This is a genomic window from Pseudanabaena sp. FACHB-2040 (genome assembly GCF_014696715.1).
In the GTDB taxonomy this organism is placed as follows: Bacteria; Cyanobacteriota; Cyanobacteriia; order Phormidesmidales; family Phormidesmidaceae; genus JACVSF01.
Genome location: NZ_JACJQO010000005.1, coordinates 515,234 through 571,459 on the forward strand (window position 1 = coordinate 515,234; position 56,226 = coordinate 571,459).

Below are 56,226 nucleotides of genomic sequence, written 5' to 3' on the forward strand. Positions count from 1 at the left end.
CGAAACCAGTATTGGCACCGGAGCTGTCTCAATTAGCTCTGCTGCCGCCGAACTAGCCCGCCTTAAGGTGCCTAACCTGCATGGCTGCCGCATTAGCATCTTGGGTGCGGGCAAAATGGCCCGGCTTCTGGTGCAGCACCTTTTCTCCAAATCTCCCTGCGAACTCACCATCCTCAACCGCACGATTAACCGGGCCAACGAACTAGCCACTCAGTTTCGAGAGGCTACCATTCACACCGGCACCCTTGACAGCATGATGGAGGTCGTTAAAGTCTCTGATGTGGTCTTTACCTGCACTTCTGCCACCGAGCCTCTGCTGCACCGGGACAACCTCAAGGAGATCCTTGAACCAGGCCGCCCTCTAATGCTGTTTGACATCTCTGTGCCCCTCAACGTTCACTCCAACGTCAGCGAGTTAGACAATGTCTTTGCCTTCAACGTAGACGACCTCAAAGCCGTCGTGGCCCAAAACCAGGCCAGCCGCCGCCGCATGGCGCTAGAGGCAGAAAGCCTGCTAGAGGAAGAGGTCGAAAGCTTTATGGACTGGTGGCGCTCCCTGGATACAGTCAATACCATCAGCTGTCTGCGGACCAAAATCGAGACCATTCGCGAGCAGGAGCTAGAAAAAGCGCTCTCTCGGCTGGGCAGCGAGTTTGCCGAGAAGCATCAAGAAGTAATCGAGGCGCTGACTCGCGGCATTGTCAATAAAATTCTCCACGACCCTATGGTACAGCTCCGCACCCAGCGAGATATCGAAGCTCGCAAACATGCCATGCAGACCTTGAGCGTGCTGTTCAACCTAGAAACAGCCTCTAGCGAGAAGTTTAGCTAACTCACAGACGAGGATCTATCTAGAAGCCGTATTCTCAGACTTGCTTGGGAATACGGCTTTAGACTCCTCTGTCATGACGGCTTAATTTAATGACTTTGAGTCGCCGCTTCCTTGCCAGACTGAGTCAGACTAGCTAGCACCAAGCGAATCTCTGGGTAATCGTAGATCAACCCTAGGTGATTGCGAATGGCCGTTGCAGAAGGGCTATCCACTGCAGCAATGGCGGCTCGAATGGCGCTTTGCCGCTCTGGAGACACCAGGCGATCCAGGTCAACTTCATGACCATTAAGCAGCAGCCGCTCAAAATGACTAATTACAGTGCTGTAGCGCAATTGGCGGCGCTCGATGATGTCTGGCACAGACAGTCCTTCATGGTGTAGGGCTAATGTCTGTAGGTGCGTATCTCCCAAAGACTGCCGTTTGCGAGTAGCCGGGGCAAACGAACTGGTAGAAGCACTGTCTTCAGGCAGGTCATTCTCCTGACAGAAGCGGCGAATTTCTTCAGTAAATACCTGGCCGTATTGCTCCAGCTTGCGGCTGCCCACCCCTGAGATACGAGCAAAAGCATCAGGAGTTTGGGGCCGCTGCTGGGCCATCTGCCGCAGGGCCGACTCGGCAAAAACCACATAGGGCGGTACAGCTTGTTCGTCAGCTAGGCGCTTACGCAGCGATCGCAACCGCTCCAGCAGCTGCACAACCTCTAAAGAATCCTCAGGGGGAGTTACTTCGACCACTTGCTGCAACCGTTCTGGAATCGCTATCTGCACGGAAATTTGCTTTCGCAGAACCTGCCAGCTGCCTGCATTCAGCTTGAGCACCGGATAGCCATCAGTGGTTTCCTCCAGCAAACCCTGATGCAGCAGAGAGCGACTCAGTAGCCGCCACTCATCTACAGATCGATCTTTACCGATGCCGTAGGTAGATAGCTCATTGTGCTTTAGCTCCAACAGCCGCTGCTTTTTGGCTCCCCGCAGTACATCAATAATGTGGCCTGCACCAAACCGCTCACGACAGCGAGCAACGCAGGAGAGAAACTTTTGCGCTTCGATAGTCCAGTCTTCAATTGGTGGGGGTGAGAGGCAGTTATCGCAGTGACCGCAGGGTTCTGGCAAAATTTCGCCAAAGTAACCCAGCTGAATCCTGCGTCGGCAAACTGTACTTTCGGCATAGTCAATCATCTGGCGCAGCTGCTGCCGGGCAATGCGCTGCTCCTGCTCATCCGGTTTTTGGCCGATCAGGTATTCAACGGTAGCAACATCGGCATAGCTGTAGAAAAGCGTGCAGTGAGCAGGTTCTCCATCACGGCCGGAGCGGCCCGACTCCTGGTAGTAGCTCTCTAGGTTGCGAGGAATGTCGTAGTGGATGACAAAACGCACATCAGGCTTGTTGATGCCCATGCCAAAGGCCAGGGTAGCCACCATCAGCCGCACATCATCTCGAATGAAACGTCTCTGATTTTCAGCCCGATCAACGTCGCTCAACCCCGCATGGTACGGCAGCGTCGCAATCCCATCCTGCTGCAGGCGAGCGGCCAGCTCATCAACCCGCTTACGGCTGAGGCAGTAAATAATGCCTGCCCCATCAGTCTCCCGCACCTGCTTCAAAAGCTCCAGGTAGGACTGGCGCTGCTTAGGCCGGACTTCGTAGAAAAGATTGTGCCGATTGAAGCTCGAAACGTGCAGCAGCGGGTCATTAAGCCAGAGCTGCTGCAGAATATCCTGCCGCACCCGCTCGGTGGCAGTAGCCGTAAGGGCCAAAATGGGCACCTGAGGAAAGGTCCGCCGCACAGTCGAGAGCTGACGGTACTCAGGGCGAAAGTCGTGGCCCCATTCTGAGACGCAGTGGGCTTCGTCAATGGCAAAGGCAGCAATGCCGAGCGTTTGACTGAGGTCGCGCAGCAGCTGCAAAAAGCCAGGGCTAACCAAACGTTCTGGAGCTACATAAAGCAGCTTGATACGGCCAGCACGCAAGGCCGCTTCGCGCGATCGCACCTCCTCCAGCTTCAAAGTGCTGTTCAAAAAGGTGGCGGCAATGCCGTTGTCTCTCAGGCTATCTACCTGGTCTTGCATCAGCGCGATTAGGGGCGAAACCACTACCGTTAGCCCAATCTTCAGCAGAGCAGGCAGCTGGTAGCAGAGGGACTTGCCTCCACCTGTCGGCATAACCACCAGAACGTCACGGTTTTTAAGCACCTCTTCGATGACCTGCCGCTGACCTAGCCGAAACTGGTCGTAGCCAAAGTGGTGCTTAAGGGCTCTTTCTAAAGAAGGAAATGTGTTTGCGGCTGCAGCCCCAATCGTCATAGCTTTGTTCTGAGACACCCTGAGGGATAGTACCCTGGTACTGCTGTCAAAGCAAGAACCAGCCCCCAGGTTTAACCCCTAAATTAAAATGCCCAGCCGAACTAGTTTTTCGCGGATCTTACGACTAACAGAGCGACTAGCGGTTGAAGTAGAGTCTGCCGTAGCCCGATCAAAAGCAGCATAGGCTTCTGGGTAGCGCCCCAGTCGCTGGAGGGCAACACCTCGGAACATCCAAGCGCGGGAATAGTCAGGATATTGAGCCAGAATGCGATCGCACCGCTTTAGCGCCGCCTGCGGCTGCTGCAAATGAATCAGACAGACTGCTGTATAGAGCAAACCCTCTGCGTGGGTGCTATCAATGGCTAGAGCCTCCTCAAAATAACGCAGCGCTTCACCGTAGTGGCCTAGGTCCGCTAAAGCCTCTCCCTGGCTATACCAGTTGGCAAAGTCAGCAGCAGTCTCTTTCGGGAAACTGCTGTCTGTAAACTGCTCGAAGCCACCGTTTCGAGAAACTGACATCATCTCGCGATCTATGTCCTAATAGGTGATTTAAAGATTGAGGGCTGAAGAAGACTCAGTGGGAAGCGTTCGCATGATCTACCTCACAGTCTTACCGTAGATAGCTTCAAAGCATTGAAGCTATCTGGAGGGGGAGTAGGACGTTAGCACTGGCTTCAAGACTTAGCTTCAAGACTTTGAATGAGTGAGACGCTAGCTTGAAGAGCAGATAGAGGCCGTGAACGGGTAGAAGCATTGAGTGGCAACACGGAGGGCAAACTTGCTGTTGTCCCATTTTCCCTGTCAACAAAAAGTATATCGTCGCTTCCTGAGAAGCCTTTGGAAAGCGTTGCACAAGTTAATAACTGTTTAACAACGCTGCACATTTGGCTGAACTTACCTGCCTAGGGCCTTTTGAGCGGAGTTTTCACCTTTGCTGCTCCCTGTTCTAGAGGTCAGCCTATCAGCGCGCTGTTATTAACAAATGTTACGAAGTTGACGCCATACTGGCATGCTGGCTTGACAGTATCTAGAAAAGCCCGTTAATGTGAAATCCATACCCGGGTAATCCTATGTTGAAGTGTGATATGCAAGAGCAAAAGGCTACAAAGGTCACGTTGTATTTACCACCCGACCTGCACCGCCAACTAAAGATCCGCTCTGCGGTCGATGGTGAAGCGATGTCTGCCATTGCACAGCGCGCTATTGATTTTTACCTGACCCACTCTGAGGTGGTAGAGGGTCTAGAATCTGCCTACGGACAGGTTCATCGTGTTCATAGCTGTCCTTCTTGCTCTACCTCCGTGGTGATGCGTGAAGGTGAGTTAGTGCAGTTAGCTAAAGTAGCTGCATCGGATACGACAGACGATCTGTCAGTGGATGTTCAGGAAATCGTAACAGATACCCGGCAACCCGAAGAGGGAGAGTTAGTGGTTTGCTAGACCACCTAGGCTCAAATGCCAGCTCCATCAACCTAATTTAATCAATACGTTAAGAGCGAGTTTTGCAATAGGCATCTCTAAATCAGGTGTCCCCCTGTAATCGCAGGATTCGTGTCCCTTCTGTACCTGGTTTGAGCCATCTGTCGTTAGGAGAGCGGTGGTCATGAGAGAAGATCTCAGTGTTCTAATACAGGCCCAATATCCTCTGGTCTATTTAGTTACCTTTGAAGAGGAGCGGGCGGAGCAGACTATCGCTTCAGTTGCCCAGCGGCTAAAGCCCCACCGCCGAGTTTATACCTGGACCATGACTCATGGAGTTGTGGAATATGGGCAGCCCCGTAATGTCACCCAGCACAACAGCACTGTTTCTCCAGAAGCCGCCATTGAGTGGGTTATGCGTCAGCGGGAGCCGGGCATCTTTGTCTTCAAAGATCTCCATCCCTTCAAAGACTCCCCGGCTGTAACGCGATGCTTAAGAGATGCGATCGCAGGTTTCAAAGGCACCCAAAAAACCTTCATTCTAATGTCTCCGGTTCAAGAAGTGCCGATTGAGCTAGAAAAAGAGGTCGTTGTTCTTGACTTTGACCTGCCTAACATGGGCGAGTTGAATCAGGTCCTGACCGATGAGCTAGACCAGGCTCGCAACGCCAACATTTCTACCGATGTGCGGGAGAAGTTGCTAAAAGCAGCCCTTGGACTGACCCGTGATGAGGCAGAAAAGGTCTATCGTAAAGCCAGGGTCATGACTGGTCGCCTGACGGAAGACGAGGTCGATATCGTTCTGTCGGAAAAGAAGCAGCTAATTCGCCGTAACGGCATTCTAGAATATATAGATGTCGATGAAACCATCGATTCTGTAGGTGGGCTAGAAGAGCTCAAGCACTGGCTACATCAACGCTCCAACGCCTTCACCGAACGAGCCCGCGAGTATGGCCTGCCTCAGCCTAAAGGAATGCTCATTTTAGGGGTACCTGGCTGCGGTAAGTCTCTAATCGCCAAGACCACTGCTCGTCTATGGGGTCTACCCCTGCTGCGCCTAGACCTAGGCCGCGTGTATGACGGTTCAACAGTAGGTCGATCTGAGGCCAATCTGCGGAGTGCGTTGAGAACGGCAGAGTCAATTTCTCCAGCTATTCTCTTCATCGATGAAATCGATAAGGCTTTCGCAGGTACTACAGGTTCCTCAGATTCTGACGGCGGCACTTCTAGCCGTATCTTTGGCACCTTCCTCACTTGGATGCAGGAAAAGACCTCCCCGGTATTTGTCATGGCCACTGCCAACCGGGTAGAGCGGCTGCCTAGCGAGTTTTTACGCAAAGGACGCTTTGACGAAATCTTCTTTGTGGATTTGCCCAACGCCGAAGAGCGTCAAGAGATTTTCCAAATTCACCTGCAGAAGCGTCGCCGCGATATTGCCCGCTTTGACCTTGACCAGCTTACCAAGGTCTGCGAAGGATTTTCCGGAGCTGAAATCGAACAAGGTTTGGTTTCAGCCATGTATGAAGCATTTGCCCAAGGGCGCGAGTTCACTCAGTTGGACATTATCGCCGCCATCCGGGCTACGCTGCCCCTGTCCAAGACCATGAGTGAACAGGTGACGGCCCTGCGCGATTGGGCACGTCAGCGGGCACGACCCGCAGCAGCCTCCGTCGCTGAATATCAGCGAATGGAGTTCTAACAGGCTTTCTTCCCGGTACTCAGCCGGTGGAAAGGCTAGCGTAAGCTAGCAGTACAACAGCCCAGCAGTCGGTCATTTCTGGCTAACGGGTCACTCTCTAACTCTCAAACCTCGTTGTCTCTCAATTTCTCGCAGGAGGAAACTCACATGTCTCACTTCAGCACTCTTCGTACCAAAGTTACCGAAGCTGAAATTCTCAAGCAGTCTCTGCGCGACCTAGGCATCAGCGTTAAGACTGAAGCTGATGTTCGTGGCTACAATGGCCAGCGCGTTCGGGCTGACATCGTTGCCGTTCTGGAAGGTGAGTATGATCTGGGCTGGTCTCGCAATGCCGACGGCTCCTTCGATCTAATCGCTGACCTGTGGGGCGTTGCCAAAAAGCATAACCAAACTGAGTTGATCAACTCCATCAACCAGAAGTATGCCGTGAACAAGACCCTCGCTGAAGTTAAGCGTCCTGGTCTGCAAAACGCCAACGTCAAACTGGTGCTCCAGTAACCTCTCAACGCGTTCCCAAATAATGGGTTGGCCAACCTAATCGGTTGGCTGACCCATTTTTTTATGCGTTCCAGTAGACTGACAGGGTGAGACACACTTAACACCATGCAAGACCTGACCGAGGCCCAACTGTCAGCGATTAAACAGATTCTACTGGACTGCGGCAAAGAGGCTCGTCAGCTGGCGGCTCAACCGTTTCAGGTGTTTGAAAAGGGTCTCAACGACTATGTCACTACCGTAGATCAGGCCCTAGATAAACGACTGCTGGCGGTCTTTCAAGCGCTCTTTCCCCAAGACGGCATTATCACTGAGGAAAACTTCAGGTCTCAGCAGACCTACCAGCATGATTATGCCCGCTACTGGCTGATCGATCCCATCGACGGCACTGAGGAATTTATGCAGCAGGGACAGAGTTACGCAATTATGGTGGGACTCGTGACACAGCACCAGCCGCGAGCCGGCTGGGTCTATGCTCCTGCCTATGACCATCTTTACTGGGGTGGGTTAAACTGGGGCTTGTTTGAGCAGCGCTCAGGCGCAGCGCCAGCTCCCCTAGTTCCTCAGATACCGGTTCCTGTTGGTGGGCCAGTCTGCCCGATTATGATTGGGGATAAGGATCAGCGGCGGTTTGGCGATGCGATCGCACAGGCAATTCCCACTACCCAGTTCGCAACCTCCGGCAGCTTCGGCCTAAAAGTTTTAGAAGTGATTAAAGGCCAGGTTGGTCTTTATCTCTACCTTAACGGCCGGGTCAAACTGTGGGACACCACTGGGCCCATCGCCCTAGCCCAAGCTGCAGGGCTTATCTGCTGCGATCTAGAAGGCAACCCGCTGCGCTTTGACCCCGAAGTCATCGATCCCGCCACGCTTGCTCACCAGCAGAGCATTTTAGTCGGTTGGCCCCAATACATAGAAGCGCTACGACCCACCATCAAGCAAGCTGTGGCTCAGGTTCTCGCCCAGGAAGTCGAAGCCAAAATTCGCCCTCAGTAAGCTGCAGCTGGGGCAGTCATTACAAATCCACGCTTGGCATTAGGAAATACTCAGATTTCTAGTTACTATGAGCATTGGTGAAGGGTTATCCGTTCGGAGTGGGCAAGCTAAACCTAAGTGAACCCTTCCTTCCTTTACCACCAAAAACAAACCTGTGATTAGCCTTTACATGCAGCCTGACACTTTTAGCACGCTGTTCCCTTTGTTCAATGCGGCCAGTCCAGAAACCGTTGAGTGGTTGTTATCCGTTGCGACGGAGCATGAATATCCCGCCGATCGCGCTGTGCTAATGGAAGATGCTTGGGGTAATGCAGTTTATTTTATTGAATCGGGCTGGGTCAAAGTTCGCCGCCATGCAGGAGAAGGCTTCTTAACGCTAGCCGTTTTGGGGCAAGGAGACTTCTTCGGTGAGATGGCTATTTTAGACGAATCTCCCCGCTCAACCGACGTAGTAGCCCTGACCAGTGTAAAGCTGCTAAGTATTTCTGCTCAGCGGTTTATTCAAACCCTTTTCAAAGATCCTCAGCTGCATCACCGTATGCTGCAGCTAATGGTGCAGCGGCTGCGCATGACCAACTTCCGATTCCAGCTCCGGAATCAGCCTCCGGCAGTTAAGCTAGCCAATACCCTAGCGGTACTTAACGAAGCCTATGGCAAACCCAGCGGCGACGGCAGCGAAATCCTCTACATTCCATTCAAAGACCTAGCCGACGTTACCGATATTACTGAAGACGAAGCCAGCAAAATTATGGCCAAACTGGCTGAAAAAGGCTGGTTGAGAGTAGAGTCTGACCGCCAGGTGGTTACGCTGATCAATCTGAAGCAGCTCAACCATTTGGCCGGACGACTGTAGACCCCGCTAATTCTGTAGACATTAATAACATCCACAACCAGACCATGAGCGGCATGATACGGTGATCCAAAGTCAGCATTGTCATCGGCTGGCTGATTGCTGTTGGATTGAGGACACGACTAATGACCCTACAGCCCCCACCGCCACCGTCTATTTCCCCTCGTCAGATGACGCTCATGCGAATTGTGGCGTCTCTCGCCTGGAGCGATGGCAACCTGGCGACCGAAGAAGTAAACCTAATGCTAGATCGGTTTAGCAGCCTATTTTCTGTTACGGCAGAGCGGCAGCAAATCCTGCGCCAAGAACTGCAGGATTATCTGATGCAAAACATTCCACTAGAAGAACTGGTGCCCAAACTTCCTGCCCAGGAAGAGCGTGAGGTTGTGCTGCAGCTAGCCTATGAGGTTATCAGTGCCAGTGCTCGTGCACCAGAAGAGCCAGTTATTAACCCCGAAGAAGAAGCAGCCTATCAGCGGCTGGTGGCGCTGTTGGATCTTCCCACTAGCGTAGTGGAGAAAGTAGAGCAGGAAGCCAAAGCCGACCTGCAACAGCCCCAAAACATCGTAGATCGGATGACAGACCGCTTGCGGCGCTTCATTGAGCATCCCTGATCTGGCTTCTGGCTATTGGCAAAATTGGGCTCAGGCCGCCTCCTCACAATAGGTAATCAGTGGGCTAGGAAGGAGTTTGCTCGGTCAAGCGCTCATTTCTAACATCCGCTGGATCGGACGCAGTGCCGCTACTCGAGTACTTTCAGACAAAGTCACCTCGGGCTGCCGGTTCTTCATGGCAAGATAAAGCTTCTCCAGCGTGTTGAGCCGCATGTGAGGGCACTCATTGCAGGCACAGCTGTGGTTGGGCGGCGCTGGGATAAACAGCTTGTCTGGCATCTGCTTCTGCATCTGGTGGATAATCCCTGGCTCAGTTACCACAATAAATTGGTCACGAGGGCTGTTCTGAACATACTTCAGCAGAGCCGTAGTAGAACCTACAAAGTGAGCATGTCGCAGCACGGGCTCTTCACATTCGGGATGAGCCACGATCTCTGCCTGGGGGTACTCCATCCGCAGCTGTACCAGCTTCTTCTCAGAGAAGATCTCGTGCACCATACAACTCCCCTCCCACAGCACTAGGTCACGCCCCGTTTGATGCATAACATAGCGGCCCAAATTGCGATCGGGGGCGAAGATAATGGGCTGATCTAAGGGAATTTGCTGGACGATTTTGACAGCATTGGAGCTAGTGCAGATAATGTCGCTAAGGGCCTTAATCTCCGCTGTGCAGTTGATATAGGACACAACTACGTGATTGGGATGGGTAGCTTTAAAGCGGGCAAACTGCTCTGGTGGGCAGCTGTCTGCTAGAGAACAACCAGCATTGAGATCGGGCAGCAGCACAAGCTTGTTCGGGTTTAGAATTTTGGCAGTTTCTGCCATAAAGTGAACCCCAGCAAACACGATGACATCTGCATCAGTCTCTGCTGCCTTCTGAGAAAGCCCTAGAGAATCGCCGATGTAGTCGGCCACATCCTGAATATCGGGCTCTTGGTAATAGTGAGCCAGGATAATGGCGTTTAACTCTTGCTTAAGAGCCTCGATGGCTTCAAACAGGTCTTGCTGAATATCCGCTGACGCAGAAAGGGGTGAGACACTGGTAAACACGGCGATTATTTTTAGTCTGAGCCATTCATTAGGATGTTTTGAATTATAGTTGTTTTCACCATAAAAGCGCAGGGGGAGATCCGACTTTTTGGGTACCTTTTTGGGTTCGGATGACTATTAGAGCCAGTTTCAATGGGCTGCAGCTGATTTGGTCTTTTGCGTTCCCGATAGAACCAAATCCAAAATCAGGAGGATGCAAGACTGGGCTGACTGATGTGGCCGTTATGGTTTTGGGCTGCGGCTTCAGCAATGGCGCGCTCGATATTGAACCGATAGCCAACGTTGCGAACGGTTTGGATAATGCTGGGTTGCCGGGGGTCAACCTCGATCTTCTTGCGTAGAGAGAGAATATGCGTATCAACGGTACGGGGGTTATCAATGGCATCGGGCCAGGCCCGACGCAGCAAATCAGTGCGGCTCAGAGGCGAGCCTGCTGCTTGGGTCAGCACAAAGAGCAGGCTAAACTCCTGAGGCGTAAGATCAATAAAGTCGTTGCGGAACCGAACTCGCCGCTGTACTAGGTCGATATTAAGGTCACCGTAGGCTAGAGAAGCGGGCGCTGCTAGGGTGCGAATGCGACGGGTTAGGGCTTCTACCCGCGCCAAAAACTCCTGCATCCCAAAGGGCTTAGTCAAATAGTCATCGGCTCCTGCTTTGAGGCCAGTGACAATATCCGACTCCCCGTTGCTAGCGGACAAAATCAGCACCAAAGGTTGCCCCTGCCCATGCAGCCAGCGACACAGCTCTAAACCGTCCCCGTCAGGAAGTTGAGAGTCTAAAATAACCAGGTCTGGGTGGCGGGTTTGGAAGGTTTCTCTTGCCCGCGCGATATCTGCTGACTGGTAGACCCTATAGCCAGCCTGCTGGAGGTGCCAGCCGAGCAGCGATCGCAGATGGGGATTGCCTTCAATGATTTGAACTGAAACAGATCCCACTGAAGTTCACAGGAGAAACAGCGCGAAATTAATGCCTCTAAGACTAACAAACGAAAATAGGAGGTTTTGTAGCTAGCGTTACTCTCCCTAGGAGACAGGCGCTTCCAGTGAAATTGATATGGGTATGGGAGCGAAAAGGTTTGTGAGGAGCACTTAAGACTGCCTAAATAAAAACTTATGTGTTTAAATTCGAAACAAATGTTACGAAAAGCCCTCTTTTGTTTCTACCCTTGGGGTATGCTGCTCGCAAGCTTTTTTGCTTACAGTTAGAGCTATATCCGCATCCCCAACCCATATTTTCGCGAACCTATGCTTCAGGACGCTCGAACGATCCGATATTATCAGCGCATCACTGATGCCCTTATGGAGCAGTGGAACCGAGGATACCGCACCGATGAGCTGCGCCTCTATTTGGAAGGTTACCTAACTTCCCTACGCCACTCCGATGCCCTAGAACCTTACCTGATCCACCGCCTTGAGGAAGAAGTGCTGCGCTTTCTGCACGACACGTCTAACTTTGTTGTGCCTGAACCAGAATCTGAGCCCGATTATTTCTAATTCTCTTGAGAGAACCCCTTAGAGAAATCTGACCCACTGCATCTGACCCACTGCATCTGACCCACTACAAAAATAGGGGCGTCTGACACGCCCCTAGGAATCAAGAGCTTCAATAGCTGTTTAAGAAGCTAGGGCGACCTCAACCATTTCCCGAAGCTGCCCGTTTTGGTATAGCTCAATCAGGATGTCAGAACCGCCGACGAATTCGCCATTGACGTAGACCTGAGGAATTGTGGGCCAGTTTGAAAACTCCTTGATGCCCTGACGGATCTCCTGATCCGCAAGCACATCACAAGTTTCAAACGGAACACCCAACACGTTAAGAATCTGAACAACGTTGTTGGAGAATCCACATTGGGGCATCAGCTTGTTGCCCTTCATGAACACCATAATCTTGTTGTCTTGAACGAGCTTTTGAATTCGCTCTTGGGTTTCGAGTGCCATAACTGCAAAGGTCTCCTTAAAAACTAACGGTATTACACTTAAGCCGAACGACCGGAAGCCCAAGCATCCGGGGTGAAAGTTTTGAGGGCCAAGGCGTGAATGGCTTCAGAAGACATGGCTTGCCGTACAGCCCCATAAACGAGCTGATGCTGCTGCACCAGGCTGCGGCCCTCAAACTGAGACGAAACGACGGTGACCTGATAGTGGTCACCGCCGCCAGTTAGATCCTCAACCTGGACCTGTGCATCGGGCAGCCCGGCCTTGATCATCGCTTCAACCTGATCTGGGCTGATCATGCAAATTTCCTCAATACTGGTTCGATAATAGAAATCGATACGACTTCGATCAACTCCAGTTTAGCGAATCAGGTTCCCCTCCAGCGGGTTTGTGCTGCAGCAGAGCTACCGAGTAGAGGAGGCCGAACCGCTGCCGTAGGGCTCATCCACAAAGCCTAATTCGAACAGCTGCTGGTAAGCTCGCTGACCCAGATCACGGGTGGGTTGTTGGCTTCGCAAAATTTCCATTAGCAGGGGAACCGCCTGATCAGCGCGGTTTTGAGCGCGGTAAACCAGAGCTAGCTGGTAAGTAGCCTGATCGCGTAGCTGGGCAGTTTCCAGAGCTTTGCCGCGATTGCTCTGGGTGAGCCGGCTATCGACGCCCAAAAACATGTTCGACAGTTCCTGGTAGAAATTAGACATTTGGTTAAATGCCTCTCGAGCCGCCTGCAGCTTTTCGGCTGCCTGGGCATAGTTTTGGCTAGCAATGGCGGCAGTGGCTTCCTGCATCAGCTGCTGGCCAGAAGCAATACTGAGGTTGCTAGATGCCTGGTTAAGTGGTCGCAGTTCGTTGAGTTCTTGAGTCTGCTCTGGGGGGGCGACTTGGGAGGAGGGATCGCTCAGCTGAGCCCGAACTGGCTGAGCCTGAAGCAGGAGTGGAGCTAGTGCTAAGGCTGCACCGGCAAACACGGTGGGCAAAAAGCGAACCTTGGGAGAAGCGGCCATGGATGTTCTATTCTACAGGTAAAAAAAACAGCCGATTAAAGACGATACTGGGGTATCTTATCATTTCAATATGCTTCGATCTGCCCACGGTATTCTCTAGGGAAGATGTCACTATAAGCAGAGCGCATTTGAGTTAGACGACCAGATTAAGCTAAAGGTTCCTTTTACTGGAGTAGCGACCATCTGCCTGCTTATTGCTTGCCTCCAGATCAAAAATCGGCGCATCAAGCGATTATGACTGAAACAAATCAGATGGGCAACAGCAGCCAGTTGGGCGTCAGTGCTGGTCACGAGGGGCTAATCTTGCAGCGGGGGGGAGAAGAACTGCTGCTGGAGAAGGTGTCTGACCGCTTTACGACCCGGTTGCGACAACCTGAAGATCTAGAAACTGTGCGGGCGCGCCTCCAGCCGCAGTCGGTGCGGCCTGTTGCCCAAGGGCAGTTAATAGAGTGGACAGTGCCACCTCAACGGCTGGAGGAAATCTTAGCAGCGGCACGGCAGTCAGCTGAAGTCATCTTTGCCAGTCATGTCTATCGGCTAGCGGTGAGTCTCCAGACCTGGGTCTACCTGACTGAGCAGCTAACAATTCAATTTGACCTAGGGGCTGCGGCTCAAGGGCAAGATGCAACACTCCTTGAGGAGCGGTCTTTAGCCATCGCATCCCAATTCGGCCTGATCCGTAGCCGACCTTTGGAGGGTATTCCCAACACCTACATTTTTGAGGTGTCGCCCACTGCTACAGAGAACCCGATCAAGATTGCCAATCGCCTGATGCGGTTACCTGAGGTGCTGACAGCAGAGCCTAATGTGGTTGTTCAGATAGACACGCTCTATCGACCCAGCGACAACCTATATCCTAAGCAGTGGCACCTGTTTCACAGCGGCAGCGGCGGCGGATTGGCCTCCTCTTCTCACATTGACATTGAGCCAGCCTGGAACCTAACTCGGGGTAGCCGCTCGGTTGTCATCGCCATCAGTGATGATGGCTTTGATCTAGAGCACCCTGACTTACAGGGTCTGGGGAAGCTGGTTGGACCTGCCGACTTGAAGGATCGAGACAGCGCTCCTCTGCCTATGACTGCCGATGAAAACCATGGCACGTCTGTAGCTGGGTTGGCTATTGGTGAGGAAAACGGCAGTGGCATTGTGGGGGTCGCTCCGGGCTGCTCATTCATGCCGATCCGGACAACCGGATTTTTGGATGATGAGTCGATTGAGCGGCTGTTTGACGGGGCGGTGGAGCGGGGGGCCGACGTGATTTCCTGCAGCTGGTCTCCGGCCTCAGTGTATTACTCGCTGTCGTTGCGGCAGCAGGCGGCGCTTAATCGGGCGGCTACTAAGGGGCGCGGGGGTAAGGGCTGCGTTATTTTGTTCTCGGCAGGCAACGCCAATCGCCCGGTCAGCGGCACAGTGAATGAGCGGAACTGGCCCAACAACGTGGTGCAGGGTCAGACTAAATGGCTCAGCGGTTTTGCGGTGCATCCAGACGTGATTGCTGTGTCGGCTTCGACTAGCCTAGGGCAAAAGGCAGCCTACAGCAATTGGGGGGAGCACATTGCTATTGCGGCTCCTAGCAATAATGCTCCACCCAATATGGCGTTGCCCCGAGTTGGCGCTGTGGCAACTGGGCCGACTATTCAAAAATCGCTACCGGGCTTGGGGATGGTGACTAGCGATCGCATTCAGGGCGCGGGCTATAGCAGCGACAGTTACACCAACAGCTTTGGCGGCACCTCCAGTGCTTGCCCGGTAGCGGCTGGGGTGGCTGGGCTCATTTTATCGGCCAACCCAAATCTAACGGCCCGTGAAGTGCGCGAGATTTTGCAGAGCACAGCCGACAAGGTCGTGGATGCTAACCCCGACCCGCAGCTGGGTCTGCACTACGGTAGCTACGACAAAAATGGCCACTCCCTCTGGTTTGGCTATGGTAAAGTCAACGCCTTTAAAGCTGTGCAGGAAGCTCGCCGACGGCTTTATCTAGGCAGGTCAGTGCAGCGGGTAGTGCGATCGCAATCAACATCTGCTGTTGCCATTGCCGATGCCAATCCGGCGGGGACAAGCAGCTCTATTCGGATCACAGACCAGGGCCAGGTACAGGACATCCAGGTTCGAGTTGAAATAGATCACGAATTTTTGGGCGACATTGATGTGTCAGTGGTTGCCCCTGACGGGGAACGGGTGCTGCTCCAGGGGCGCACTCTGGGAAATCAAACCCAGCTGCGACAAACCTATACACTGGCGACCACGCCAGCGCTAACCCGCTTGCTTAGACGCACGGCCGCTGGTAACTGGCAGCTGCGGGCTGTTGATAATGCACCGGGAGCTACTGGGCAGATTTTGCAGTGGGAGTTGATTTTAGGGATTTAGAGGTAAGGGCAGAGGGCAGAAGAGGGGGCAGGCTTCTAGCCTCACTAGGATTTAGGGCCTACTTTTCCCCAGTATGTGAAGCATGACTATGCTTTAGGCATCGGCTGAGGGATATTGGGGATCTTCTGAGAGGATGATTAGGGCCTTTTGTAGGTCAGCTGTGAGGAGCTTGGCATTGGCTTTGAGGGTATCGGCATTGGGATTGTCTCCCACGTAGTTAGCCACTAGAATTGGCCTACCGATGACAATCTGAACATTACTGCGCCAGGTGGGAAAAGGGGTGTCGTAATGCAGACTGATAGGGACGATTTGCACGTCTAGCTTTGGATTAATCGCCTCGGCCTGAACAGCTAGGCGGGCTAAGCCGGGCTTTAGGCGGTGTACCCGGTTGTCGCGAAAAATGCCGCCTTCCGGAAAGATAACCAGCATCGCTTCGCCTAGAAGGAGGTCAATGCCGTGGCGCAGGCTAGAAATGGTAGGCCGTCTCACGTTAACAGCAAAGCCGCCCAGTCGCCGAATAAACCAGCCCTGCAGACCTTTGACCTCGTCAGCAGTGACCATGAAGCGCAGGTCACGTCCGGTGGCGGGTCGGCCCGCTACCATGGGCAGCACTAGAGAATCCCATCGCGCCCGGTGGGTAGGGGCCAAGATCACAGGGCCGCTGGTAGGCAGGTTTTCCTGACCGCTCACTGAGATTTTGCCAAAGTAAAAGGGAAGAACAAGGCGCTGGCCCAGAAAGTAGGCCAGGGGCGTTAGTAGCGGGGAGCAGCGGGAGGTCGTGGGTTTAGTTTGGGTCAGCGCCACTTTTTTGGTTGGAAGCTGGAGAGTTGGCATAGTTAACGGGAACAGTGAAACCATAGCGACAAGACCCGTGAAGACCCCTAATCAGTTTTGTTAGTTACACATTACTGGGTCTCTTGAAAGCTGTCTTATGGATAGGGACAGTTTTGCTGGTGTCCTGTGTCTACCTATAGAAATAGATTGCCCAGCTGATCCCCAATGTTAATTACCCGAGTTGATTGACCCGCTCACGACTGGCGATTAGTGCTGCGGCGGTCGGCAAACCAGGTGCGTAGCTGTTGACGGCAGGGAGTTGTCAAAATGCCGGGTAAAACGGCCAAAACATGATTGGAACAGGCGCTGTCTGGCAGGTTCAAAACCGTTCTAATAGCGCCTGCTTTGGGATCATCGGCTCCATAGACCAGTAGCCCTAACCGGCTTTGAATGAGGGCACCGGCACACATAGGGCAGGGCTCCAATGTGACATATAGGGTGCAGTCATTGAGATGCCAGGTACCTCGAACTTGGCCGGCTTGCCGCAGAGCCAAAATTTCAGCATGGGCAGTGGGGTCGTGGTCTCGTTCCCGGCGGTTGGCAGCCTCGGCAATGAGCTGATCCTCGGGGTCAATAATGACGGCTCCTACGGGCACTTCGCCTGCTTCGCCTGCCGCTTCTGCCAACTCTAGCGCCCGCCTCATCCAGTGTCGGTGGCGTAGATAAGTGGGGTCTGATAGAGCCGATGGGGGAATTTCAAAGGGCATTATTTCTAACGGGTTGCCTTTGGCCTTAGGGAACCTTAGCGGCGGCTGTGCCGAACCATTTTTCATAGATCTGAGTGTAGGTGCCGTTTTCTACCAAGGTTTCTATGGCTTCGTTGAGGGTGGCGGTGTGGGGCGATTCTGGGGGCAGTGCGATGCCGTAGACCTGATAGGTCAAAGGTCGCTTCAGCAGGCGAACGGTGTCTAGATTTTGGGTTGCGATCGCATGTAAAACCGCAGGCTTATCGTGAATCACGGCATCAGCCCTGCCCTCAACCAAAGCTGCAATAGCTTCATCTGCCGTGCTGAAGGGGATAATTTTAGAGCCCATAATCTCAATAGCCTGACTGGCCCCTGCCGTATTGAGCTGCACCGCTAGGGTTTTGCCCTCAAGGTCAGCTTCAGAGGAGATAGCTTGCTCGTTCTGGCGCACCGCAATCACCAGCCCTGCGTCCAGGTAAGGATGGGAAAAATCGACGGCTTGCGATCGCTCTGGGGTAACAGAAATAGCGCTAATTGCGGCATCTAGCCTACCGTCTTGAAGTGCTGGGATAATTTCCTCAAAGGCCAGCGTTTCGATCTCAAACGTTTGCCCTGTCTGTTCACTAATAGCGGTCAACAGATCAATATCAAACCCCACTAGTTCACCCTGGGCATCCTTCATTTCAAAAGGCGGAAAAGGGGGGGCCGTGCCTACTTTCAAAGGCTTGTCCAAGTCAACTGGAGCGCTGTCTGCTGGTGGCGTCGTTGTGTTGCGGTTCACGCTACAGGCCACCGCTAGAAATCCAACTCCTAAGCTCAAAGCAAATCGGCGCAACAGCTTTGAGCGAGTCACCTGCATGTGTACTGGCCTTTCTACTAATGGTCATGCCCTGAGGGGCATCCAAAATTCTGACACGAATAGGCAGCAATTGCTTCTGATAGGCTGCTCTTGAGGCTCGTCTGTAGCTGCGCTCAGCTAAAATCAACCTGATCTAAGCAATTCTGTAGGGACATGGCGATTACCTGCGAGCATTTGATTGACGCCCATCCAACCGCCTGGCAGCAGGCCACTGTTCATCCTTTTTTGAGCGGCTGTCAGACCGGCACGATTCGCCCGGAGCAGTTTAATACCTGGTTGGTGCAGGACTATCTCTTTGTCAAGGAGTTTACCCGGATGCTGGCTCGGGTACTGGCAGCTGCCCCAGACACCAATCTCGACAGCCTGCTAAGCGGCCTTGGAGCCCTAAAGGATGAACTGCTCTGGTTTCAGGCCAAAGCCGCCGAGCGGCAGCTAGAGCTAAACACACCCCGTCAGGCCACCTGCCAGCAGTACTGCGAGTTTATGGCCAGCCTAGTAACAGTGCCCTATGCCGTTCAGGCAACGGCTCTTTGGGCCATTGAGTATGCTTACAATCAGGGCTGGCAACTGCCGGGGCCTATGCCCCAGCCCTACAGTGAATTTGCCGACCGCTGGGGCAATCTGGGCTTTACTGAATATGTCAAAATCTTGGCTCAGCAGGCTGATGTCGCGCTGGCAACAGCAACCCCAGAGGCGCAGCAGCAGGCCCAGGCAGCTTTTCTGCGGGTAGCCGCACTAGAGGCAGACTTTTGGCAAATGGCTTTCAACGCAGTTGTGTGAGGGAAACAGGATGGATATCCGCTATGCCCGATCTGAAACCGAGTTGAGCCGCTGCTTTCCGGTGATGGTGCAACTTAGACCGCACCTGAGCCAGGCAGAATTTATCAACCGGGTTCTGCAGCAGCGACAGGAGGGCTATCAGCTGGTCTACGTTCAGGCGGAAGATGGGGTAAAAGCCGTAGCAGGCTTCCGGATTCAGAATCTGTTGGCCCACGGCCGCATTTTATATGTCGATGATTTGGTGACCGATGCGAGCAGCCGCTCCCAAAGCTACGGCAAGCAGCTCATCACCTGGCTCCATGAGCAGGCCCAAGCCCAAGGCTGCAGCTCTTTGCAGCTAGACAGTGGCGTGCAGCGAGCCGATGCTCACCGCTTTTACTTCCGAGAAGGGCTGGTGATCACGTCGTTTCGCTTCGTTAAGCCCCTCTAGATCTGGTTAGAGGTTAGGAGGATTACCGCTGCGGTGGTGAGGCTCACTGTGGAGCACAAGAGAGTGCGGCTTTTCCAGCCCGTGGGCTTCCATGAGGGCCTGGTTGCCCATAACTTCTCTAGCGTTGCCATCGGCAATTACCCGGCCATCGTCGATGAGTAAAACGCGATCGCACACCTCCAGCACAAACTCTAAGTCGTGGGAGGAAATCAGCAGGGTTTCAGGAGCCTGCTGCAAAAAGTGGATCAGCCGTCGCCGAGTGCGCAGGTCGAGGCTAGCGGTGGGTTCGTCGTAGAGCAAAATGCGGGGCTTCATAGCGAGCAGACCTGCGATCGCAACCATCTGCTTCTCCCCCCCAGACAGATGGTGGGGAGGCCGGTTTGCCAACCGCTCTAGCCCTGTCAGCGCCAGCGCCTCCTGCACCCTCACTGCCACCTCCGCATCCTCTAAGCCCATGTTCTGCGGCCCAAAGGCAATATCATCGGCCACGGAGGCCGAAAAAAGCTGATCATCTGGGTCTTGAAACAGCAGGCCCACCTCAGGCCGAAACTGCCCTGGCTGCACCGGCTCGTCAAAGAGCCAAACGTTTCCCTCAGAAGGCGTCAAAACCCCGCACAGCAGCATAAACAGCGTCGTTTTGCCACAGCCGTTATGGCCAATGATGCCTACCCGTTCCCCAGCGGCAATGTGCAGCGAGACGTTGTCTACCACCCTAGAACTGTCAGGGTAGGAAAAGCTAAGCGCCTCAGTCATAACGGCAAGCGGTTGCCCAGTCGTCGCTGCCGCCTCAGCAGCAGCCGTGGATGGCACAAAAGTTGAACTCATAACCTCGACAGCGCCACCTCAGCAACCACAAAACCAACCGCTAGCGACAGGGTTGCCCCCGTCAAGGCCCAACCTACTTTATCAGGCAGCCGCTTTTGCCCTGCCCTGACTGTTTTGACTGGCTCCTGCGGCCTGCCATACCCACGTAGCCGCATAGCCTTATACACCCGCTCTGAGCGCTCGTAGCTCCGAATCAGCAGGGTACCGATCAGCGAGGCAAGCTGTTGCAGCACGCGCCGATCTAGCCGCAGCCGCCGCTGACGGGTCTGACCAAAGCCTCGCAGCTGCATCGCCTGCTGCATGATTGCCAAGGTATCGGCAATTTCGTAGAGATAGCGGTAAGACAGTAAGGTCATGTCAGTCAAAATCGCAGGCAACCCCAAGGAACGCATGGCCTTAATCAGGGATAAAAACGGGGTAGTCCCTAACAAAATAAAGCCTAATGTCAAAATTGACAAAAATCGGCCCAGCACTAACCCCATAGTCTGCAGTCCTTCCTGCCGCACTGCTAGCCAGCCCCACTGCCACAAGACAGTCTCTCCCGACGCCAGTGGCAGCACTAGCACGACCGCCAGAATAAACATGCCTGGATAGCGCAGCCGCTGACCTAGAAAGGAAATGGGCAGCTGCGATAGGCCATACAAAACTGCCGTGACCGCCAGCATAGGCACCAGCAGCGCCAGTTGCCGCACCGCAGCAAAGGCAAACATGAGGGCAAAAAGGCCAATCAGCTTTTGCTGGGGCAGCCAACGGTGAATCGGCGATGCCAGCTGAATATAAGCCTCTTGATGCGTCAGGATCACGATTTACCCACACCTTCTAGTAGCTCTGGCTTGACCCGCTGCAAAAACAGAACCAGCGTTGCCGTAAAGGCTCCTTCGATCACCATTAATGGAATATGAGCAATCGAGAGGCCCACAATTGCTGTTTGCTCAGTCGTCGCATCAAACCCAGAGGGAATGGTTGTAATCACTAGAACAAAGAAGACCAAGGCTGCTAGCCCCAGACCCAATGCCCCGCCCAAAAAGGCAAACAGCCCCGTACCCCAGGTGCCTGGCAGGGAGCGGCCTAGAGAGTGGCGCAGCTGAAAGATGTGGTAAGCCAGCAGCGCCGGAACCCCCATCATGGTCGCATTTACCCCCAGGGTTGTCAGTCCGCCGTGGCCGATAATCAAGGCCTGAAAAAACAGCCCGATCAAAATCGCTGGAAAGGCAAAGTAGCCCAGAACAACCCCCATCAACCCATTCAAGATCAGGTGAATGCTGGTAGGCGGAATGGGAATGTAGATGGAAGATCCGACGAAAAACGCCGCTGTTAGCAGCGACGCCTTGGGAATCTCTGCCGTTGGGTCGGATTTGCGGTTGATTTGGCGCAGGGAATACCAGGTGACTAGACTTGCGATCGCATAGCCCCCCGCACTAACTTGAACCGGCAAAATACCGTCGGGAATATGCACTAACGCTTACCCCGCGAAAAGAACAGCGCCGTGCCAATAAAGCCCCAAATCACCGATCCCACCATGATCCCCTGCTGCACCGGCGAAGGCCCAGCGGTGGCGGCCTGAGGGCGAGCAGACATTGTCTCTGAGTTGGAGGTGGCCTCGCCGCCACCAGACCCAGACCCCTCAGCAGTGGTCGCTACGGAAGTGCCTTCAACCGGGATCGCGACGATGCCGCCGTGACCGGCTTGGCGCACAGACACTTCCCAAGTGCCGGGCAGCGACGCATCAGGCGAAAACAAAAACCTCCCCTGCGCGTCGGTTGTGCCCTCAGCCCAAGGTTCCGACGGGCTCTCGGGAGAATACACCAAAACCTGAGCATCGGCCATCGGCTCCCCATTGTCGAAGGTAGCCTCCACCGCAATGCTGTTGGCGGGCTGGTAGTTAAGCACGACTCCGTGCGCCAGGGCAGGGGCAGCCCCCGCTGCTGCCCCAATACATCCCAAAATGATTGGTATTACACGTCTCATGCAGTCAAATTCGTCTCTTCGCAGTGGCCCTCGCCGACATGGCCGAGGCTGGGCAGGATTTCTAGAAGCTTCTGGTAATCAGCAGGGGCAAGACGTTCGCTAAGCTGCTGACTATTTGCCTCAACCCGACCCCCTTCAGCCAGCGCCGCAAGGGGATCAAAGCCCAAAGCGCCTGTATTAATTTCGTCGTCAGCAGGGGCTTCGCCATCGCCAAAGAGGTGGTCGAAATGGAAGGTTGCCTCCAAGTCAGCCTCATCATCGCCGCTTAGAATGCCTTTGCGCTGATCCCCAACGAAGTCGCCGCAGGTAAACGCTAGCTCCTCAGACAGTCTCAAGACAAAGGGCAGGGTTTGCCCATCGCGAGTTGCCGTACCCTGCAGCACTATGGAATAGCCCTCGGCTGGACCTTCAGGGGCCGCGACCATCTCCCACGATAGGGCATTGTAGCGACCCTCGGGCGCTTTGACCTCGGCAACCATGACCGGATCTGCAGCCTCATCCCCCTCAGCCAAATCCACCGTAATTGGCTCCGACACCGAAACGGTCTCCTGAGCATTGATTTCTTGGGTAGCTTGCGGATCAAACGGCGGATCGGTTTGGTAGGCAGTAACGTTGGCCAGCGTCACATAGACGTTGTCAAATTCCATTTCCCACCCATCACTGGTGGTGAACCCTTGGCGCACAAAGTCCTCACCATTGGCTCGAACGACTAGAGTTCCTTCCCCTGCAGTTCCAGATGCCGCTATCTGAGGATCTGGGCTAGCAGTATCGGTAGCCGTGGGCGAATCACCGCCACAGGCCTGTAGCGTCAGGGGCAGCAGGACTGCCAACAGTCCTGCCCTAGCCAGTCTGATCACCGTTTCTTGCATCGTGTCCTCTAAAGAAACTATGGGGGCTTGCCTAACTTACTGGCTCGCTTGGATTGAAGCTACTTAGCTTAAATCAGTTAACCGCTACGGCTTTAGCTGTTCAATGCCCTAGGGGGGGACGGTTAGGCAAATTTCGTCATTTTTCAAGATTTACGAATAAGCTTAGAAGCCTTGGAATTTCAGCGATAGGGTGTCTCACAAGGGGCAATACCCTGCCTTCGGATAGATTTTTAGGTTAACGCAGCTAGAAGGGCTAGTTTTCATAAAATAGAAAGGCTACAAGCCCCTTTGGAGGTGTTGACTTGACGCTTAAGGTACTGTCTTTGGGGGCTGAGGTAGGGGAGGCAGATTGGCTGCTAGTGGCACTGCATGGTTGGGGAGCCAATGCTGAAGACTTAGCCAGTCTAGCCCCGTACCTGCAGCTCTCAGGGTTTCAAATGCTGTTTCCCAATGCCCCCTTTCCCCATCCTCAAGTGCCGTTGGGCCGTATGTGGTATGGGTTTCCCTACAGCTATGACTTTCGCCGCCCCTACGATTTTGCAGAGCAGGCAGATTTTCAGGAAAGTCGTCGGCTGCTGCAGGACTGGCTGAACTCATTGGCAGATAGCACTGGAATTCCGCTTAGCCGCACGATCTTAGCCGGGTTTTCCCAAGGTGGGGCAATGGCGCTAGATGTGGGCAGTGCGCTACCGCTGGCAGGACAGATGATCTTAAGCGGCTATCTTCATGCTCCCTTAGAAGCCTCAGTTAGCAACCGCCCTGTGCTGCTGGTGCATGGTCGGGTTGACCCGATTGTGCCGCTACCCAAAGCTCATCAAGCTAAGGCTGCATTAGAAGCGCAGGGAATCACTGTGCAATATCACGAGATGGCTATGGGGCATGAAATCTTACCCGACGTTATCCGGCTTATGACTGTCTTTTGCGAAGATTTGCGGCAAGGGCAGAGTGGAGTGACTGCTAAATTATTAGGATAAAGGGGTTGATCCGTCTTTGAGCAGCCAAAAGCTGGCGTCTCTAGATGGACGGAGTCCACAACGGGGGGAAAGACTATGGCGACTATTCATGTGTCTCAGCAGGAAGTTTCTGCGATGACGCCCGAAACGGTGGCTGAACTGGCTAGCCGGTTGGAGCAAGATGCCTATGACAATGCCTTTGAAGGGCTCAATGATTGGCATTTGCTGCGCGCGATCGCATTTCAGCGACCCGAACTGGTTAAGTCTTACGTGTATCTGCTCGACATTGAACCCTTTGATGAAGAGTAAGCAACCGTAGGCTTGAGCCAGAAACAGCGGGTTCTGATTGGCATGGGTGGGGGCATCGCAGCCTACAAGGTCTGTGATGCCATTTCTGCGTTGGCAAAATCGGGAACTGAGGTGCGCGTTTTGCTGACTGAGCGGGCGCAGCAGTTTGTTACGCCTTTAACCGTGGCAACGCTAGCCCGCCACCCTGCCTATACTGACGCGGATTTTTGGAATGCAAGTCAAGGTCGCCCGCTGCACATTGAGCTGGGCGAGTGGGCTGACGTGTTTTTAATCGCCCCGCTCACGGCGAATACTCTGGCGAAACTGACCCACGGCTTTGCTGACAACCTGCTGACCAATACCGTACTGGCCTCGACCTGCCCTATCCTGCTGGCCCCAGCCATGAATACTGACATGTGGCAACAGCAGGCAGTGCAGGAGAACTGGCAGAGAATTTTGACCTTTTCCCGCTATCACAGCGTGGGGCCGGGGGAGGGAGTGCTGGCTTGCGATCGCATCGGCACCGGACGCATGGCCGAACCTGCAGACATTCTGGCTCACCTCAAATCGCTGCTGCACACGGGCGGCAACCGGGATCTGGCTGGGCAAACCGTTCTGATCAGCTCAGGCAGCACCCGCGAACACCTCGACCCAGTCCGCTTTATCGGTAACCCCTCGACCGGCAAGATGGGCCTGGCTCTAGCCCAGGCGGCGCTGCATCGAGGCGCACAGGTAACCCTGGTGCATGGACCGATGGAGGAGAGTTTGCGATCGCGGCTGCTGGGAATTCAAGCTATTCCCGTCACCACTGCTGCCCAGATGCAGCAGGCAATGCTCTCGGCCCTACCCCAGGCCGACTGGATCTTTATGGCAGCGGCAGTGGCCGACGTTAAACCTGCGGTGCAGGCAGAAACTAAGCTAGCAAAGCAAGACTTGCCAGAGTCCCTACCTTTAGAGCAAGTGCCGGATATCGTGGCGACCCTAGCCCAAAGACGAACACCTCAGCAGCACCTAATTGGCTTTGCCGCGCAAACTGGAGACATCATTCCCCCTGCTCTAGATAAGCTCAAGCGTAAGGGGCTAGATGCGATTGTGGCGAACCCGGTAGACCAGCCCGGCAGTGGCTTTGGGACGGATACTAATCAGGCGGTGGTGCTGCAAAAAGGGGGGAGGGAAGATGCGATTGCTCCCTGCTCTAAGCTGGAAATGGCTCACCGCATTTTGGATATCCTCTTGAGCAAGCCTTGTAGGCTGCTGCAATAAGTGGGTTGTCCCACTCTTCGTCCAGGCTGTAACTGTATTCATCTGGAATGGCTAGACGTAGAGTTGAAGCTTGTCTATAAGCTCTAGGAACAACTGCAAATCTTATGCTTGATGTGATTCAAACCAATCGTCGGTGCGCGTTTTGTGAAAAGGGCGAGCTCGGCGTCGATTATTTGATTGCAGGACCATCGAGCTTTATTTGTAACGAATGTGTAACCAATGCAGCCGATTTATTAGCTGCGCGAAACGGATATACAGATGTTGATCCAACACAGCCTTTACGAGTTGGGTTAGAGCCGAGCAAATTTGTTCATACGGTGCTCAAGAAACATTTCTACCCAACCTATGTTACTGACGTTGTTACCTCCAGTCGGGTTTTTCCTGCCAGAATGCGGGCTGACTTGCAAAAAGCGTTAAATCACCTGTTCAACCAGCGTGAAGGCGTCACTTTTTTGGGAGTCCATGTTAGCTATTCCTACGAAACCTGCACCTTCTCATTGCTGTTAGATGACATTCGAGAGACAGCTGTAATCGCTCCTGCCCGCTATGAAGAAGTTGACATCGGAGAAGACGAACCTGTCCGATGTTTAGAGAATGGGTTATGGCTCGTCAGCGAACACAACGTCCGCTATGCTGTCTTGTTATCACCCCAGAAGGAACACAGTAGATGCGTCGGTTCTCACTTGGAAGTTGCTGTGCTGGCAGGAACAGAGGGGCAAACTATTGTCTCCGAAATTTTTAAACAGGCTGAAAACGCGATCGCTCAAGCAAAATCCTACCGGGGCAAAGTGCTTTCCCTCGAAACAGGTGATAACTACTCGGGGCATAGTGTGGGGGTCACCGTTCATCGACTTGATCCGATCGATCAAGACGATCTGGTGTTGCCTGCTGCCACCATTGAGCTGCTGAGGCGCAATGTCATTGAGTTTGCCCAGCGGCGCAAGGAACTGGCAGCCTTTAACATGCCTCTCAAAAAAGGCTTGTTGTTCTACGGTCCACCGGGGACAGGCAAAAGTTTTACCATCCGCTATCTGGCAACGCTCTTACCCGGACACACCACCCTATTAGTCACTGCCGAACAAATTGGGTTAATTCGTGAATACATTGCACTGGCACGATTGTTACAACCGTCGATGGTGGTAATTGAAGATGCCGACCTGATTGCACGCGATCGCGACACTATGTCAGGCTCTTGCGAAGAAGCGATGCTCAATCGACTGCTGAATGAAATGGATGGGTTAGCAGAAGATGCTGAACTCATTTTCATTCTCTCCACCAACCGCCCAGAGACGATTGAAGCCGCTGTCGCAGGTCGTCCGGGGCGCATTGACCAGGCGATCGAATTTCCGTTACCTGATGAAGCTGGGCGTAAAAAGCTGGCAACGGTCTACGCCAGAAATGTGCCGGTTGCCGACGACGTTCTCAACGGGATTGTTGCTAAGACAAAGAATGTCAGTGCCGCATTCATCAAAGAATTAATGCGACGAGCAACTCAGTTTTACCTCGAAAACAACCGCTCAGGGTCGCTCTCCATACAAGACATTGACGAAGCACTCACCGAAATGTTGTTTACCGGAGGGCAACTGAACGTAAAACTTCTTGGTGGTGACATCGGTTCCTTAGCTGAGAAAGACATCTCCTGAGCAAATGGAGTGCGAGGATGGGCAATGCTCGTCTCCTTGCTGTTGTTAGGCTGAATACGCTTGTTGTTGCGATCGCAAAACGCTTTATGGTGTCGAGTGTGATCGTTTTGAAAGGTACGTCGTCTAGACATGTGCACCAAATTTGAACGCACTAAATAACATCGGACTTAAGGGCACTATTCACCAAAAGTGCTAGACAACACCCTCAATCTCCACAGCTGATATAAGGCCTTGAGTGCTTGAGTTTTAAGATTTACTTCAATACCAGTTTTTTTGTTGCCTGTACATTAAAAAGCCTTTTTAAGAATTAAGTTGTAAATTACTCACGCTTGTTCTAAAGAGTGCTTTCATTATTTGAGGCAAAACAACCATGAAACATTCCTCGAATCAGCAAAATTTTTCAAGAAGGAATCTCCTTCAATTTGGTGCAGGGTTGATTGGCACAAGTTCATTGACAGCTTGGTTAGGAACGGGTGCATTAGCCCAAGCCGTCGAACGCGGGGGATCTCGTACTAAGCAAGATCAACTTGTTGCGGCCACTCCCGGCGGGGCTCATCCCCAGAGCACTTTGACTCCCGATCAGGCGCTGGCGCAACTCATGGAAGGAAATCAGCGATTCGTTGCAAGAAGACAGAGCAATCCTCATCAAGATTTTGCCCGCCTTACTGAAGTTGCAACAGGGCAAGCTCCCTTTGCCGCCATTCTCGGTTGTGCAGACTCACGAGTGGTGCCAGAGATCGCGTTTGACCAGGGAATTGGCGATCTCTTTGTCGTCCGTGTGGCTGGCAATATTGCCATCACTGAAGACATTGCTAGTGAAGAGTATGCCGTGGGTGTATTGGGAGCCCCCCTGCTCATGGTTTTGGGACATGAGCGATGTGGTGCAGTGGCGGCAGCTCTAGAGGGGGGTGAATTGCCAGGTGTTATTGAATCACTCGCAATAGCAATTCGGCCGGCAGTTCAATCCTCGGAGGGAGAAGCAGGCGATCGCCTCACAAACGCAGTCAAAGCAAATGTGCGCTTACAGGTAGAACGATTACAAACCTCTTCTGTAATTGCTGCAGCTGTGCAAGAAGGCACACTCAAAGTCGTTGGTGCCTACTATGACTTGGATACAGGCGAGATTAGTTTAGTCAGCTAGGATGACGTGAGAAGGCTTGAGCTAGAGTTTGATGTTGTGGCTGCACTTAGAGAATGCAGCCACAACACTTTAGTGAGATCGCAAAATACTTTGTGGTGTCGGGTGAGATGGTTGATGCGATCGCAAAATACTTTATTGCATCTATGCAATACGTCATTGTCATAGATTAATACCTCAGTTGCAGCACTTGCGACGTTGATGCGATCGCAAAATACTTTCTTGCATCCGTGCAATACGTCGTTGCCGTAGACTAATATCCACTCGATGGCGGAACAGCTATGTTGATCGACCGGGGCAACATCTACTGGGTCACGCTCGATTCCGACATTCCCCACCCCTACGTCATCCTTCAGGACAACCTGTTTAACCACAGCCGCCTCCCCACCGTGGTCGCCTGCGCCCTCACGACCAACCCCAAGCGTGTTGGCCTCCCCGGCAACGTGGCCCTTGAAGCTGGCGAGGCCGGACTCCCGAAGCGAAGCGTTGTCGAGGCGGGCAAACTCACGTCTCTGCAAAAAACTCAGCTTGGCCCCTATATCGGCACCCTCACCGAGGCGCGGGTGACCGAGATTCTCGACGGCATCCGGTTCCTTCAACGGATTACCCGATGAGGGTCGACCGACCTGTCCCAATGCGTTACGGCTACGCCTAACACATCCTACTTTCACTGGGGAACTTGAAGTCTTTGGGGCCGATTTTGCGATTGTGGCAGCAGGTCAATACCCTGATCTAGGCTGAAATCGCTGAGTGACGCTGTCACCGACACTAGCCGCACTGACATTTTGGCCTGGGTTGCCTAAAGACGTTATTTCACTTCTAAATTGCAGCGGAGCATCGGTTTCGGCAGCAATTGAAGCAATCAAGCCAGAAGATCGGCTAGAACAAGTTTATAGATCAGACATCCTCAACAATCGGAAAACCTATACAAGAAGCCAGAATATAACCCATTTGAGTAGCGGCAGGCCCTTGCTGATAATGAGTCTCTGGTTGCATGCTCTAGAAGCCGCTAATGCCTTATTAACAACAAAGACGACCCACTAACAATCGAGGGAGAAAAAACGATGACGATGGATGTACTGGGATACGCCGCAAAATCTGCTGCAGATGCTCTGGTTCCCCATAGCTTTGTGCGCCGCGATCCGCGTGCTGACGATGTGGTGATCGAAATTCTTTACTGTGGCGTTTGTCACTCTGATTTGCATACTGCTCGAAATGACTGGGGGGGAACTGAATACCCGGTTGTGCCTGGCCATGAAATTATTGGTCGTGTTGTCAGTGTCGGGCCAGAGGTGACGCGCTTCAAACCCGGTGATCAGGTCGGTGTTGGGTGCATGGTCGATTCCTGCCAGCAGTGCGCCCCCTGTAATCAAGGCTTGGAGCAGTATTGCGAGGAGACTGCAACCTTTACCTATAACAGTCATGACCGCTATGATCAAATGCCCACCTTCGGCGGCTATTCCGAGAGAATCGTCGCGTCGGAGAAATTCGTTCTGAAGGTTCCCGATGGGCTAGATCTCAAGGGGGTTGCGCCCTTACTCTGCGCCGGAATTACCAGTTGGTCACCCCTGCGTCACTGGAACGTGGGTCAAGATAGCCATGTAGCGGTTATCGGTTTGGGAGGGCTGGGACACATGGCCCTGAAACTGGCAAAAGCACTTGGCGCGAATGTCACCCTGTTTACCCGTTCCCCCAGCAAGGAAGAGGATGCACGTCGCCTTGGGGCAGATAGCATCGTGATCTCTACCGACGAAGCGCAAATGGCAGCCGTGAAAGGACGCTTCGATCTGATTATCGATACCGTCCCGACAGAGCACGATCTCAACCCCTACCTGCCAACGCTGTCGCTCAGCGGCACTCTGGTGCTAGTCGGATTTTTGGGCGGTCTGGTGCCAACCTTAAATACGGTTCCCTTGATCATGGGGCGTAAATCGATTGCGGGTTCCCTCATCGGTGGCATCGCTGAAACTCAGGAAATGCTCGATTTCTGCGGTGAGCATGGCATCACTTCCGATATTGAAGTGATCGAGATTCAAGATATCAACGAGGCGTATGAACGCATGCTGAAAAGCGATGTGAAATATCGCTTTGTCATTGATATGGCTTCGCTAACGAAGAACTAATCCCTAGCGTGGGCAAGTTCGTCGGGAGAAGCGGGATAGAGCCTCAGTAGCCCACCAACCCAGGGGGATTGATCGGCTGCTAGCAGAAGGGTCTATTAGCTTGCGGGCTTTCTCCGTTTTCCTCAACTCGAAAACGGAGAACTTTCTAGCGGTCTCAAGTGGAGGTAATCGAAGATGCTAGCGCATAGAATGCACTTAGGGCATCTCACTTACCCGGTTTAAGTCGGGATGTCACAGGGGGGTTGGGAAGTTGCACCTTTCCAAATTCCTGCCTAGATACATTCTCCGCAACGTTGAGAGTACAAGAACTGCCCCGAGAGTTCAACCGTGTAGAGCTAACCTAATCTAAAGGTGGAAGGTGGTTTGAGACAAATTTATTGGTACTTAAAGCTTCAATTGGTTGAAGTGGTCAATAAAGCAGTGATTGAAAGATTCTTTGTGAGTAATCAATATGTTTAAGCATGTTTCTGAAGTCATGTATTTCGTCTCCAATCGTCATGCTGCCGCTGCGTGGTATTCAAATTTGTTTGGCATCGAGATTACATGGTTGGAAGATCCAGAACACTTCTTTATTCGGGTAGGTAATCAAGAGGTGTGGTTTCATCAATCAGATAGCAAAGTACCATCAGGAGCGGCAGGACATGTAGCCTATTGGCAAGTTGCAGATTTTGATGCCGTGCTTGAGCGGGCTACACAACTGGGTGCGAAGCTCTATCGAGGTCCATTGGATCGGCAGGATGGAACCTACATGTGTCAAGTAAAAGATCCTGATGGAAATCTGATTGGTTTAATTGGTCCAAGGTATAGCTTGCAGAGTCCTCCCAGAAACCCGGTTTCTTGAAGAAACCGGGTTTCTGGCCCCCGTGATTAACCTACATTGGGTTTAGGTGCGCTCTTTCTAATGAGTACGCTGATGTATTCGCTGCTCATGCCTATCGGTTGCGGGTCGCTCCAAAACTTCTTCTCTGCGAACTTAACCACAGCTAAAAAGTCCTGCGTTCTGAGCACTGCATCGAGGTCGCCCATCAAAACGACCTTCAGCTTCTCCTGATTGCCAGACGGAATTGCCCGGAGAATGTCCAGGTTTAGAGATGTTGTCATTGTTGCCCTACTTTTTTGGGTAAAGGAAAGCAAGGCGGCAGCGCTAGCCACGCCTCAAAGTAGGTTAAAGAGTTCGCCGAGATCTTATGATTGATCCAGCGTTTCAGCCTACCGGGTTTAGGTTGGACGTTAGGGGGGATTGGGGTGTATCAGACCTCTCTCCTCCCGCTAGGCTCATCGCCTTGCATCTCTCAAATTATCAGAACCAATTTAGAAGTACAACCGTAGGGGCTCAATTTACCGCCCAGCTCCCAGCACAGCTTCTGCTGTCAGGGTCAATTTAGGGAAAACGGCAGAAACGATCGGCTGATCGCCTCGCAGAATTTGTCGCTCATAGCGACCCTCTTCGTTCAAGACACAAACGGTTAAGGTTGGCTGTTTTGGGCGACCGATGAAAAACTCACCGCCCAGCCCTTGATAATCTGCAATCCAATATTCTGGAATGCCAAGCAGGGCATAGTCTTCAAATTTACGCGCGTAGTCGTTTTGCCAATTGCTGCTGACAACTTCAGCCACGAACTTGATGGTGCTACCTAGAGTCACGACGGGCTGGCTAGCCCACAACGGCTCTTGAGGCAGCGCAGATCGATTTAGCACAATGACGTCTGGTCGGAACCCAGTCCCTGTTGCCAGGGGCTTAATGAGACAGCGATGGGGAATAAAGTAATCGAAGCCTTGCTGAATAATCTCGTAATTGAGCCATCGGGCAATAACTGCAGCAACCTCCTCATGTGGTCCAGTAGGTTCCAAATCAAACAGTTCTCCGTCAATCAATTCATAGCGAGCATCATCGCCATAGTGAGCGAGGAAATCGTCAAAACTTAACGGCAGAGGTTGAGTAGATCGATCAGTTGCGAGTGCCATGATTGCCTCGGCAGTTGCATCGGTCGCGGCATATAGTCAGTTTATGATTGATCTAGCGTTTCAGCCTACTGTAGAGAGGTTGAGCATTTTAAGACGTTCTGAATTCTGATGCCCGCCATGCCTAACGATTCCCAACCGGCTGAAGCCCTCGATGATGCCGCAGTTCGCCTTGATGATGAAGCGGTGGCAGCGGGATTGTCTGACGAGCAGTATCGGCGCAAGATGCAGCGTCGCAAAGAGGTGCAGGAGCAGCGGCTGGCAGAGCGCACCCTAAAGAAGGGGCTGATCATTGTCCACACCGGCAACGGCAAGGGCAAGACCACAGCAGCCCTGGGCATTGTCATGCGATCGCTCGGCCACGGGTTCAAAGTAGCGATTGTTCAGTTCATCAAAGGAGCCTGGGAGCCGGCGGAGAAAGCCGTGCTAGAGCGCTTCTCAGAGCAGCTCACCTTTCAGGCTATGGGCGAAGGCTTTACCTGGGATACTCAGGATCGGGAGCGAGACATTCAAAAAGCGACAGAAGCTTGGGAAGCAGCCCTGTCCTACATTCGCAATCCCGAGTACAAGACTATCCTGCTCGACGAGGTCAACATTGCCCTCAAGCATGGTTTTCTCTCGGTCGAGCAGGTGCTAGCGGGTTTAGCCGAAAAGCCAGAGCAAACCCACGTCATTTTGACCGGACGGGGTGCGCCACAGGAGTTGATCGACCAAGCTGACCTGGTGACCGAGATGAAGCTGGTGAAGCACCCGTTCCGGGAGCAGGGGGTTAAAGCCCAGCCGGGAATTGAGTTTTGAGCACAAACTTCTGGAGCAGCAGAGCAGTATCTTCGCCGTCGGGCAGGCCGATGACGTTTTCATAGATCCGGGGGTGTTCGATGGGGGAAAAGTCTGATTCAGCAGCAGCCGGATCGGGAGCGACAACCAGCAGCGATGCGATCGCACCGACAAACCCAAACACAAACATCCACACCAGAACAGGCAACTGCCTGGAAATTTTTCGGTTCATGGAGGCCCTTACAATTCAACCCGGTAGCTCAAGGACAGTATGCCCAAAGGCTCCAGCGTTCCATTCTAACCATTTCATCTACCCTTTGACTAAGACGCTGCCTGACGTCAGAAAGTTCAAAGAAATTTGGCCTGCATCTAGCGTATTCATACTATTATCGAGAGCCATGACCCGCTACATCTGGCCTATGCATGGCTGAGTACCAACCCTCTTTTTTACCTGAAGCTGACCTGCGGGCGGCAGACCTCTCTTGGGCCTATAACCGCACCCCTCAAGCCGACATCCCCCCAGCAGAACTACAGGACTGGAAACGCCGCATCCTTGATTTTCAGCAGGCGGTTCAGGCGGCTCCCCAGGCCGAGCAGGGTTCTCTCTTTAGCGCCTGGGAAGCCCCCAACCCAGTCGATGCCCTTGACCCATTTACCCTACCCCAGCGCAACGCCGAGTTTTGGCGCGGCCAATTTAGCGAGTCAGGAGTGCCCGCACTCTACTTTGTCGTCGATCACGAGCTGCCAATCTTGCTCTATGTAGGCGAAACCATCAAGTCAAACCAGCGCTGGAAAGGCGAACACGATTGCAAACGCTACATTCTCAACTACATTGCCGCCCATCGGCCCCACGATTTGCCTGTTAGCGTCAACATTGGCTTTTGGCCGTTTGCCCCGTGCGATCGCAAAGCCCGCCAGTCCCTCGAATCAGACCTAATCTGTCGCTGGCGATCACCTTTTAATAAAGAAAACTGGACATTTTGGAGCACTCCCTTCGTCGGTGGAAAAGAGTAAAGGGCGATCGCCTACTTTCAGGCCAAGCCCGACTACCAAGAGCGGTGCTACCAAGCGCTGAATGTGCGATCGCCCTTTACAGTGGCGGAGGGGCTAGATCTACTAGCAGCAGATTTTCATCTACCGCCTACTGAGCGCACCTCCCTAGAAGCCATTCATCCAATTGATGACTCTAAGTTCCAAAGCGGATCTTGAGGTAGTCATCCTCCATCTTGGCCCCTGAGGGTTGTAGGGCTGCTAGGGCTTGAGGCAGCACCAAGTTGCGGCGATGATTGCCAATGCGAATATTGAGTTCATCCGCAGACTTGCTCAGCTCAATTTTGTCTTTAGGAATGCCCGGCAGATAGACCTCTAGGCTGTAGGCGTTATCGGCCTGCACCACCCGCAGCGTAGTTTCTTTGTAGTAGACCTGAGCCGGGTCTTCTTCGCCGTAGAGAATGTCCTTTAGACGTTCTAGGGCTGCTAGGCCACACATTTCTTCTGAGAACAGCGGCACTTCTTTGACCGGCAGCGGGTGGAAGTTCTCATGAATTTCTTGGCGGTACTGCTGCTGGCTTTCCTTCCATCGCTGGAAGAAGGGGTCTTGCACGCTATCGGGAATAATGCGGTTGGCAATAATCAAGTCCGTGCCCACATTGTAAAGACTCAGGTAGGCATGAGCCCGCAGAGACTCCTTGATTACCATCTTTTCAGGGTTGGTCACCAGGCGAACGGAAGTGACGCTAGCATCGGTCAAAACCTTTTCCAACGCCTCTAGCTGCTCGTAAAACTCGTAGGGGGCATCCATGACCTCCTGAGTAGGCAGGGAGAACCCAGCCACCGGGCGAAAGATCGGCTCAACCAGGGGCCGCAAAGCTGCTGAAACTGCCTGAAAGGGCTTGTAGAGACGACGCATATACCAGCCCGCTACCTCCGGCAGGCTCAGTAGCCGTAGGGCCGTTCCGGTCGGAGCAGAGTCGATAATCAGTACATCGAACTCGCCCTCGTCATAGTGGCGCTTCATCCGCACCAGGCTAAAGATCTCGTCCATGCCGGGGAGAATGGCTAGTTCTTCGGCCTCAACCCCCTCCAACCCCCGCGCCTGAAGCACCTGGGTAATGTAGCGCTTGACCGCGCCCCAGTTGCCCTCTAACTCCATCAGGGCGTCGAGTTCGGCTCCCCAAAGGTTGGGCTTGACCTGTTTGGGCTTGTGCTCTAGCTCTATATCGAAGCTGTCGGCCAGGGAGTGAGCCGGGTCGGTGCTCAGCACCAGGGTTTTGTACCCCAGTTCGGCGCAGCGCAGCCCTGTAGCCGCTGCAACGGAGGTCTTGCCAACCCCGCCCTTGCCAGTCATAAGAAGTACGCGCATCAAAATCCAGCCCGTCTCAGAAACGTTACATATCTTCTAATCTATCGGCTTTGCGAAGGGTTCGGCCATTGAACTCTTGTGGGAATGGGTGCGATCGCTGCCAAAGACCTTTGAATCGACAGTTGATCAACGGTCTGAATTAGAGGCCGTTAGCTGCATAAAACCCACCGCATAAAACCCGTCGCTACGTATTTTCAGCCGACTGATTGTTTGTCCGATCATAGGCTACCTGATGCGGTCTTGCCCGGTGTTAGCCGCCCCTTCAACCCTTCTTCATTTCCTCTACCGATTTACTGATTTACAGCATGGTAAAAACGCCACCTTTGTCACTTGCCTCATTTCCAACATCCTGTTTGAATGAAAGCTATAAAAATGAAGTTTTATAACGGGAAAGCGGCATGTACATTGTGCAGATTGCCTCAGAGTGCGCTCCGGTAATCAAAGCAGGTGGTCTGGGAGACGTGGTTTATGGTCTCAGCCGGGAGCTGGAGAGCCGAGGCCACACAGTCGAGCTGATTTTGCCTAAGTACGACTGCATGCGCTATGACCACATCTGGGGTTTGCACGATGCCTACCGGGATCTCTATGTACCCTGGTACGGCCATGCGGTGCACTGCTCGGTTTACTGCGGCTGGGTCCACGGACGGCTGTGCTTCTTTATTGAGCCGCACAACGATACGGGCTGGTTCAACCGGGGCGCTTACTACGGCTGCGACGACGATGCCATGCGGTTTGCCTTCTTTAGCAAGGCCGCTCTAGAGTTTTTGCTGAAAAGCAACAAGCGCCCCGACATCCTTCACTGCCATGACTGGCAGACGGGTCTAGTGCCTGTGATGCTGTACGAGATGTACAAGTACTACGGCCTGGAGTCTCAGCGGGTGATGTTTACCATCCACAACTTTAAGCACCAGGGCTTTGCGGGCAGCGACATTCTCCATGCCACAGGGCTAAATCGGGAGGAGTACTATTTCAGCTACGACAAGCTGCAAGACAATTTCAACCCCTTCTCGCTCAATTTCATGAAGGGCGGCATTCTCTACTCCAACCACGTCAACACAGTGTCACCTCACCATGCCTGGGAAGCCCGCTATGGCGACTGCAGCTTTGGCCTGGGTCACACCCTCTCGCTGGTTGAAGATAGGTTCTCCGGCATTCTCAACGGCATCGATTACGACGTGTGGAACCCAGAAAAAGACGATTACATCCCCTATCCCTTTGGGCTCAGCACCTTTGAAGACAAAATTCTCAACAAGAAAGCATTGCGGGATCGCCTGCTGCTCCAGCAATGCGACAAGCCTCTAATTGCCTTTATTGGCCGGTTAGACGACCAAAAGGGAATGCACTTGGTCCACCACGCCATGTATTACGCGCTGGAGCAGGGAGCCCAGTTTGTGCTGCTAGGTTCGGCAACAGATCGTCGCACCAATGACTGGTTCTGGCACGAGAAACGGTTCCTCAATGACAACCCGGATTGTCACCTGGAGCTGAGCTTCAATGAGGAACTGGCCCACCTAATCTATGCAGGTGCCGACATGATTTTGGTGCCGAGTAACTTTGAGCCTTGCGGCTTGACCCAGATGATCGGCCTAAGATACGGCACAGTGCCCATCGTGCGCGGTGTGGGCGGCCTGGTAAACACCGTCTTTGACTGGGACTACGACCAGAATCGCCCCCCTGAGGAGCGCAACGGCTTTGTGTTCTACCAGACCGATAATGTTGCCCTAGAGTCGGCCATGAACCGAGCACTGGGCTTCTACAACAACGCTCTAGACGGTTTTAAGCAACTGGCCCTGCAGGGCATGCAGTACGACTTCTCTTGGAAGAGTTCAGCGGATGAGTACCTAAAGGTGTACGAGTACATTCGTCACAAGTAACTACTTTTGTCTTGCAGCCTGTGTTGCTGTGCAAAGATTGAGGCAACCCTAACAGTAGGAGAGCTACTGCTCGGATGTTCTAACCTGGCTGTGCCTTGAGTGACCATACAACTGTTAGAAAAGCCAGTCAGCAGCGTACTTTAACTCGGGCCGGCTCGGCTCTGCAGCCCTTTTCCCAGCAGGTCGTTGGCAATTGCAGTTCCCAGCAAGATCAGGCTGCAGCCCGCCACCATTGAAGCCGTCACGGTTTCTTCCAAAACTGTGACTCCCCACAGCATGGCAAACAAAGGAACCAGGTAGGTGACAGTTAGGGCCTTCGTCGAACCAACGTTTTGAATCAGGCGGAAGTAGAGAATATATGCCAGCGACGTTGAGCATAGGGCCAGGGCTAGCACGGCTGCCAGAATACTCGCTGAAGGGGGCGCTACTGGCAAGGTAAACGGCAGGGCTGGCAGCAGAAACACGGCTGCACTCAGCTGGCTAGCTGTTGCGATCGCAATCGGCGGCACACCCGCTAGCTGCTGTCTGGCGTAGGGTGCTGCGATCGCATACAGTGAAGACGCCAACAGCCCCGCAGCTACCGCTCTAAAGAAGGCAGGCGTCATGACAACAGGCTGCCAGCCGATTAAGACCGTCACTCCCGCAAAACCCAAGGCAAATCCTAGCAGGCGGCTGCCGGTTAACCTTTCCTTGAGCCAAACTGCTGCTACGACAGAGCCAAACAGCGGCGAGGTCGCGTTGACAATTGAAGTAAACCCAGCAGGCAGAGACAGAGAAGCAAAGGCAAGCAGAGAAAAGGGCAGGGCCGAATTGATGCAGCCCACGACAAATAGCGGCAGGGCCGCCCGCCGCACATGAGGCCACAACTTCAGGCGAAGCAGCAGCGGCAGCAGTGCCAGCCCCGCCACCAAAACCCGCAGCTCAATTAGCCAAATGGGTCCAAGGACAGGCGCTGCCAGCCGCATAAACAGAAAGGAGCCACCCCAGAGGGCAGCTAGCAGCAACAGTTCGGCCAGGTCTGAAAGTCGCATAGCGGGTTGGCTAAAGGATTGCAGAATGGGATGCAACAGGATTCTTCCCAGCTTGGCTATCTAGTCGGAGCACAAAGCCCGTCTTGTTACCAGAGAGGAAAAGCAGGGATAGAATCTGAGGCTGCATGGACTCAAGTTATCAACCGTCCAGTCTCCAAGCCACCCGATTCTTGCGCTGATAGGTTAGCCCATTCCAGACTGCTGCCGCACGCTGCGGGCTAGAGCCGACACATCTTCGTCGCCAAACCCTTGAGCAATCAGGCCATTTTCGATCTGCTCCACAAAGGCTGCCATCGGTAGGCTCACTCTGAGTTCTCGTGCGGCTTCTAGTGCGATCGCAAGATCCTTGCGGTGCAGCCGCACCCGAAACCCCAGAGGATAGCTGTTGCTGATCATGTTGCCAGAGCGGTGAGTCAGCCCCCAAGAACCAGCCGCCCCACTACCGACGGCCTGCACCACCTGCTCCATCTCCAGCCCAGCCTTTAAGCCTAGAGCCATGCCTTCGGCCACGGCCCAGTAGGTGCCTGCCACAATGATCTGGTTGATCGCCTTCGTGATCTGTCCAGCTCCAATAGGCCCAACATGGGTGAGGGTTTTACCCATCGCAGCCAGCACCGACTGCACCCGCTCAACCACTGCCGCCTCACCCCCAATCATGATCGATAGCGTGCCCTGCTTGGCTCCTTCCGAACCGCCCGAAACCGGCGCATCCAGCATCGCAATGTCTTTTGCCGCCAGTTCCCCAGCAATTCGCCGCGTTACCCCAGGGCTAATTGTAGACATATCAACCACCACTGTCCCCGGCTGCGCTCCGTAAATCACCCCGCCCTCACCCAGAATGACGGTCTCTACGTCCGGCGTATCGCTAACGCAGGTGATCACCACCTCTGCCGCTGTCACTGCTGCCTGGGGAGACTCGGCCCGGCTAGCCCCAGCCTCCGCCACAGGCACCTCCCGCTCACGAGTCCGGTTGTGCACCGTGACCTCATGCCCCGCCTTGAGCAGGTTCAGCGCCATCGGCACCCCCATCGTTCCCATTCCAATAAAGGCAACCTTCATCGATCGTGTTCTCCAGGTGGTTGTGGTCAGGTTATCACGAGGGAGTAGGTGGGTAGAGGGTGAAGGGTGAAGGGTAGGGGAGTGGGGAGCAGAGACAACACAAGTCCCCTAGCTCATCTACTCATCTACTCTCCCACTCATCCACCCCGCGTCTTCTTCAGCAAAACGGTAGAATTTCATACGACACTCTCACCCTCGAACCTATGTTGGAATCGCTCAGGGCAGTCCAAAAAAAGGCTGGCGCTCAGTTTGATGATCAGGGAATTCCGCTGTCTTTTGGTCAGGATGGGGGGGCGCTGGCGGCGGTTGAGAAGGGGGTAGCGGTGTGCGATCGCAGTCATTGGGGTCTCTTGCAGGTTTCTGATGAGGATCGGTTGCGCTTTTTGCACAACCAGAGCACCAATGACTTTCAGCGGCTCAAGCCAGGAGAGGGGTGTGAGACGGTCTTTGTCACTTCGACGGCGAGAACAATTGATTTAGCGACCGCTTATGCCACAGAGGCAGCGGTGCTGTTGCTGACTTCTCCTGGTCAAGATGAGCGGCTAATGACCTGGATGGACCGCTATATCTTTTTTGCTGATAAGGTCAAGCTGAAAAACTTAACGGCTGAAACAGCCATATTCTCACTGGTAGGGCCAGAGAGCGGCTCGCTGTTGACTCGGTTAGGGGAAGTTGCTTTGCCAGAGCCGCTGCATAGCCACACGCTCACCACCTTGGGCCAGGCAGAGGTGCGAGTTGCCGCAGGCAGTGGGCTAGCCTCCCCTGGATTTACCTTGCTGGTAGCGGTTGAGCAGGCAGCAGACCTCTGGCAGACCTTGGTAGAGGCTGATGCCGTTGCTGCGGGTGAAACTGTATGGAATCAGCTGCGGGTACAGCAGGGCCGCCCGGTGCCTGGCGCAGAGCTGACCGAGGACTACAACCCTCTCGAAGCGGGACTGTGGCAAACACTCTCCTTTGAAAAGGGTTGCTACATCGGCCAGGAAACCATTGCTCGGCTTAACACCTACAAAGGGGTTAAGCAGCAGCTTTGGGGCCTACAACTGCAGGGACAAGCCAGCCCCGGCACCCCCATTACCCTAGGCGACGACAAGGTTGGCTTGCTGACTAGTGTTGTGGAAACAGCAACAGGCACTTTGGGGCTGGGCTATATCCGTACCAAAGCAGGCGGCGCAGGGTTGACCGTTAGGGTCGGGGATACAAACGCAACGGTAATCGAGGTACCTTTCCTCTCACGGGGCTATTTGGCCGCTGAGTGAACTCTGCAAGAGGTTTATCCAGGGGATTAAGGGGTGTCTCAGGCGAGCCCGTCTGACATCCTTAGTTGAGCCTCGAATTCCACGCGCCTTAAACGGATGGGTTAAGAGAATAAATTTCGCAGCCCTTCGGGAGCAGCTTGAAACAGGTTACGAAGCACTTCAGGCGATCGCCAAAGCAGATAGCCTAGGGTGCCAAACAAAACCGTGTTCAGGGCGGTTAACCCGTAGCTTACACAGAGCAACAGCCCGTCTTCCTCCAGGGTGGCAATGACAAAGGCCAGAATGCCGACGGTAGGAATAGGGTTGGTCATGGGCACAGGGCTCATTAACAGCAGCGCCAGCCAGCTAATGCAGAAGCCGTTGATCTGCCACACCGCAGGATGTTGGGTAATGCCTGACCAGCGGGGATGAGCAATGCGCTCTATCCAACGGCTCAGGCGCTTGAGGGGATTGAGCATTTGCTGGGCCAGTTTCTGGGGAAACTGAAAGCGGGCAATCCGCTCAGGCAGCCAAGGGGATCGCCGCCCCAGAGCCATCTGAGCAGACAGCAGCAGCGCTCCCCCGCCTAATACCGTGGTAAAACCTGGCGGCAGCGGCACGAGAAATGGCAACACCAGCAGCCCAATCACCAGTGAGAATCCCCGTTCCTGGGTTTCAGCCAAAATTTGGCCGAGGGTAAGGGGCTGATCAATGAGCCTTTCCAGCAGAGCCCTAATTGCCTCAGAGAAGTGAACGGGCAAGTTCTCTGGCTCTTCTGGGGCTAGATTCGACGGTTCTTCCATATCTGAGTAAACAGTTTTTCTAGTTCAATCCAGACAAACATCAGAGTGCTGAAGCCAAAGCAGATTGCCAGCTCGCCTGCACTGAGGAAGTACAGACCAAAAAAGGCCCGCAGCGGTGGCGAGTAGATCAGCAGTAGCTGCAGCACGGTAGTCAGCACCACGGCCCCTAGCACAAAGGGGTTGGAGAAGGGGTTGAGCTGGAAGGTCATGCGGGTATCGGAGCGAACCGCCATAGCATGTCCCATTTGGGCCAAGCACAAGGTAGTAAACACCATCGTCTTCCAGGTTTCGGGGGCACGGGGGTAGTCAGGGGCGTGAGTATGAGAGTAGGCCCAGACCATCAGAGCGATGGTTAGGATTGCTAGCACTACCCCCACTCGGAGCATGTAGGAGCCTAGACCCCGGGCAAAGATGCTCTCTCGAGGGTTATGGGGAGGCCGCCGCATGACGTCGGGCTCAGCCGGTTCCATCGCTAGGGCTAAGGCGGGTAGGCCATCTGTTACTAGGTTCATCCAGAGAATTTGCAGTGGGGAGAGGGGCACCCCCCCCAGGCCGATCAGGGGAGCTGCGCCAATTGTCAGCACTTCCCCAATATTGCTGCCCAAAATGTATTTAATGAAGCGTCGGATGTTGTCGTAAACAACGCGGCCTTCTTCCGTGGCAGCGACAATGGTGGCAAAGTTGTCATCTAGCAGAACCATGTCGCTGGCCTCTTTACTGACGTCGGTGCCGGTAATGCCCATAGCGATACCGATGTCGGCCTGCTTCAGGGCGGGGGCATCGTTAACACCGTCGCCGGTCATGGCCACAAATTCGCCTCGCCGCTGCAGCGCCTGCACAATTCTCAGCTTGTGTTCGGGGGCTACCCGAGCATAGACACTTACGTGAGACACTTTCTCTTCAAGCTGCTGCGGGCTGAGTTGCTCGAGTTCACGCCCAGTGACAATCTCATCGCCAGGGCTAGCAATGCCCAGATTTTCTGCGATCGCTTTTGCCGTCAGCTGGTGGTCGCCGGTAATCATCACCGGACGGATGCCGGCCTGTCTACATTCAGCGACAGCGGTGCGGACCTCAGGGCGAGGGGCATCTAGCATGCCGACCAGGCCCAGCCAGACCAGATCTTGCTCCGCTGCCTCTAGCTCGCTTTCGGGAGGCAGGGCAAACAGGGTTTTGGTCGCAAACCCCAGCACCCGCAGGCCGCGACTGGCCATCTGGTTATTTTGCTCTAGGATGCGATCGCACATGTCTCGCGTTAGCGGTTCCTGTGTGTTGCCGTGCTGCCAGAAACGGCAGTGCTCCAGCACCAGTTCGGGCGATCCCTTGGTCAGCATCACCAAGTCGTCGGCCCCTGCATCGGTTGATGACTGAACGACAACGCTCATTCGTTTGCGCTCAGAAGAAAAGGGAATTTCGCTGATGCGCCGATAGGTTTCGGCCAGCTTGCCTTTGTCAAAGCCACCTTTGCCCGCCAGAGCCAGCAGCGCCCCCTCGGTAGGGTCGCCCAAAATCGTCCAGATGCTGCCCTGTTTTTGCAGGTTGGCATCGTTGCAGAGGGCGCAGGTCTGCATCAGCGTTTGTACTTCGGGCTGCTGCTCCAGGTCAACAGCCTGGTTTTGCCGCAGCAGTTCACCCGACGGTGCGTAGCCTTCCCCAGTCACCTGCAGGAGGTCGCTGGGGGTGGCAATTTGCTGCACCACCATCTTGTTTTGGGTTAAGGTGCCAGTCTTGTCAGAGCAGATAGTGGTGACTGAGCCTAGGGTTTCCACCGCCGGTAGCTTACGGATCAGGGCATGGCGGCGTACCATCCGCTGAGTTCCCAAGGCTAGGGTGACAGTGATGACGGCAGGCAAGCCCTCTGGCACCACGGCAACAGCCATACTCAGAGACACTTCCAGCAGCTCGTCAAACAGGCTCAGGTCGCCGGTTCGCACCAAGCCGAAAATCACCACCAGTACCACCAGCACCATGGCCCCTGTGACCAGCACGTTGCCCAGCTGAGTCATACGCTGCTGCAGCGGCGTGGGCTCAGACTCGACTGACTGCAGCATGGTGGCAATGCGGCCCAGCTCAGTGTTCATGGCAGTGCCCGTGACCAGCACCTTGCCCCGCCCCTGCAAAACTTCGGTGCCCTGAAACACCAGGTTGAGCCGATCGCCTAGGGAAGCGTCTGCCTCTAATACCAACCCAGGCTGCTTATGCACTGCCTCAGCTTCACCAGTTAGAGCGGCCTCTCGAATTTGCAGATTAGAGGCTTCTAGCAGACGGCCATCAGCAGGTACCTGCACCCCCGACTCCAGCAGCAGAATGTCGCCGGGAATCAGCTCTTTAGCCGCGACCTCCTGCTCCTGCTCGCTGCGGATCACCCGCACCCGGGGAGAGGTCATGTTCTTGAGGGCTGCCAGCGCCTTCTCAGCTCGGCTTTCCTGCACGTATCCCAAAATGCCGTTGAGGATGACGATGGCGAAAATTGCGATCGCATCCTTAGGAAACCCGCCCGCCCGCAGATCCAAGAACAGCGACACCAGCGCTACTGCAATCAGCATCAGCAGCATGATGTTTTTAAACTGATCCCACAGGATTTCTAGAGCGCTGCGGCCAGCCGTCTCCTCCAGCTCATTAGGGCCATATTGGCTCTGCCGGTCCGCCACTTGGTCTAGGGTCAGCCCCACTTGGCGGTCACTATTGAGCAAAACCACAGCCTTATCAGGAGAGAGCGCATGCCAAGCCGTCGAGGATGCCTCAAGGGGAGCTGTTTTCAGGGAAGGACTGCTAGCCATAAAAGATGCGTATTTTGAAATTGCTTATTTCGGGAACCAGGGAGACGGGCACTATAGAAAAGTACTCTGTTAGCCTTTATAGCACTATTTAATAGTGCTATAAAGGTGTAAGGTTAAAGTCTTAATGCCATTAAGAATCATGCCCAACCTATTTCATGGTCAATAGTCCCTTCCTGCCGCAGCAGTTGATTGGCCGAAAAGCAGAGCTGCACCAGATCTGCCAGCTTTTAGACCAAGACAGCGACTTTCTAGTTGTCGGTGTTTCCGGCATTGGGCGGCGCACCCTGATTCAGGCTGCAGCCCACGCAGTGGGGGCTAGAATCATGACTATCGACTGCTTGCGGTGCCGCAACGGCAGTCAGTTTTTGCGGCTGTTGGCCGACAGCCTGACAGAAACATTCGCTACTTTAGGCGAACTGGCCCTAATGCAGCGGTGGATCACTGAGCACCCCCTTTCCCTAGATCAGGTTTCTTCCCCACCCCGCCTCACTTGGCCAGAAGGGTCGGGCCATGAGTGGTCCCGCTTTGAGGCCCTGCTGGCGCTGCCGCAACATTTGGCAGAAGCTCTCGACTGTCAGGTGGTGATTGTATTCCATAACCTGTCCCACATTCGCTCCTGGGATCGCAAGGGCCGCTGGGAGACCCATCTCAGGCAAAAAATCCAGGCCCATAGCCGGGTCAGCTATGCCCTCATTGCCACCATGGCCGAACCCTGGGTCTACGACAGTGGCCTACCTGTCATCCACCTCGACCCCCTGGCTGATGCCGACCTTGAATCTTGGATGGTCACGACGATGGCCACTGAAGGACTCAAGTTCGACCCAGACAGTCAGGCCCTAAAGCTTTTTCTCAGCTATGTTCAGGGCCACTTTGGCGATGCCATTGCCTTAGCCCAACGACTTTGGCTAGAGCATCAGGTCTTTGTTGCCAGAGACTGCCCTGGGCTAATTCAGGCGCACCATGTTCAGCGCAGCCTACTGGGTCTAGTGCAGGATATGGCCGTTACCTTTGAGGCGCTAATTCTGCTGCTACCGCCCACCCAAGCTCGGGTACTGGAGATCCTGGCCCTCGATCCTACCGATAGCCCCCAGTCGCAGGCCTATATCAAAAAACATCAGCTCTCGCGCGGGGGCGGTTTGCAGGGAGCCCTTAACAGCCTGGAGCAAAAGGGCTTGATTTACGGGCCTAACTTAAGCTACCGAATTGCCCTGCCCCTGCTGAACTTTTGGCTAAAGCAGCGGCTGAATTAAGAAGCTACTTGAGAAGTCGCAGCGCTTACCTGGATTCCCCTAAGTCCCCTACAAAAGGGAGGTTGGGAGGATCTTACTGGCTAAGCGTGCTGAGAGGAACTTTTCAAACAGCCTTTAACTTCGTAGCAGACCGCTGCTGTGAAGTTCATAGGAATAACCAGAAATTCACTGCTTAAGCCTTCTCTCTGGCCGAGAAGATTGCCCTACTTAAGAAGAAATGCTAATTTCGATGGAAACTCACAAAGTTCTTGTCCCATTGAGTCAGCCTAATTCAGCCCCCTGGGTTGAAGCGGAGGAACCAGTTTCCAAGGGGGCAAACCTCGCCTCAGGCGAGGGGGAGACCTCTCACTCCCAGCCCGTCAGCTAACTTCGTCGGCATTGAGGGCAGACTCGCTAGAAGCAATATTGTCCTATGTCTTTGCAGACATAGGCAAATTCACCTTCTGCCGATCTCCTGACCCTGGTCTTGTATCTGGATGTCTGAAATTTGGGTGTCTGTAAGGAGACGACATGGAAGGCGTGCCTGCGATCGCAACCTCTTTTGGCCAACTGGCAGCACTGGCGATCTTCGCCAGCGTTATTTTTCTGATCATTACCGAATGGCTGCACCTGACGATTGCCGCCCTGTTGGGTGCCCTCTTGCTGGTGTTTCTGAATGTGCTGACGCTGGATGAGGCGATCAGCTACATTGGCCGCAGCCATGCCACCCTGGCCCTATTCTTTGGCGTCATGGTAATGGTGCGGGCCTTTGAGCCTACCCGCATTTTTGAGTATTTAGCCACCCAGATGGTGCTACTGGCGAAAGGCCAGGGTAAACGGCTGTTGCTGGGCATCGTGGCCCTAACCACGCCCGTCTGCGCGGTTTTGCCGAATGCCACCACGGTGATGCTGCTGGCCCCACTGATTCCGCCGCTGGCTGCCGATATCGGGGTTGACTATGTGCCCCTGCTGATTCTCATGGTGTTTGTAGCCAACAGCGCTGGCCTGCTAACGCTAGTGGGCGACCCGGCAACTTTCATTGTGGGGGATGCCATCAATATGAGCTTTCTTGAGTACCTGACGAAGCTGAGTCTAGGCGGCGTTGTGGCTCTGGTAACCCTAGTATTTCTAGTACCCTTTCTGTTTTCAGAGATTTGGAACCGACAGCTTGACGATCTGTCAAATCTGCCCCAGCCCGAGGTGAACCACCCCCGCATGCTGGCCTTTGGGGGGGTGGTTGTGGCCCTGGTGCTGATCTTTTTTGTGATTGGAGAGAGCCTGCCCGTTCCCATTCCGCCAGCCCTGGTGGCACTGCTGGGGGCGACCCTGTGCCTACTGCTAACCCACCAAAGCAAAATCGACTCCATTCAGAACGTGCTGCGGGACGTGGACTGGAGCACCCTGATTTTCTTTATGAGCATTTTTGTGCTGATTGGGGGGCTGGAGAAAACTGGTGTCATCAGCGGGGCCTCGGGCGTTCTCGCCCTGCTATTGGGCCAGAACATTGTCCTAGGCTCGATTTTGCTCCTGCTGTTTGTCGGCTTGCTCTCTAGTGTGGTGCCCAATATTCCTCTGGTGGTGGCAATGGTGCCGCTGCTAAAGGAGTACTTAGTGACTGTGGGCATGGCTCCCCCAGAAGTTCTCAGCGCGGGCTACACCGGCAGTTTCCCCCCCGAAACACTGCCCCTGTTCTACGCCATGATGTTTGGTGCAACCCTAGGTGGCAATGGCACTCTGGTCGGCGCTTCCTCTAATATTGTGGCCGCAGGCATTGCTGAACAGCACGGTAAGGCTATCTCGTTTCAAACCTTCCTGCGTTACGGCATGCCCCTGATGGCCATGCAGCTGACCACGGCTGGACTGTTTGTGCTGGTTCGGTTTCTGCTGGTGTAAGGGGGGTAGAGGCGAGCCGTGTTTACTGTATTGGGCGGGTCTTGAAGGATTGAGAAAAGGGGTAAAGTCCTCCATTAAACCTGCCCCTACCCCCATCCCCCCTATCTCCCCCATCCCCCCTATCCCCGCGTCTCCCCATCCCCCCGTCCCCCTGTTTTTGGTAAACTTTCAGTCTGCACCCTGGATTTACTGGGCCTAATCATGACTGTTTTTCCCACAGCTTCTCAGGCAGTTTCTCTAACTGCGATCGCACTTCAAACCCGGCAGGCGGCTGGGGCGTTGGCGGGGCTTTCGAGTGAGGCGAAGAACGGAGCAATTGAAGCGATTGCGGCGGCGCTAGAGGCCCACGAGTCAGAAATTTTAGCAGCGAACCAGGCTGACTGTGAGGCGGCGCTGGCTGAAGAGTTGGCTAAGCCGCTCTACGGGCGGCTAAAGCTGGATGCTGTGAAGTTGAAAGGTGCGATCGCAGGGGTGCGTGATGTGGCTAAGCTGCCCGACCCAGTGGGCACAGTGCAGATTAATCGGGAGCTAGACGAGGGCCTGATTCTGCAGCGGGTGGCCTGTCCGCTGGGGGTGCTGGGGGTGATCTTTGAGTCGCGGCCCGATGCGGTGATGCAGATTTCGTCGCTGGCAGTAAAGTCGGGCAACGGGGTGATTCTCAAGGGTGGCAAGGAGGCGGTGCGCTCTTGTCAGGCATTGGTCAAAGCGATTAAGCAGGGGCTGGAAACGGCGGGGGTAGATCCGGCAGCGGTGCAGCTCTTGACCACGCGGGAAGAGACTCGCGCCCTGCTGCAGCTTGATGGTTTTGTAGACCTGATTATTCCGCGCGGCTCTAATTCTTTTGTTCGATATGTGCAGGAAAACACCCGCATTCCGGTGCTGGGCCATGCTGACGGCATTTGTCACCTCTATGTAGATGCAGCGGCAGATCTGGCTCAGGCCGTTGCCATTGCGGTAGATGCCAAAGCCGGATACCCCTCTGCCTGCAACGCGATTGAAACGCTGCTGGTGCATCGGGGCGTAGCCGCAACCTTTTTGCCCCAAGTCGCTGAGGCGCTGCAGGCGGCGGGGGTGAAGCTGCGGGGAGATGAGGCGACCCGCGCCGTGCTGCCAGATATTGCGGCGGCAACTGAAGAAGACTGGGCGACGGAGTACAGTGATCTAATTTTGGCAGTGAAGGTGGTGGATTCTTTGGAGGCTGCGATTGACCACATTAATCGCTACGGGTCGCGCCACACCGATGCGATCGCAACCCAAGACCCCCAGGCCGCAGCCACCTTTATGAATCAGGTTGATGCGGCTGGGGTTTACCACAACTGCTCGACCCGCTTTGCCGATGGCTTCCGCTATGGCTTTGGTGCAGAGGTCGGCATCAGCACCCAGAAAATGCCGCCACGCGGCCCTGTCGGTTTGGAGGGGCTGGTGACCTACAAGTACAAAGTTGTTGGCAAGGGTCACATTGTCGCCACCTACTCGGGCGAGCAGGCCAAACCCTTCACCCACCGCGATCTAGGTTAAATTTGAACAATCTCATGGATCAGCTTCACATCACGGGCATTCGCGCCTACGGATATACGGGCGCTCTGCCAGAAGAAAACGTGTTGGGCCAGTGGTTTGAGGTTGATCTGACGCTCTGGCTAGATCTGACGCTGGCCGGAAAAAGCGATGCTCTAGCCGACACTCACAACTATGTCTACGTCGTACAGGCAGTGCAGCAGCTAATGCGAGAAAGCCGATTTCAGCTAATTGAGCGACTGGCAGATGCGATCGCAACCACTGTTCTCACCTCAGATGCTCGCCTGCACCAGGTCAAAGTGCGCCTGATCAAGCTCACGCCGCCTATTCCCGACTTCAGCGGCCAGATTGCAGTAGAGATAGTGCGACAGAAAGATTAAAAGCGCCCTTTAAAGAAGTAGCAGCCCCATAAATTGAACACCGAAGGGAGTCGCATGGGGCTGGAGACGCAGTTAGGAGGTATCTTTTCTAAAGGTTATCCACTGCCAGATAGATAGCAGCTACTTTTAATAAGTTCTTAATGTGTAAAAGCGGTAGGTTGCGGATTGTTAACATTCCAGGCACATAAACAATCTATACAACTTATTTGCGGGCTTATAATTCTATTGGCACAGTAAAGAGAGATACAAAACTTGGGGTCATTAGCCAGTTTTTCGATATCTTTTTTGTTTTAGTTTTTAATTCTGGTAGGGCACGGTTAGGGTAAGCCGGATTTTGCCCAAGTGAGAAAGGCTCCGACTGCTAGGAACTAGGCCCATACGGATGCCTGTTGTCAAACTGTTTTTATGGCTATGACCTCATTCGATACATAGAGGAGGTCGGGATATGGGAATTGCCAGTATTAATCCCGCAACTGGAGAAACGATCAAAACGTTCAACGCCTTAACGGATGCTGAACTTGAGGCGAAACTCGCGCAGGCTGACGCGACCTATCAAACTTACCGCAAGACTTCTTTTGAGCAGCGCACTGCCTGGATGCACGCTGCCGCTCAAGTGCTCGAAGATAATAAGCTAGCCTATGGTCGCATTATGACTTTGGAGATGGGTAAGCCCTTAAAAGCTGCCATCACCGAAGTCGAAAAAAGTGCCTGGGTGTGTCGCTTCTATGCGGACCATGCCGCCGAGTTTCTGGCCGATGCGCCGGGGCAAACCGATGCCAGCCAGAGCTTCGTTCGGTATCAGCCGATGGGCGCTATTTTGGCCGTTATGCCCTGGAATTTTCCGTTCTGGCAGGTGTTTCGGTTTGCGGCCCCAGCGCTGATGGCGGGCAATGTGGGGCTTCTAAAGCACGCCTCGAATGTGCCTCAGTCAGCCCTAGCGATTGAGGAAGTGTTTAGCAAAGCGGGATTTCCAGTGGGGGCTTTTCAGACCCTACTCATTGGGGCCAGCAAAGTAGCCGATCTGGTAGCCGATGATCGCATTAAAGCTGCAACCTTGACTGGCAGTGAGCCTGCTGGGGCTAGCCTGGCTTCAGCCTGCGGTCAGCACATTAAAAAAACGGTGCTGGAGCTGGGCGGCAGCGACCCCTTCATTGTTATGCCCAGCGCTGATCTGGAGGATGCGATCGCAACCGCCGCCAACGCCCGCATGATCAATAGCGGCCAGTCCTGTATCGCAGCCAAGCGATTCATTGTGGCAGAGTCGATTGCGGAGCAGTTTGAGCAGGGGCTTAAAGCCAAGTTTGAGGCCCTTACCATTGGCGATCCGTTAGACGAGGGCGTCGAGGTGGGGCCGCTAGCCACAGCCTCAATTCGAGATGAGCTAACGGCTCAGGTCAAAACCTGTGCCGAGCAGGGGGCAACCGTTTTGACCGGGGGTGATGTGCCTGCCCTGATGGCTAAGCTGCCAGAACGGCTACAGCCGGGACACTATTTCCCGCCCACCATTCTCAGCCAGATCCCGCCCGGCACCCCAGCAGATCAGGAAGAATTCTTTGGCCCTGTGGCCTTGGTGTTTCGCGTGCCGGATCTCGATACGGCCATTCGCGTCGCCAACTCAACGCCGCTGGGATTAGGAGCCAGCGCTTGGACAAATGACCCTGAAGAACGGGAACGCTTAGTCAATGAGGTAGAAGCGGGCGCTGTTTTTATTAACGGCATGGTTAAGTCCGACCCCCGGCTACCCTTTGGCGGCACCAAACACTCTGGCTATGGCCGCGAACTTGGCAGCCAGGGTATTCAGGAGTTCGTCAACATCAAAACCGTCTGGATTAAGTAGCTTTTTCCAGATAAAGACATCGTTAACCTGACGAGAGTGGTGGCTCCTCTGCAAAACAGTCTGCCACCATTCTCATCAAGGGCTGAATCACTTGAGCATAGTTAAGTAGAGGCAATATGAATACAGCAGAGCTGCTGGTACGCTGTTTGGAGAACGAGGATGTGGAGTACATTTTCGGCGTACCGGGAGAGGAGAACCTGCAGTTTCTGCAGGCGCTCAAACACTCATCGATTCAGTTCATTACAACTCGGCACGAGCAGGGCGCAGCCTTTATGGCAGACGTCTACGGGCGGCTGACGGGTAAGGCTGGTGTCTGCCTCTCTACCCTAGGACCTGGCGCAACCAACCTGATGACCGGAGTGGCCGATGCAACGCTGGATCGGGCTCCCCTGGTAGCGATCACAGGTCAGGTGGGCACCGACCGAATGCACATCGAGTCTCACCAGTATCTCGATCTGGTGGCCATGTTTTCACCCGTGACCAAGTGGAATGCGCAGATTGTGCGGCCCAGCATCACTTCCGAAATTGTGCGTAAAGCCTTTAAGCTGGCTCAGTCTGAGAAGCCAGGCGCAGTTCACATCGACCTGCCCGAAAATATTGCGGCGATGGAGGCCCCCGGTGCCCCCCTACGGCGCGACAGCCAGGAAAAAACCTACGCTTCCCTCCAAAGCATTCAGCAGGCAGCAGTAGCGATTTCTCAGGCTACTAACCCAGTCATTTTGGTAGGTAACGGGGCAATTCGAGATAAAGCCAGCGAGTCGCTGACTGAGTTTGCCACCCAGCTCAATATTCCTGTCGCCAACACCTTCATGGGCAAGGGCGTGATTCCCTACACCCATCCCCTGGCAATGTGGACATTTGGGCTGCAGCAGCGTGACTACATTACCTGCGCCCTAGAGCGAGCTGATCTGGTGGTAGCAGTAGGCTACGACCTGATAGAGTATTCGCCCAAGCGCTGGAACCTAGATGGTAAGCTGCCCATTCTCCATATCAACCCCAACCAGGCCGAGATTGACAGCAGCTATATCCCCCGCGTAGAAGTAATTGGCGATATCTCTGACTCGCTCTATGAGATTCTCAAGCGAGTTAATCGCCAGGGCCGCCCTGACCCCATCAACCTCAAAGTGCGTGAGGAAATTGTTGCTGACTATGAGCAATACGCGGATGACTTTGGCTTCCCGATCAAGCCTCAAAAGCTGATCTACGACCTGCGGCAGGTTTTGGCAGCCGACGATATTGTGATCTCCGATGTGGGGGCTCACAAAATGTGGATTGCCCGCAATTACCACTGCCTCAAGCCCAACACCTGCCTAATCTCCAACGGGTTTGCAGCGATGGGAATTGCCATACCGGGTGCGCTCGCAGCCAAGCTAGTCCACCCGTCACGCAAAGTCGTTGCGGTCACTGGTGATGGCGGCTTCATGATGAACTGCCAGGAACTGGAGACGGCCCTGCGGGTCGGTACGGCTTTTGTCACAATCATCTTTAACGACGGTGGCTATGGTCTGATCGAGTGGAAGCAGATCAACCACTACGGCGAATCGACCTACGTCCACTTCAACAACCCCGACTTTGTAAAGCTGGCAGAAAGCATGGGCCTTAAGGGCTACCGGATCGAGTCTGCCGAAGACTTTGTCCCCACGCTGAAAAAGGCCCTAGAAGAGGATGTCCCTGTCGTTATTGATTGCCCCGTCGATTATCGGGAAAATCTTCTCTTCAGCCAGAAGACCTCGGACCTAAACTGCACAGTATAAAGAAACGAACTGCTCAAGCAGGAGTAGCTGAACCAGAAACCGGGTTTCTTCGCCTACTCGCGCCTAACCTAAAGCTGCGCTGAACTAGAAACTGGGTTTCTTCGCCTGCTCGAACTTAACCTAAAGCTGCGCTGAACCAGAAACCGGGTTTCTTCCTCGCCTGCTTGAACTTGACCTAAAGCTGCCAAGTAGAAACCCGGTTTCTTTAACTGCAGGAGTAGTTGAACCAGAAACCAGGTTTCTTCGCCTGCTCGAACTTAACCCAAAGCTGCGCTGAACCAGAAACCGGGTTTCTTCGCCTGCTTGAACTTAACCCAAAGCTGCCAAGTAGAAACCCGGTTTCTTGACTGCCTTGTGGATTACCGCTACCAGCTATAGAATGCTTTTCGATAACGCAGTGACCTCACTATAAGGCGCAAAAGCATGACCTTTTGCAGCTGCCCAAATTTGGTTGCCAAAATCGAAATGCCACCATTCAAACTCGTCGAATCGAAAATCTTCGGCCGACATCGCTTCTCGCAGTAAGCGGCGGTTTTCGCGAACTTGGGGATCCCGGCCCTCTTCTTCGAAGTACAGTGAGGCTGCCTCTGGCCCAAAGTAATCAAAGCCAGTGCCCATATCAAGCTCATCACCATTTGGCTCTACCAGCGTGAGATCCACTGCACCTCCCGTAGAGTGCGGAGGGATGATGTCTGGGGAGGGCGGAGCTACAAAAATAGCTATCTCTTGGTCTAGACGAGCCTTATCCCATGCTGGGTGCTTGGCTGCGAGTTGGTTGCGGTAATAGGTGTAAAGCTCAGCTTGGATCTCTCGTGATCTCCAAGGGTCCCAGATTTTTAGCCTGTGCCCAAGGAGGTTCTTTTGAACCCGTTGAAGTTTTTCAGCGACCCGTTCTCGCAGGAAACAGGCGGGCGAGTCACCTACTCCCTGCTTGAAGTACATCGGGTCCAGCACAAAGTTGAACTTTGATAAGTCAACAAGCGGTTCACCACACTCTTCAACAGGGATGTGCTGCCAAACAACTCGGTTCATGAGAAATTCCTGTTAGCCCTCTTTGACCACTTTAATTGCCCTAAGATGGCTCAGCTGAACCAGAAACCGGGTTTCTTCTTCGCCTGCTCGAACTTAACCTAAAGCTACGCTGAACCAGAAGCCGGGTTTCTTCGCTTGCTCGAACTTAATTTAGAACTGCCAAGTAGAAACCCGGTTTCTCTCTAAGGCTTGTGCCCTCTCCTGAGATAACTCAGGAGAAGTTGGAGCCTATTTATCCCAGCCACCAACCGCCAGCCAAAAAGATGGCTGACGGTCGGTGGCTTTGCTGCTATGCGTTTGGCGGGGAGGCCTAGTCTAGAGCTGCATCAGAGGCTTCTCTGCGAGTCAAGATAGACAGGTACTCGCCGGATCTGCCGGTGGGGATGGGCTGTGTCCAGTGTTTCGGCTCAGCGTAATTGAAGGTGGCGAGGGCGTGAATAGTCTTGACGATCGCACCATAGTCACCGAGCAGAATGTGCCTTAGCGTCTCCTGGTTAGGAGCCAGGGGAATTGACTGAAGCAGTTCGGAGCGGGCTGGGAGTTTGTTTTCTTCACACATGGTTGTTCTACCTTCCGTATTGGTTTAGGAAAGTAGAACTTAAGCGCTAGTCCCTCTTACAAATTAGGCGCAGCGGGATAGGACTAGGTCTAAAATGACGCTAGCCTTTCAGCTTACCTGGATTAAGGTGAGAGGTCAGGGGGTTAGAGAGGCTGCAATCCTCTCTAATCCCTGTCTAGTCTTAAGTCCTACATAACTGCAAAATGGGCTGATTTCTCAGCTTGCAAGAGACAGTATCAGAAAAATCAAAGGAGTTCAACCGTACGACGAATTAAAGTGCAAGGGAGTTACTCTTCTTTGTTCCAAGGCTTTGCCTTGAAATGTTTAGACAACTACTCTTTTCTAATCTGCAAAGCAATACCCATGCAAATCCTAGGAACAGGATTTGCATGGGTTGAGGTTAGGCATTCTTTGGGAGTGTTGGGTCGCGCTGCGCTTGACCCAACCTACTTGTGCTTCTATTTTCCGGCTTTGATGTGGGCGGCTTCTAAAATACCCCAGGATAGGATGGTGGACATTGAGGCTGCGATCGCAAGCATGGTCAGCCCGTTGTGCCAAAGTTCAATATTTTCCATTGCACATAACCCGATTGACGATAGCCCAAGCATTCCCAACAAACCTACTCGAAAAAGCTGAACTCGCCTAAGTTCAGTCGTTTCACGGAACTAGACTGTTGGGCAATCTTGCCACATCAGGGAATTTTGGGAGACCCCAAGAGAGCCAGCACAACGAAGCTTTAGGTGTAGAGAGAAGCTACATACTCGCCGTAGCCGTTGTAGATCACTGTTGGCTGCGTCTCCCAAGCGTAGGGATTTGTGCCCTCACCTAATAGCCGCTCCTTAGATTGCGACCAGCGGGGATGAGGAACTTCAGGTTCTACGTTGGCCTCAAAGGCGTACTCATTGGGCGAAATCGTATTCCAATAGGTGGCGGGCTGCTCGGCCACAAACTCGATCTTGACGATTGATTTGGCCCCTTTAAAGCCGTACTTCCAGGGCACCACCATGCGAATAGGGGCACCGTGCTGCTTGGGCAGCGTGCGGCCATAGATGCCGACGGCAAAAAAGGCCAAATCGTTTGCCATTTCCTCAACGGTTAGCCCTTCCACATAGGGCCAGGGCAGATTGAGGGCAAACCCCCAGGCTGGGCCGGGGCACACCTCAGCATCATAGAAGGAGGTAAAGCGAACAAACTTGGCCTGGGAAGTGGGTTCAACCGCCTCCATCAGCCGCTTCATGGGAAAGCCAATCCAGGGCACCACCATGGCCCAGGCTTCGACGCAGCGGAAGCGGTAGATCCGCTCCTCTAAGGGAAAGCGCTGGGTAAGATCGTCTAGGTCGTAGGTTTGTGGATTTTTCACCAAGCCCGACACTTCGACGGTCCAGGGATCGGTCGGCAGGTTTTGAGCGATGGGCCAGATGGTTTTGGTGCCGCCATACTCATAGAAGTTGTTGTAGCGGCTGGCGTAGGTCTGCTTCGTTAGGTCGCGCCCAGCATTCAAAAAGTTAGGGTTGCGCTCAATGCCCGAAAGCGGTTGGCCCAGCGTCTTTTCTAGCTCTGGGTCTACGGCCTCTGGCGGCTGGCAGGCAGTCAGGCCCACGGTAGCAGCCCCAGCTCCGGCACCAATCAGGGCTTTCATAAAACGGCGACGATTCATGAAGGCCAATTCGGGAGTAATCAGTTTTTCGGGCAGTTGCCAGGACGGGGGCGTGTGGATGAAGGGCATGAAACGCTCGCAGAGGTTGACCGACTTAAATTGTTACACTTTTCTCATCCAGAGGCATGAGTGGGAGCTTAGAGAGCTTTGGCTAAACTACGCCTCGTTTTCTAGGATCTCCCTGGCCACCTGAAGCTGCTTGAGATGCTCGGAGTTAACTTGTGGATAGGCCAGATTCAAGGATTTCATCTTCTCAGCAATAAAGTAGG

At 53.9% G+C, this 56,226-nt stretch carries 56 protein-coding genes and 1 riboswitch (2 of these 57 only partly in view); of the genes, 29 read left to right on the forward strand and 27 right to left on the reverse strand.

The features are described 5' to 3' along the window. Window positions 1-832 carry the 3' portion of a glutamyl-tRNA reductase gene (locus H6G13_RS06060; RefSeq protein WP_190482256.1) on the forward strand. Its footprint begins 461 nt before the window's first position, so only the last 832 of its 1,293 coding nucleotides appear in the window; its start codon lies off the left edge, out of view; the stop codon is at window positions 830-832. 86 nt (window positions 833-918) lie between these two features. Here the strand turns inward: H6G13_RS06060 and recQ are convergent, their stop codons facing one another. Next, a complete protein-coding gene (gene recQ / locus H6G13_RS06065) occupies window positions 919-3,135 on the reverse strand; it encodes a DNA helicase RecQ (RefSeq protein ID WP_190482257.1) in 2,217 nt (738 codons plus the stop codon). 78 nt (window positions 3,136-3,213) lie between these two features. Beyond that, window positions 3,214-3,657, reverse strand: coding sequence for a tetratricopeptide repeat protein (locus H6G13_RS06070; RefSeq protein WP_190482258.1), 444 nt, complete (start codon window positions 3,655-3,657; stop codon window positions 3,214-3,216). A 563-nt stretch (window positions 3,658-4,220) separates the two neighbouring features. On the opposite strand from H6G13_RS06070, the gene H6G13_RS06075 reads away from it, so the two are divergent. From H6G13_RS06075 to H6G13_RS06100, 6 genes are all read left to right on the forward strand, one after another. After that, entirely contained in the window at window positions 4,221-4,574 is a 354-nt protein-coding gene (locus tag H6G13_RS06075; RefSeq protein WP_190482259.1) for a hypothetical protein, read from the forward strand. Window positions 4,575-4,737: 163 nt separating this feature from the next. Continuing rightward, window positions 4,738-6,252 (forward strand): AAA family ATPase, encoded by a 1,515-nt coding sequence (locus H6G13_RS06080; RefSeq protein WP_190482260.1) that lies wholly within the window; start codon window positions 4,738-4,740, stop codon window positions 6,250-6,252. Between the two features lie 147 nt (window positions 6,253-6,399). Continuing rightward, the gene (locus H6G13_RS06085) at window positions 6,400-6,750 is read left to right on the forward strand and encodes a DUF1257 domain-containing protein (RefSeq protein ID WP_190482261.1); all 351 of its coding nucleotides are present in this window, start codon (window positions 6,400-6,402) and stop codon (window positions 6,748-6,750) included. A 105-nt stretch (window positions 6,751-6,855) separates the two neighbouring features. After that, on the forward strand, window positions 6,856-7,743 hold the full coding sequence (locus H6G13_RS06090) for an inositol monophosphatase family protein (RefSeq protein WP_190482262.1): 888 nt from the start codon (window positions 6,856-6,858) through the stop codon (window positions 7,741-7,743). Window positions 7,744-7,912: 169 nt separating this feature from the next. Beyond that, the gene (locus H6G13_RS06095; protein WP_190482263.1) at window positions 7,913-8,596 is read left to right on the forward strand and encodes a Crp/Fnr family transcriptional regulator; all 684 of its coding nucleotides are present in this window, start codon (window positions 7,913-7,915) and stop codon (window positions 8,594-8,596) included. Window positions 8,597-8,718: 122 nt separating this feature from the next. Then, window positions 8,719-9,207 carry a TerB family tellurite resistance protein gene (locus H6G13_RS06100; protein WP_190482264.1) on the forward strand — a complete coding sequence of 163 codons (489 nt, stop codon included), beginning with the start codon at window positions 8,719-8,721 and terminating at the stop codon, window positions 9,205-9,207. An 84-nt stretch (window positions 9,208-9,291) separates the two neighbouring features. Here the strand turns inward: H6G13_RS06100 and nadA are convergent, their stop codons facing one another. Together nadA and H6G13_RS06110 are read right to left on the reverse strand one after the other, a co-directional pair. Continuing rightward, window positions 9,292-10,257: a quinolinate synthase NadA gene (nadA, locus tag H6G13_RS06105; protein WP_190482265.1), complete on the reverse strand. Its 966-nt coding sequence runs from the start codon at window positions 10,255-10,257 to the stop codon at window positions 9,292-9,294. Between the two features lie 185 nt (window positions 10,258-10,442). Then, complete coding sequence (locus H6G13_RS06110; protein ID WP_190482266.1) at window positions 10,443-11,192, reverse strand: response regulator; 750 nt, start codon at window positions 11,190-11,192, stop codon at window positions 10,443-10,445. A gap of 309 nt (window positions 11,193-11,501) precedes the next feature. Here H6G13_RS06110 and H6G13_RS06115 point away from each other — a divergent pair, with 309 nt between their 5' ends. Beyond that, entirely contained in the window at window positions 11,502-11,750 is a 249-nt protein-coding gene (locus H6G13_RS06115; protein WP_190482267.1) for a DUF6761 family protein, read from the forward strand. Between the two features lie 120 nt (window positions 11,751-11,870). Here H6G13_RS06115 and grxD read toward each other — a convergent pair whose 3' ends face one another. From grxD to H6G13_RS06130, 3 genes are all read right to left on the reverse strand, one after another. Continuing rightward, window positions 11,871-12,194 (reverse strand): Grx4 family monothiol glutaredoxin, encoded by a 324-nt coding sequence (grxD, locus tag H6G13_RS06120; protein WP_190482268.1) that lies wholly within the window; start codon window positions 12,192-12,194, stop codon window positions 11,871-11,873. A gap of 38 nt (window positions 12,195-12,232) precedes the next feature. After that, on the reverse strand, window positions 12,233-12,490 hold the full coding sequence (locus H6G13_RS06125; RefSeq protein ID WP_190482269.1) for a BolA family transcriptional regulator: 258 nt from the start codon (window positions 12,488-12,490) through the stop codon (window positions 12,233-12,235). Window positions 12,491-12,595: 105 nt separating this feature from the next. Then, the gene (locus H6G13_RS06130) at window positions 12,596-13,195 is read right to left on the reverse strand and encodes a hypothetical protein (protein WP_190482270.1); all 600 of its coding nucleotides are present in this window, start codon (window positions 13,193-13,195) and stop codon (window positions 12,596-12,598) included. Between the two features lie 234 nt (window positions 13,196-13,429). Here H6G13_RS06130 and H6G13_RS06135 point away from each other — a divergent pair, with 234 nt between their 5' ends. Further along, the gene (locus H6G13_RS06135) at window positions 13,430-15,562 is read left to right on the forward strand and encodes a S8 family serine peptidase (RefSeq protein WP_190482271.1); all 2,133 of its coding nucleotides are present in this window, start codon (window positions 13,430-13,432) and stop codon (window positions 15,560-15,562) included. Window positions 15,563-15,655: 93 nt separating this feature from the next. Here the strand turns inward: H6G13_RS06135 and H6G13_RS06140 are convergent, their stop codons facing one another. From H6G13_RS06140 to H6G13_RS06150, 3 genes are all read right to left on the reverse strand, one after another. Continuing rightward, entirely contained in the window at window positions 15,656-16,420 is a 765-nt protein-coding gene (locus H6G13_RS06140) for a lysophospholipid acyltransferase family protein (protein ID WP_190482272.1), read from the reverse strand. Between the two features lie 170 nt (window positions 16,421-16,590). Next, window positions 16,591-17,103, reverse strand: a complete 513-nt coding sequence (gene tadA / locus H6G13_RS06145; RefSeq protein ID WP_190482273.1) for a tRNA adenosine(34) deaminase TadA — start codon at window positions 17,101-17,103, stop codon at window positions 16,591-16,593. A 25-nt stretch (window positions 17,104-17,128) separates the two neighbouring features. Then, window positions 17,129-17,941, reverse strand: coding sequence for a basic amino acid ABC transporter substrate-binding protein (locus tag H6G13_RS06150; RefSeq protein WP_190482274.1), 813 nt, complete (start codon window positions 17,939-17,941; stop codon window positions 17,129-17,131). A gap of 153 nt (window positions 17,942-18,094) precedes the next feature. Here H6G13_RS06150 and H6G13_RS06155 point away from each other — a divergent pair, with 153 nt between their 5' ends. Together H6G13_RS06155 and H6G13_RS06160 are read left to right on the forward strand one after the other, a co-directional pair. Further along, window positions 18,095-18,721 carry a TenA family transcriptional regulator gene (locus H6G13_RS06155; RefSeq protein ID WP_190482275.1) on the forward strand — a complete coding sequence of 209 codons (627 nt, stop codon included), beginning with the start codon at window positions 18,095-18,097 and terminating at the stop codon, window positions 18,719-18,721. Window positions 18,722-18,731: 10 nt separating this feature from the next. Further along, window positions 18,732-19,151, forward strand: coding sequence for a GNAT family N-acetyltransferase (locus H6G13_RS06160; RefSeq protein WP_190482276.1), 420 nt, complete (start codon window positions 18,732-18,734; stop codon window positions 19,149-19,151). 6 nt (window positions 19,152-19,157) lie between these two features. On the opposite strand, the gene H6G13_RS06165 is transcribed toward H6G13_RS06160, so the two are convergent. The 5 genes from H6G13_RS06165 to H6G13_RS06185 form a co-directional block, all read right to left on the reverse strand. Then, a complete protein-coding gene (locus tag H6G13_RS06165; protein ID WP_347277451.1) occupies window positions 19,158-19,904 on the reverse strand; it encodes an ABC transporter ATP-binding protein in 747 nt (248 codons plus the stop codon). 68 nt (window positions 19,905-19,972) lie between these two features. Continuing rightward, window positions 19,973-20,782 carry a cobalt ECF transporter T component CbiQ gene (gene cbiQ, locus H6G13_RS06170; protein WP_190482904.1) on the reverse strand — a complete coding sequence of 270 codons (810 nt, stop codon included), beginning with the start codon at window positions 20,780-20,782 and terminating at the stop codon, window positions 19,973-19,975. Further along, window positions 20,776-21,432, reverse strand: a complete 657-nt coding sequence (cbiM, locus tag H6G13_RS06175; RefSeq protein ID WP_190482278.1) for a cobalt transporter CbiM — start codon at window positions 21,430-21,432, stop codon at window positions 20,776-20,778. The genes cbiQ and cbiM overlap by 7 nt, the downstream gene beginning before the upstream one ends. Then, window positions 21,432-21,944: a carboxypeptidase regulatory-like domain-containing protein gene (locus H6G13_RS06180; protein WP_190482279.1), complete on the reverse strand. Its 513-nt coding sequence runs from the start codon at window positions 21,942-21,944 to the stop codon at window positions 21,432-21,434. The genes cbiM and H6G13_RS06180 overlap by 1 nt, the downstream gene beginning before the upstream one ends. Next, the gene (locus tag H6G13_RS06185; protein WP_190482280.1) at window positions 21,941-22,813 is read right to left on the reverse strand and encodes a DUF4382 domain-containing protein; all 873 of its coding nucleotides are present in this window, start codon (window positions 22,811-22,813) and stop codon (window positions 21,941-21,943) included. The genes H6G13_RS06180 and H6G13_RS06185 overlap by 4 nt, the downstream gene beginning before the upstream one ends. A 302-nt stretch (window positions 22,814-23,115) precedes the next feature. On the opposite strand from H6G13_RS06185, the gene H6G13_RS06190 reads away from it, so the two are divergent. From H6G13_RS06190 to H6G13_RS06225, 8 genes are all read left to right on the forward strand, one after another. Beyond that, window positions 23,116-23,787: an esterase gene (locus H6G13_RS06190; RefSeq protein ID WP_190482281.1), complete on the forward strand. Its 672-nt coding sequence runs from the start codon at window positions 23,116-23,118 to the stop codon at window positions 23,785-23,787. Between the two features lie 75 nt (window positions 23,788-23,862). Beyond that, window positions 23,863-24,075: a DUF2555 domain-containing protein gene (locus H6G13_RS06195; protein ID WP_190482282.1), complete on the forward strand. Its 213-nt coding sequence runs from the start codon at window positions 23,863-23,865 to the stop codon at window positions 24,073-24,075. A gap of 12 nt (window positions 24,076-24,087) precedes the next feature. Further along, a complete protein-coding gene (gene coaBC / locus H6G13_RS06200) occupies window positions 24,088-25,317 on the forward strand; it encodes a bifunctional phosphopantothenoylcysteine decarboxylase/phosphopantothenate--cysteine ligase CoaBC (RefSeq protein ID WP_190482283.1) in 1,230 nt (409 codons plus the stop codon). A gap of 104 nt (window positions 25,318-25,421) precedes the next feature. Further along, window positions 25,422-26,960 (forward strand): AAA family ATPase, encoded by a 1,539-nt coding sequence (locus tag H6G13_RS06205; protein WP_190482284.1) that lies wholly within the window; start codon window positions 25,422-25,424, stop codon window positions 26,958-26,960. Window positions 26,961-27,411: 451 nt separating this feature from the next. Beyond that, window positions 27,412-28,101 carry a carbonic anhydrase gene (locus H6G13_RS06210; protein ID WP_242028164.1) on the forward strand — a complete coding sequence of 230 codons (690 nt, stop codon included), beginning with the start codon at window positions 27,412-27,414 and terminating at the stop codon, window positions 28,099-28,101. Between the two features lie 278 nt (window positions 28,102-28,379). Continuing rightward, window positions 28,380-28,712 (forward strand): type II toxin-antitoxin system PemK/MazF family toxin, encoded by a 333-nt coding sequence (locus H6G13_RS06215; RefSeq protein ID WP_190482286.1) that lies wholly within the window; start codon window positions 28,380-28,382, stop codon window positions 28,710-28,712. Window positions 28,713-29,162: 450 nt separating this feature from the next. Continuing rightward, on the forward strand, window positions 29,163-30,221 hold the full coding sequence (locus H6G13_RS06220) for an NAD(P)-dependent alcohol dehydrogenase (protein WP_190482287.1): 1,059 nt from the start codon (window positions 29,163-29,165) through the stop codon (window positions 30,219-30,221). A gap of 451 nt (window positions 30,222-30,672) precedes the next feature. Continuing rightward, entirely contained in the window at window positions 30,673-31,062 is a 390-nt protein-coding gene (locus H6G13_RS06225) for a VOC family protein (protein WP_199305746.1), read from the forward strand. A gap of 26 nt (window positions 31,063-31,088) precedes the next feature. On the opposite strand, the gene H6G13_RS06230 is transcribed toward H6G13_RS06225, so the two are convergent. Beyond that, on the reverse strand, window positions 31,089-31,322 hold the full coding sequence (locus H6G13_RS06230; protein ID WP_190482288.1) for a hypothetical protein: 234 nt from the start codon (window positions 31,320-31,322) through the stop codon (window positions 31,089-31,091). A gap of 237 nt (window positions 31,323-31,559) precedes the next feature. Then, window positions 31,560-32,186: a Uma2 family endonuclease gene (locus H6G13_RS06235; RefSeq protein WP_190482289.1), complete on the reverse strand. Its 627-nt coding sequence runs from the start codon at window positions 32,184-32,186 to the stop codon at window positions 31,560-31,562. A gap of 117 nt (window positions 32,187-32,303) precedes the next feature. On the opposite strand from H6G13_RS06235, the gene cobO reads away from it, so the two are divergent. Beyond that, window positions 32,304-32,981, forward strand: a complete 678-nt coding sequence (gene cobO, locus H6G13_RS06240) for a cob(I)yrinic acid a,c-diamide adenosyltransferase (protein ID WP_190482290.1) — start codon at window positions 32,304-32,306, stop codon at window positions 32,979-32,981. On the opposite strand, the gene H6G13_RS06245 is transcribed toward cobO, so the two are convergent. Continuing rightward, window positions 32,953-33,192 (reverse strand): hypothetical protein, encoded by a 240-nt coding sequence (locus H6G13_RS06245; RefSeq protein ID WP_190482291.1) that lies wholly within the window; start codon window positions 33,190-33,192, stop codon window positions 32,953-32,955. The two genes, cobO and H6G13_RS06245, sit on opposite strands and share 29 nt — an antisense overlap. Window positions 33,193-33,383: 191 nt before the next feature. Here H6G13_RS06245 and H6G13_RS06250 point away from each other — a divergent pair, with 191 nt between their 5' ends. Next, on the forward strand, window positions 33,384-33,974 hold the full coding sequence (locus H6G13_RS06250) for a GIY-YIG nuclease family protein (protein ID WP_190482292.1): 591 nt from the start codon (window positions 33,384-33,386) through the stop codon (window positions 33,972-33,974). Window positions 33,975-34,146: 172 nt separating this feature from the next. On the opposite strand, the gene H6G13_RS06255 is transcribed toward H6G13_RS06250, so the two are convergent. Next, on the reverse strand, window positions 34,147-35,322 hold the full coding sequence (locus tag H6G13_RS06255) for a TRC40/GET3/ArsA family transport-energizing ATPase (RefSeq protein WP_190482293.1): 1,176 nt from the start codon (window positions 35,320-35,322) through the stop codon (window positions 34,147-34,149). Window positions 35,323-35,720: 398 nt separating this feature from the next. Between H6G13_RS06255 and glgA the strand changes: the two genes are divergently transcribed. Next, window positions 35,721-37,196, forward strand: coding sequence for a glycogen synthase GlgA (gene glgA, locus H6G13_RS06260; RefSeq protein ID WP_190482294.1), 1,476 nt, complete (start codon window positions 35,721-35,723; stop codon window positions 37,194-37,196). A 140-nt stretch (window positions 37,197-37,336) separates the two neighbouring features. On the opposite strand, the gene H6G13_RS06265 is transcribed toward glgA, so the two are convergent. Both H6G13_RS06265 and H6G13_RS06270 read right to left on the reverse strand, forming a co-directional pair. Then, window positions 37,337-38,227 carry a DMT family transporter gene (locus tag H6G13_RS06265; RefSeq protein WP_190482295.1) on the reverse strand — a complete coding sequence of 297 codons (891 nt, stop codon included), beginning with the start codon at window positions 38,225-38,227 and terminating at the stop codon, window positions 37,337-37,339. 183 nt (window positions 38,228-38,410) lie between these two features. Next, window positions 38,411-39,286, reverse strand: coding sequence for an NAD(P)-dependent oxidoreductase (locus H6G13_RS06270; protein ID WP_190482296.1), 876 nt, complete (start codon window positions 39,284-39,286; stop codon window positions 38,411-38,413). A gap of 203 nt (window positions 39,287-39,489) precedes the next feature. On the opposite strand from H6G13_RS06270, the gene H6G13_RS06275 reads away from it, so the two are divergent. Beyond that, window positions 39,490-40,542, forward strand: coding sequence for a folate-binding protein YgfZ (locus tag H6G13_RS06275; RefSeq protein WP_190482297.1), 1,053 nt, complete (start codon window positions 39,490-39,492; stop codon window positions 40,540-40,542). Between the two features lie 101 nt (window positions 40,543-40,643). On the opposite strand, the gene H6G13_RS06280 is transcribed toward H6G13_RS06275, so the two are convergent. Continuing rightward, window positions 40,644-41,324 carry an exopolysaccharide biosynthesis protein gene (locus tag H6G13_RS06280; protein WP_242028165.1) on the reverse strand — a complete coding sequence of 227 codons (681 nt, stop codon included), beginning with the start codon at window positions 41,322-41,324 and terminating at the stop codon, window positions 40,644-40,646. Beyond that, window positions 41,303-44,101 carry a cation-translocating P-type ATPase gene (locus H6G13_RS06285; RefSeq protein WP_190482298.1) on the reverse strand — a complete coding sequence of 933 codons (2,799 nt, stop codon included), beginning with the start codon at window positions 44,099-44,101 and terminating at the stop codon, window positions 41,303-41,305. Before H6G13_RS06285 ends, H6G13_RS06280 begins: the two co-directional genes overlap by 22 nt. A gap of 155 nt (window positions 44,102-44,256) precedes the next feature. Here H6G13_RS06285 and H6G13_RS06290 point away from each other — a divergent pair, with 155 nt between their 5' ends. From H6G13_RS06290 to H6G13_RS06315, 6 genes are all read left to right on the forward strand, one after another. After that, a complete protein-coding gene (locus tag H6G13_RS06290) occupies window positions 44,257-45,351 on the forward strand; it encodes an ATP-binding protein (protein WP_190482299.1) in 1,095 nt (364 codons plus the stop codon). Between the two features lie 253 nt (window positions 45,352-45,604). Next, a riboswitch (cyclic di-AMP (ydaO/yuaA leader) is annotated at window positions 45,605-45,744 on the forward strand. 117 nt (window positions 45,745-45,861) lie between these two features. Continuing rightward, complete coding sequence (locus H6G13_RS06295; RefSeq protein WP_190482300.1) at window positions 45,862-47,223, forward strand: SLC13 family permease; 1,362 nt, start codon at window positions 45,862-45,864, stop codon at window positions 47,221-47,223. Window positions 47,224-47,424: 201 nt separating this feature from the next. Continuing rightward, entirely contained in the window at window positions 47,425-48,741 is a 1,317-nt protein-coding gene (locus H6G13_RS06300; RefSeq protein ID WP_190482301.1) for a glutamate-5-semialdehyde dehydrogenase, read from the forward strand. A 14-nt stretch (window positions 48,742-48,755) separates the two neighbouring features. Further along, a complete protein-coding gene (folB, locus tag H6G13_RS06305) occupies window positions 48,756-49,118 on the forward strand; it encodes a dihydroneopterin aldolase (RefSeq protein ID WP_190482302.1) in 363 nt (120 codons plus the stop codon). Between the two features lie 445 nt (window positions 49,119-49,563). Beyond that, window positions 49,564-50,955: an NAD-dependent succinate-semialdehyde dehydrogenase gene (locus H6G13_RS06310; RefSeq protein WP_190482303.1), complete on the forward strand. Its 1,392-nt coding sequence runs from the start codon at window positions 49,564-49,566 to the stop codon at window positions 50,953-50,955. A 116-nt stretch (window positions 50,956-51,071) separates the two neighbouring features. Continuing rightward, window positions 51,072-52,709, forward strand: coding sequence for an acetolactate synthase large subunit (locus tag H6G13_RS06315; protein ID WP_190482304.1), 1,638 nt, complete (start codon window positions 51,072-51,074; stop codon window positions 52,707-52,709). Between the two features lie 372 nt (window positions 52,710-53,081). Here the strand turns inward: H6G13_RS06315 and H6G13_RS06320 are convergent, their stop codons facing one another. The 4 genes from H6G13_RS06320 to H6G13_RS06335 form a co-directional block, all read right to left on the reverse strand. Beyond that, the gene (locus H6G13_RS06320) at window positions 53,082-53,741 is read right to left on the reverse strand and encodes a M15 family metallopeptidase (RefSeq protein ID WP_190482305.1); all 660 of its coding nucleotides are present in this window, start codon (window positions 53,739-53,741) and stop codon (window positions 53,082-53,084) included. A gap of 310 nt (window positions 53,742-54,051) precedes the next feature. After that, the gene (locus H6G13_RS06325; RefSeq protein WP_242028166.1) at window positions 54,052-54,300 is read right to left on the reverse strand and encodes a hypothetical protein; all 249 of its coding nucleotides are present in this window, start codon (window positions 54,298-54,300) and stop codon (window positions 54,052-54,054) included. A 736-nt stretch (window positions 54,301-55,036) separates the two neighbouring features. After that, window positions 55,037-56,026: a protein-methionine-sulfoxide reductase catalytic subunit MsrP gene (gene msrP / locus H6G13_RS06330; protein WP_190482306.1), complete on the reverse strand. Its 990-nt coding sequence runs from the start codon at window positions 56,024-56,026 to the stop codon at window positions 55,037-55,039. A gap of 87 nt (window positions 56,027-56,113) precedes the next feature. Beyond that, a protein-coding gene (locus H6G13_RS06335) for a polyphosphate kinase 2 family protein (protein WP_190482307.1) crosses the window boundary here: on the reverse strand, window positions 56,114-56,226 show its 3' end. The gene runs 778 nt beyond the window's last position; the window shows 113 of its 891 coding nt (coding positions 779-891); its start codon lies beyond the right edge, outside the window; the stop codon is at window positions 56,114-56,116.

Coding starts and splice junctions, on each gene's coding strand:
- H6G13_RS06310 (WP_190482303.1), top strand. CDS start 49,564: ATGGGAATTGCCAGTATTAATCCCGCAACTGGAGAAACGATCAAAACG.
- H6G13_RS06075 (WP_190482259.1), top strand. CDS start 4,221: ATGCAAGAGCAAAAGGCTACAAAGGTCACGTTGTATTTACCACCCGAC.
- H6G13_RS06265 (WP_190482295.1), bottom strand. CDS start 38,227: ATGCGACTTTCAGACCTGGCCGAACTGTTGCTGCTAGCTGCCCTCTGG.
- folB (WP_190482302.1), top strand. CDS start 48,756: ATGGATCAGCTTCACATCACGGGCATTCGCGCCTACGGATATACGGGC.
- H6G13_RS06290 (WP_190482299.1), top strand. CDS start 44,257: ATGGTCAATAGTCCCTTCCTGCCGCAGCAGTTGATTGGCCGAAAAGCA.
- H6G13_RS06250 (WP_190482292.1), top strand. CDS start 33,384: ATGGCTGAGTACCAACCCTCTTTTTTACCTGAAGCTGACCTGCGGGCG.
- H6G13_RS06085 (WP_190482261.1), top strand. CDS start 6,400: ATGTCTCACTTCAGCACTCTTCGTACCAAAGTTACCGAAGCTGAAATT.
- H6G13_RS06090 (WP_190482262.1), top strand. CDS start 6,856: ATGCAAGACCTGACCGAGGCCCAACTGTCAGCGATTAAACAGATTCTA.
- H6G13_RS06185 (WP_190482280.1), bottom strand. CDS start 22,813: ATGCAAGAAACGGTGATCAGACTGGCTAGGGCAGGACTGTTGGCAGTC.
- H6G13_RS06095 (WP_190482263.1), top strand. CDS start 7,913: ATGCAGCCTGACACTTTTAGCACGCTGTTCCCTTTGTTCAATGCGGCC.
- H6G13_RS06205 (WP_190482284.1), top strand. CDS start 25,422: ATGCTTGATGTGATTCAAACCAATCGTCGGTGCGCGTTTTGTGAAAAG.
- H6G13_RS06115 (WP_190482267.1), top strand. CDS start 11,502: ATGCTTCAGGACGCTCGAACGATCCGATATTATCAGCGCATCACTGAT.
- H6G13_RS06270 (WP_190482296.1), bottom strand. CDS start 39,286: ATGAAGGTTGCCTTTATTGGAATGGGAACGATGGGGGTGCCGATGGCG.
- H6G13_RS06160 (WP_190482276.1), top strand. CDS start 18,732: ATGGATATCCGCTATGCCCGATCTGAAACCGAGTTGAGCCGCTGCTTT.
- H6G13_RS06155 (WP_190482275.1), top strand. CDS start 18,095: ATGGCGATTACCTGCGAGCATTTGATTGACGCCCATCCAACCGCCTGG.
- H6G13_RS06325 (WP_242028166.1), bottom strand. CDS start 54,300: ATGTGTGAAGAAAACAAACTCCCAGCCCGCTCCGAACTGCTTCAGTCA.
- H6G13_RS06150 (WP_190482274.1), bottom strand. CDS start 17,941: ATGCAGGTGACTCGCTCAAAGCTGTTGCGCCGATTTGCTTTGAGCTTA.
- H6G13_RS06135 (WP_190482271.1), top strand. CDS start 13,430: ATGACTGAAACAAATCAGATGGGCAACAGCAGCCAGTTGGGCGTCAGT.
- H6G13_RS06080 (WP_190482260.1), top strand. CDS start 4,738: ATGAGAGAAGATCTCAGTGTTCTAATACAGGCCCAATATCCTCTGGTC.
- H6G13_RS06130 (WP_190482270.1), bottom strand. CDS start 13,195: ATGGCCGCTTCTCCCAAGGTTCGCTTTTTGCCCACCGTGTTTGCCGGT.
- H6G13_RS06220 (WP_190482287.1), top strand. CDS start 29,163: ATGACGATGGATGTACTGGGATACGCCGCAAAATCTGCTGCAGATGCT.
- H6G13_RS06215 (WP_190482286.1), top strand. CDS start 28,380: ATGTTGATCGACCGGGGCAACATCTACTGGGTCACGCTCGATTCCGAC.
- H6G13_RS06275 (WP_190482297.1), top strand. CDS start 39,490: ATGTTGGAATCGCTCAGGGCAGTCCAAAAAAAGGCTGGCGCTCAGTTT.
- H6G13_RS06300 (WP_190482301.1), top strand. CDS start 47,425: ATGACTGTTTTTCCCACAGCTTCTCAGGCAGTTTCTCTAACTGCGATC.
- H6G13_RS06070 (WP_190482258.1), bottom strand. CDS start 3,657: ATGATGTCAGTTTCTCGAAACGGTGGCTTCGAGCAGTTTACAGACAGC.
- H6G13_RS06295 (WP_190482300.1), top strand. CDS start 45,862: ATGGAAGGCGTGCCTGCGATCGCAACCTCTTTTGGCCAACTGGCAGCA.
- tadA (WP_190482273.1), bottom strand. CDS start 17,103: ATGCCCTTTGAAATTCCCCCATCGGCTCTATCAGACCCCACTTATCTA.
- H6G13_RS06315 (WP_190482304.1), top strand. CDS start 51,072: ATGAATACAGCAGAGCTGCTGGTACGCTGTTTGGAGAACGAGGATGTG.
- H6G13_RS06320 (WP_190482305.1), bottom strand. CDS start 53,741: ATGAACCGAGTTGTTTGGCAGCACATCCCTGTTGAAGAGTGTGGTGAA.
- H6G13_RS06100 (WP_190482264.1), top strand. CDS start 8,719: ATGACCCTACAGCCCCCACCGCCACCGTCTATTTCCCCTCGTCAGATG.
- H6G13_RS06180 (WP_190482279.1), bottom strand. CDS start 21,944: ATGAGACGTGTAATACCAATCATTTTGGGATGTATTGGGGCAGCAGCG.
- H6G13_RS06255 (WP_190482293.1), bottom strand. CDS start 35,322: ATGCGCGTACTTCTTATGACTGGCAAGGGCGGGGTTGGCAAGACCTCC.
- H6G13_RS06225 (WP_199305746.1), top strand. CDS start 30,673: ATGTTTAAGCATGTTTCTGAAGTCATGTATTTCGTCTCCAATCGTCAT.
- recQ (WP_190482257.1), bottom strand. CDS start 3,135: ATGACGATTGGGGCTGCAGCCGCAAACACATTTCCTTCTTTAGAAAGA.
- cobO (WP_190482290.1), top strand. CDS start 32,304: ATGCCTAACGATTCCCAACCGGCTGAAGCCCTCGATGATGCCGCAGTT.
- H6G13_RS06165 (WP_347277451.1), bottom strand. CDS start 19,904: ATGACTGAGGCGCTTAGCTTTTCCTACCCTGACAGTTCTAGGGTGGTA.
- H6G13_RS06285 (WP_190482298.1), bottom strand. CDS start 44,101: ATGGCTAGCAGTCCTTCCCTGAAAACAGCTCCCCTTGAGGCATCCTCG.
- H6G13_RS06280 (WP_242028165.1), bottom strand. CDS start 41,324: ATGGAAGAACCGTCGAATCTAGCCCCAGAAGAGCCAGAGAACTTGCCC.
- H6G13_RS06235 (WP_190482289.1), bottom strand. CDS start 32,186: ATGGCACTCGCAACTGATCGATCTACTCAACCTCTGCCGTTAAGTTTT.
- H6G13_RS06140 (WP_190482272.1), bottom strand. CDS start 16,420: ATGGTTTCACTGTTCCCGTTAACTATGCCAACTCTCCAGCTTCCAACC.
- msrP (WP_190482306.1), bottom strand. CDS start 56,026: ATGCCCTTCATCCACACGCCCCCGTCCTGGCAACTGCCCGAAAAACTG.
- grxD (WP_190482268.1), bottom strand. CDS start 12,194: ATGGCACTCGAAACCCAAGAGCGAATTCAAAAGCTCGTTCAAGACAAC.
- H6G13_RS06125 (WP_190482269.1), bottom strand. CDS start 12,490: ATGATCAGCCCAGATCAGGTTGAAGCGATGATCAAGGCCGGGCTGCCC.
- H6G13_RS06245 (WP_190482291.1), bottom strand. CDS start 33,192: ATGAACCGAAAAATTTCCAGGCAGTTGCCTGTTCTGGTGTGGATGTTT.
- H6G13_RS06230 (WP_190482288.1), bottom strand. CDS start 31,322: ATGACAACATCTCTAAACCTGGACATTCTCCGGGCAATTCCGTCTGGC.
- glgA (WP_190482294.1), top strand. CDS start 35,721: ATGTACATTGTGCAGATTGCCTCAGAGTGCGCTCCGGTAATCAAAGCA.
- H6G13_RS06195 (WP_190482282.1), top strand. CDS start 23,863: ATGGCGACTATTCATGTGTCTCAGCAGGAAGTTTCTGCGATGACGCCC.